Here is a 50,423-nt window from a genome sequence, read left to right as displayed (position 1 = left end):
TCTGGACTGCGAACCTCCAGGTAAGAGTTGCACTTACGCTGTATGAAAGTGATTACTAGTCATTTTGAAAAAATTTATTTAAATGATGTGTCTAGGTATATACTTTAAAGTCACTGAGCACTGGATAAGGCTGATTTTGTTTTCTGTTTTTAAGTATAGAAGTTGCACTATATATAAAGCTTAGACTTGAAATTAGAGAAATGCAAGAGAGAGACGGTTCATGTTATAATAGCAAATAGTATAATATGTATGACTTGAATTCAAGCTAATTGATAGACAATAGAAAATTTATTACGTATAGTAATGATTTAATGTAAAGAGGTGCAAAGTTAAAATGAAAGTAACAACAAAAGGAAGATATGGACTTACAATTATGATAGAACTTGCAAAGGAATATGGGCAAGGTCCCAAATCATTGAAATCGATCGCTCATGAAAATAATTTATCTGAGCATTATTTGGAGCAGTTGGCTGCACCTCTTCGAAATGCAGGATTAGTTAGAAGTGTAAGAGGAGCCTACGGAGGCTACAAACTTGCAAAAGAACCGACAGAAATCACTGCGGGAGACGTAATTCGGGTGCTTGAAGGTCCAATCACACTCGTTGAAGGAATAGAAGAAGAGAAGCCTGCCCAACAAGCATTATGGCTGAGAATCCGTGATGCCATCCGTGGGGTGCTAGATCATACAACTCTAAAAGATTTAGCAGATTCTGGTGATAATAATAAAGAAGAAGCCTATATGTTTTACATCTAACAGGAAGGAAGGGTATTCACACCATGGAAGCAATATATTTAGACCATGCCGCAACTACACCGATGGATAAGAAGGTTGCAGAAGTAATGACAGCCATCTATCAAGAAACTTATGGGAACCCTTCAAGTGTTCACTCACAAGGAAGAAAAGCAAGGAAGCAATTAGATGAAGCAAGACGACTCACAGCTTCTAGTATCGGTGCCAATGAAAAGGAGATTTACTTTACAAGTGGTGGCACAGAAGCGGATAATCTAGCATTGATTGGAACAGCCCTTGCCAACCGGGAAAAAGGCAACCATATTATAACAACAGCGCAAGAACATCATGCCGTTCTTCATACCGCAGAATATTTGGAAACCCTCGGATTTGAGATAACCTATCTACCGACAGATGAGTCTGGCCGTATTTCTCCTGAAGTAGTGGAAGCAGCATTGCGAGAAGATACAATACTTGTTTCCATTATGTTTGTAAACAATGAAACTGGAGTGATTCAGCCGATTAAGGAAATTGGTGCAGTGTTACAAGGACATCACACTTATTTCCATACGGATGCTGTTCAGGCGTATGGCTTATTAGAACTTGATGTGGATGAGTTAGGTATCGATTTACTAACCACTTCCGCTCATAAGATTAATGGTCCAAAAGGAATTGGTTTTCTCTATGCACGTGATTCGGTTATGATGCAAAACTTGATGTTCGGCGGGGAACAGGAGAGAAAACGTCGGGCAGGTACAGAAAACGTTGCTGCCATCGTCGGCTTTAAAGAAGCTGTTCAACTGAACATTGATGAGCGAGAAGCAAGAAACCTTGCCTACGAGCAGTATAAAGCACAATTTATTGAACAGCTTAAATCTGAAGGAATTGATTTCTCCTTGAATGGGGATCAGGAACATGCAATCAGCACGATTGTCAATATTAGTTTCCCTGGTACAAACGTGGAACAAGTACTGACAAATTTAGATTTGGAAGGAATTGCTGCCTCAAGCGGAAGTGCTTGTACAGCTGGAAGCGTGGAACCATCCCACGTATTGAGTGCAATGTTTGGTGATGATAATCCATGCACGACAAACTCGATCCGTTTCAGTTTCGGAAGTGCGAATACAGAGGAAAATGTAATCGAAGCGGCAAAGCGAGTTGCGAAAATAATTAAACGGTTAACAAAACAAGGAAAGTGATTAAAATGAATGAAAATAAAAACACACGTGTCGTAATCGGTATGAGTGGTGGTGTTGATTCATCGGTTGCCGCTCTGCTTCTGAAAGAGCAAGGCTATGACGTTGTCGGGATTTTTATGAAAAATTGGGATGATACCGATGAATTTGGTGTCTGCACAGCAACTGAAGATTTCGATGATGTCGTTCGCGTATGTAATCAGTTAGATATTCCTTACTATTCGGTCAACTTTGAGAAGGAATATTGGGATAAGGTATTCACCTATTTCCTTGATGAATACAAAGCAGGACGTACCCCAAACCCCGATGTCATGTGTAACAAAGAAATTAAGTTTAAAGCATTCCTCGATCATGCAGTGTCTCTAGGTGCAGACTATCTTGCAACTGGACATTACGCACAAGTAAGACGCGATAATGGAAAAGTTGAGTTGCTACGTGGAGTGGATGAGAATAAAGATCAGACGTATTTCCTGAACCAGCTATCTAGTGACGTTTTAGCGAAAGTAATGTTCCCATTAGGGCATTTACAGAAGTCAAAAGTACGCGAGATTGCTCTTCAGCATAATCTCGCAACAGCTACGAAGAAGGATTCTACCGGAATTTGCTTTATTGGGGAGCGTAACTTCAAAGAATTCTTAAGTGAATATTTACCAGCACAACCTGGTGAAATGCAAACTCTTACTGGTGAAGTGATGGGTACACATGATGGATTGATGTACTATACGATCGGACAACGGCAAGGACTTGGAATCGGTGGGCCAGGGGAGCCGTGGTTTGTTGTCGGCAAAAACTTGGAAGAAAATGTTTTATATGTAGAACAAAGCTATGGAAATGATTATTTATATTCGGATTCATTAATCGCAACCGATCTGAATTGGATCAATCCGGAAGAAATTAAGAGTTCGTTTTCCTGTACTGCCAAGTTTAGATATCGTCAAAAAGATAGCAAGGTTAATGTCACCATACTTGAGGACGGAAAAGTCCATGTTGAATTTGCGGAACCACAGCGAGCAATTACACCAGGCCAGGCAGTTGTATTTTATGACGGTGAAGTATGTCTTGGTGGAGGAACGATTGATAAAGTAATTAAAAATGAACAACATCTTGATTATGTAGGTTGAGTTAGGGGATTATTCATGGATAAGAATAGAGAAGCAATCCAGATGATGCAGGAAGGAAAATATGAAGAAGCAGCAAAGTTATTTAATGAATTGATTGAGGAGAACCCAAATGAACCATTGGGCTATATCAATTTTGGAAACCTCTTAGTAGAACTTCAGGAAGCGGAACGGGCGGAGCGGTTCTTTTTGAAAGCAATCAGTTTGGATGACACAGCTGCCACTGCTTATTATGGACTTGGCAATCTATATTTTGAACAGGAACAATTTGAGAAAGCGAACAACTATTTTCAGCAGGCATTGGATAAAGGACTCGAGGATGCTCATTTATATTATTTAATCGGTCTTTCTTTACAGTACCAGGAACAATTTAAATTAGCATTACCTTATTTATTACGAGCGACGGAGCTGGCTGAGGATGAAATTAATTACCGCTTCCAATACGGTCTTTCGCTCGCCCAAGCGGAACTCGTCGATGAGGCGAAGACAGTCTTCCAAGAAGTGATTAAAATGGATGAGGCACATAGCGATGCCCATTATAATTTAGGTGTCATCGCCGTATTCAACGAAGATGCCGAACAAGCCCTCAAGCATTTCAATCAAGCGCTAGAAGAGCAACCGGACCATTATTTAGCTGCGAACGGAAAGAAACAAGTGGAACAATTTTTGGAAAATCAATAATCAACATTAGCACGTAAAAAATCAAAGCAGTTCAATCTTATCAAGCACGGATAGTCAGCGATGAATATGACTAGACATGATTTTTAACAGATAGATGAACTTCTGCATTCATTCAGCGTAAGTGTCTTTGTTCGTTCCTTTAGTTTAGAACTCTAATCGCCGTTCAGTTGCCCGGCGGACGGATGCTTTCCACGGGCGCGGCCTCAGCCTCCTCGGACTCGTGCTTTTCCCGTTGGAGTCACCGTCCGCCGGGCAACTGAACTGGTCTAAAGGATTATTTTAAAAAGAAATTATTCCGTTATAAGGATTATACTTCTGGAATATTAAACGGTAATCCAAATCACGCCTTTCCTCGGAGCAGTCCAGACACCTCGAGACTCCTGCGGGAGGATAGGCTTGGTGAGACCCCGCAGCAGGCTTGCCTGCGAGGAGGCTCACCAGCCGCCCGCGGAAAGCGAGAGGTGTCTGGACTGCGGACCTCCAGGAGAAAGCTGTACTTACGCTGAATGAAAGTAATATGCAGATTCTTGGTGAGTGGATTGCGGGTTTTCTTGAATTTTTAAGGTTTAGCTAACTGTTTCAGGCGGCGAAAGTTGAGTCAATAAAGAACGAAACGAGCGTGTTTAAGTATGGAAGATAAGCAACGAAATGAAAAAGGATATATTCGCGGCAGACTTCTTTATACAATTTTTCACAATGAAGATGAGAATTTTGCAATCATAAAAGTTAAAATAGAGGATACGAACGAAGATTATGAAGAGAAAGAGATTGTTGCTAAAGGTTACTTCTCTCATTTGACAGAAGAGCATTCTTATTATTTTCACGGTGTCTTTGAGCAACATCAAAAGTTCGGTATCCAGTACCGCGTCGAATCCTATCAAACCTATATCCCTGATACGAAGGAAGGCTTGATTTCTTATTTGTCCAGTGACTTGTTTTATGCAATTGGTGAAAAAACAGCTACTCGGATTGTTGATAAATTAGGAATGAATGCCATCTCCCATATTTTAGAAGACCCGGAATGCTTGGATGGAATTCCGGGTCTTAAAAAACAAACAAGAGAACAATTACATAAAAGTTTAGAAGAACATCAAGGCTTTGAACGAGTTGCAATCACACTTTCGAGCTACCAGATCAGTCTTAAAATGGCCCAGCGAATTTATCAGCGATATAAGGAAGAAGCTATTCATAAGTTATATGATGATCCATATCAATTTGTTTTTGACATTGAAGGCTTCGGTTTCCAGTCAGCTGACCAGATTGCACGAATGAACGGACTATCTATGGACCACCCGAACCGGATTGGTGCAGGCTGTATTTTTGTACTGCAAAAAAGTATTCAAGATGGTCATGTCTACTTACCATATGACCAATGCGTGCGAGAAATGATTCAAGTACTAGGCTTCGAACTGACTGAACAGATCATTCAGGAACGGTTGGAGCAATTGAATACCGAGAAAAAAATTATTATTAGTGAAGGAAATATTTATTTACCTTCTTTATACTATGCTGAGGACGGTTTTGCCGCCCATATTAGTAGAATTATGAATAAAAAAATTGAAAGTGAAACAACGTTAGCTGAATTAATGAAGATAACTGGGGAAATTGAAGAAGAAGAAATTCTAAGCTACGGGAAGGAACAATTTGATGCAATCGAAAAAGCGTTACAATCAAAGGTAATGATTCTTACTGGCGGGCCTGGCACAGGCAAAACAACGGTAATTAAAGGAATTGTAAAAGCTTATGCAACGATTCATGATCATTCCCTTGATATTGATGATTATGAGAAAAAGTCAGATTTTCCTTTTGTGCTTACAGCTCCAACTGGCCGGGCTGCTAAACGATTAAAAGAGTCTACAGGCCTGCCATCCTCGACCATCCACCGGTTGCTCGGTTGGGACGGAAAAGATGGCTTCGAAAAAAATGAACAAGAGCGTCTATCAGGGAAATTTCTAATTGTTGATGAATTTTCGATGGTCGATACTTGGCTTGCCAATCATTTATTTAAAGCAATTCCAGATGATATGCAAGTGCTGTTAGTTGGGGATGAAGATCAGCTACCATCTGTCGGTCCTGGCCAAGTACTTTCTGATTTGCTTTCAAGTGGTAAAATACCGATTGTGAGACTGCATGAAGTATACCGGCAAAAAGAAGGTTCTAAGATTATTGAACTTGCTCATGAAATAAAAAATAACGAGATAACAGATGCATCGCTTCAAAAAGCGAATGATTTCAGTTTCATCCCGGCGAGTAATCGACAAATTGTAGAAGCAATCACAATAATATTCAAGCATGCGCTGGAAAAAGGAATCGATACAAATGCTATTCAAGTGCTTGCCCCTATTTATAAAACGGAGGCTGGAATTAATCGCATCAATGAGGAAATCCAACAACTTCTAAACCCGAAGACAGATAAAACACGGGAAATGAAAGTAATGGATGTAAGTTACCGAGTAGGGGATAGGGTAATCCAATTAGTCAACCAACCGGAAGACGGTGTATTCAACGGAGATATAGGAGAGATTGTCGCGATCTTTTTCGCAAAAGAAAATAAAGAGAAGAAAGAACAAATTGTTATTGCTTTTGAAGAAAAAGAAATTGTTTATGAGCGGCAGGATTTCGGGAATTTCATGCATGCTTATTGTATCTCCATTCATAAATCCCAAGGCAGTGAGTTTCCGATTATCATTTTACCAGTCATTTCATCGTACCATCGGATGCTTCGGAAAAATTTATTATATACAGCGATAACAAGAAGTAAAGAATCCCTTATTATTTGTGGGGATATGTCAGCATTTTTGCGGGGTGTTACGACGATGGACACGAATCAGCGCTACACATCCTTAATTGAACGGCTAGAGAGCCGGCTAGAGGAAGAACAAGAACTGCCAAATTTTATCTCAGATGAGGAAAAAGAACTGAATCCTTATGATTTTATGTAAATAGAAGTATATTCATTTTCTCTTTCGGTTAGGCTATAAATAGAAATTATAGCTAGGAGATGATGAAATGATGCAATGTCCAAATTGTAAAGGGAAAAATCTTGGAAAAATAGGAATCCAATTATATTATTGCTGGTCTTGTTATTTGGAACTAGTAGTCAAAAAGGATAAATTCCATATTCACCAAATCGAAGTCGATGGTAGTGTAAGCCCGCTTAATGATTTGTTTTCAGAGGAAGAGAGAACAATCACGGAAGATAAGTTACTGTCGTGACGAGAGCAAACATAGCACGAGGTGTTGCAGTTGCTTGAATGGTGGAACAGAAAAAAACTATTATATTTCCTTTTAATAGGAATCCTGATTTTAATATTTTCATTTTTGTTATGGGTCACCTTACCCTATTTTAAAGAGGTTTTTTCCTTTTTGTGGAAACTATTTTTGCCGTTTATCATTGCGGGATTTATCGCTTATTTACTGTATCCGATTATAGAATTTCTAGACCGGCAACAGATTCATAAAGGGCTAGCCGTGATGATCATTTATATTCTGTTTTTCGGTGGGATTGCTTTTTTATTTTATCGCGTTTATCCGATCGTTATTCAGCAAATGAATGATTTAATTGAAAATATTCCGCAGTTTGTGAATATGTATGAATCATCGATTAATCATCTTTACACCTCTACATCGTTCCTGCCGGAGACCTTCCATGACAAGATTGATGAAGTCATTATTCGGCTGGAAAATCTGTCGGATCATCTCGTATCCCGCTTAGTCGACGGGTTTACCCATCTATTTGATATGATTCTTATTGTCACCGTTATTCCCGTCCTCGTCTTTTATTATATAAAGGATTATCATCTGCTGAAACAATTTCTAAAGAGGTTTATCCCGCATCGGCTCCATTCAAGGATGCAACAGATGGTCGAGAAAATCGATGAAGGTCTTGGTGGGTATTTGCGAGGCTTGTTTTTTGTCAGCTTGTTTGTGACATTGCTTACATTCCTTGCTTTTAAATTTATACAAGTGCCTTATGCGCTTTTACTTGCAATCGTAATCGGACTCACCAATATTATCCCTTATTTTGGTCCGATAATTGGTGCAGTACCAGCCGTGATGATTGCTTATACTACTTCACCGCTTCTTGCCCTTTATGTAATTATTGCAATATTTGTTGTCCAGATGATAGATGGGAATTTCCTTTCGCCATTTATTATGGGAAAGAATATTCGAATTCACCCGGTGATGATTATATTTGCATTATTGTTAGGCGGACAGTTATTTGGGATTATTGGAATGATTATCGCAGTGCCATTAGTTGCTATTTTAAAAGTAGTTGTTAAACACTTACCGTATCTTTTACCTGGTGATAACTGATTGACAAGCGGTTAATATTTATCTATACTAGCGCTAAAAGAAGATTTAAAAATGATGAAAGTGCCGAGTACATGAAGCTCGTGTGACAGAAAGGGATTTTTAAGCTGAGAAAATCCTCACATCGAATCATGGAATGCTACACTTGAGTGCGGCTAATCCCCGTCGGTATCAAACCGTTAACATGCATAAGAGGTGAATAGGCAACAATTCACAAATAGGGTGGTACCGCGAACAATCTCGTCCCTGCATAAGCAGAGAGGAGATTTTTTTATGTTGAAAAATGGGATACAGGGCCCCATCTTCAATTACAAGGAGGATAATAAAAGATGAAAAAATTTAATTCAGCCGAAGTTAGACAACTGTTTCTTGATTTCTTTAAAGAAAAAGGTCATACAGTAGAGCCAAGTGCATCGCTTGTTCCGAAAGACGATCCGAGTCTTTTATGGATCAACAGCGGGGTTGCCACATTAAAGAAATACTTTGATGGAAGAGTCATCCCGGATAATCCTCGAATCGTAAATGCACAGAAATCAATCCGAACGAACGATATTGAGAATGTCGGCTATACTGCTAGACACCACACATTCTTTGAAATGCTCGGTAATTTTTCCATCGGTGATTATTTCAAAAAAGAAGCAATCCACTGGGCATGGGAATTTTTAACGAGTGACAAATGGCTCGGATTCGACCCAGACGTCTTATCGGTTACGGTTCATCCGGAAGATGATGAGGCTTATGATATTTGGCTTAACGAAATTAAATTGCCGCCAGAACGAATCATTCGACTGGAAGAGAACTTCTGGGATATTGGGGAAGGTCCAAGTGGCCCGAATACGGAAATCTTTTATGACCGTGGCGAGAAGTACGGCAATGATCCGAATGATCCAGAGTTATTTCCAGGAGGAGAGAACAGCCGTTATCTTGAAATATGGAACCTGGTATTCTCCCAATTCAACCATAATGCGGACGATACGTACACTCCGCTACCAAAGAAGAATATTGATACTGGAATGGGTCTAGAACGTCTCATATCAATTATTCAGGACGTGCCGACAAACTTTGAAACGGACCTATTTATGCCAATAATTGAAAAGACAGAGCAAATCGCCCAAGTAAAATATGGAGCAAATGATAAACAAACAATTGCTTTTAAAGTCATCGCCGACCATATTCGTACGGTTAGCTTTGCGATAGCTGATGGTGCGCTTCCATCTAATGAAGGGCGGGGTTACGTCTTAAGAAGGCTGATTCGTCGAGCGATTCGCTTTTCCAAAGATATTGGCTTGGACAAACCATTTTTATATGAATTGGTCGATGTTGTCGGTGAAATTATGCAGGACTTTTATCCGCAAGTAATCGAACAGAAAGATCATATCGCAAAAATTATCCGTTCTGAAGAAGAACGATTTCATGAAACCTTAAACGACGGATTAGAGATATTATCTTCAATCATTAAAAGGGAAGAAAAGGCTGGAAATAAAGTATTTCCTGGAGAAGAAGTATTTAAATTATATGATACGTATGGTTTTCCAAAGGAACTTACAGCCGAGTATGTTGAAGAACATGGATTTACAATTGATGAGCACGGTTTTGAAACCGAAATGGAAAAACAGAAAGAAAGAGCAAGAAACGCAAGACAAAAGGTCGATTCGATGCAAGTACAAGACACGACATTAAGTGGCCTGGATTTGGAAGACACCTTTATCGGATATGACAAACTGGAAACGAAGACTACCGTTACAGCGATTATCCATGCCGGTGAAGAAGCACAAGTGGCAAAAGCAAATGATGAAGTATTCCTCTTCTTGAAAGAAACGCCATTTTACGCGGAGAGTGGTGGACAAGTTGGCGACAAAGGATGGATTTATACGGAGCATGCTTCAGCTTATGTAGAAGATGTTCAAAAATCACCACAAGGACTCCATATCCATAAAGTGATAGTGAAAAGCGGGGAAATTAGTAAAGGGGATGAAGTTCAGGCAATTGTCGAAAATGCCTTACGTAACGCAGTTATTAAAAACCATACGGCAACCCACATACTGCACCAAGCATTAAAGGATGTGCTAGGTAATCACGTCAATCAAGCAGGTTCACTCGTCACCCCAGATCGTTTGCGATTTGATTTCACTCATTTTTCCGCACTCAGTGAAGACGAACTTCGGAAAATCGAAGCGATTGTGAACGAAAAAATTTGGCAATCCATTGATCTTTCTATTGATTATCAGGAATTTGAAAAAGCGAAAGAAACAGGAGCAATGGCGTTATTCGGGGAAAAATATGGAGATATTGTCCGTGTCGTGCAAATCGGTGACTACAGTGTCGAGTTGTGTGGCGGCTGTCATGTACGTAACACTTCTGAAATCGGCCTGTTTAAACTCGTATCTGAAGGCGGGATCGGCGCGGGAACGAGAAGGATAGAAGCTGTCACAAGCAAGAAAGCTTATGAGTTTTTAAACGGGAAATTGAAGATTCTAAAGCAGGTATCTAATCTAGTGAAGGCAAATGATGATCAGCAAATAATAGAAAGAGTACAATCATTACAGCAAGAAGTAAGTAACCTGGAAAAGGAAAATGAATCTTTAAGTACAAAAATAGCAAACATTGAAGCATCTTCCATCTTGGAAAAAGTGGAAGATATCGCCGGTGTCCCGGTGCTAGCAGAGCATGTCAATGTAAAAGATATGAACCAGTTACGGAATATGGTCGATGATTTGAAACAAAAGCTGGATTCCGCAGTTATTTTACTTGCAACAGAAAATAACGGAAAAGTTCAGCTCGCGGCAGGAGTTTCCAAAGACTTTGTCGAAAAAGGTATACATGCAGGTAAATTAATAAAAGAAGCTGCTACCATTTGCGGTGGTGGCGGCGGAGGGCGACCGGACATGGCCCAGGCAGGGGGAAGTGATCCATCTAAAATTCAAGACGCCCTCATATCTGCACAAGCTTTTGTAAAGAAAACAATCAATCAGTAGTAATTTGTAACAATCCATGGAAAAGGTTATAATGAATTTTATAAAGATGGATCGTGCGCGAATACTTGGAATGAGGTGTCACAATGAGTTCAATTGATAAAACAATGAAGTTTAATTTTTCAGAGGAGCCGTATGATCGCGATATAAAAACAATCCTTTTTACTGTGCATGAAGCATTAAAGGAAAAAGGATACAATCCAATTAATCAGATTGTAGGTTATTTATTATCCGGTGACCCTGCTTATATCCCAAGGCATAAAGATGCGAGAAACCTAATTCGTAAAGTGGAACGCGATGAGGTAATTGAAGAATTAGTAAAATATTATTTAAAGGAAAATCAAAACAACTAAATGAAAATTATTGGACTAGATGTCGGATCGAAAACAATAGGAGTTGCTGTCAGTGATGCATTGGGCTGGACAGCACAAGGGCTAACAACGATTCATTGGAATGAGCTTGATCTCCATTCTGCAGACGATGAATTAAAAAAAATCATAGACGAACATGATATAGGGAAAGCTATCATTGGCTTACCAAAGAACATGAATGGTACAATCGGAGAGCGGGGAGAAGCTTCCCAGCGTTTTGCCGAACATTTTGGAGAAACGTTCCAATTGCCTTATGTTCTTTGGGACGAACGTTTAACGACTGCCGCTGCGGAACGAGTTTTATTGGAAGCAGATATGAGCAGAAAGAAACGGAAAAAAGTAATTGATAAGATGGCTGCAGTGTTTATATTACAGGGCTATCTGGATCAAAAATAAAAAGAGGTGACCTCATGAGTTTAGAAGAAAAAGAAAGAATTATCATCCCGGATGATAACGGAGAAGAGCATTTATTCGAGGTATTATTTACATTTGATGTCGATGATACAGACCAATCTTATATCGCCGTTGTACCCGTCGAACAAGCGGAAGACGAAGAAGTCGAAGTATATGCTTTCCGTTATGAGGAAAAAGAAAATGATGAGGAAGATCTCTCCCTGTTTCCGATTGAATCGGATGAGGAATGGGAAATTGTTGAAGAGATGCTCGCAACATTGGCGGAGGAAGACGAAGACGAAAAGTAAATTTTTTATTAAAGCTGATGTCTCCAAGAGACATCAGCTTTTCCCTGTGAAGTGAATTTTTATAGTGTTATGGATGAAATTAGGATTCACTTTATACTTTATTATTTTACATAATATAGTATAATATATCGAATAAGAGGGAGAGGAATACATGAGCAAAGGTAAATTCACCAAGCGCTTCAAAGAAAACCGTAATGCTCGTGGGGAAGAAGCGCGCACGGTCCGTAAGATAGTATCCATCGTCTTGCTAGTACTAATCATTATATTAGTCATAAGTGGACTGGCTGGTTATTTCTATGTGAAATCGGCTCTGGAACCGGTAGAAGCAGATAGTGAAGAAAAAGTCGAAGTTGAAATACCGATTGGTTCAACCAGTTCAACAATAGCGACGATATTAGAGGAAAATGGTATTATAAAAAATGGCCTTATTTTTCGTTTCTACATAAAATTGAAAAATGAATCAGATTTCCAAGCTGGTGTCTATACATTCAGCCCAGCGATGTCGATGGATGAAATCATCGAATCCCTAAAAAGCGGGAAAATTGTCCTGGAAACAGCCCATCGGGTTACGATTCCTGAAGGGCTCACCATCGAGCAGATTGCTGAAATCTATGCCGATCAATTCTCATTCACAAGCGAAGAGTTTTTGGAGAAAGTGAATGATGAAAAATATATCAAACAGTTAATAAAGGATTATCCACTTCTCCTTACCGACGATATATTAAATGAGGAGATTAGATATCCACTGGAAGGTTATTTATTTGCGATTACGTATGATTTCTATGAGGAAGATCCTTCGATTGAGACGATTGTCGAAATGATGCTGGATCAAACGCAGGCGATCGTATCCCAACACTTTGAGGAAATCGAAGAACTTGATTTGACGATGCATGAAGTTATTACATTTGCTTCCATTATTGAAAAAGAAACCGGACATATAGATCAGCGTAATGAAATAGCTGGCGTCTTCTATAACCGTTTAGAAGCAGATATGCCGCTTCAAACTGACCCGACAGTCCTCTATGCACAGGGAGAGCATAAAGACCGTGTATTATATGAGGATTTGGAAATTGAATCACCGTATAATACGTATTATGTGGAAGGGTTACCGGTCGGACCGATCAGTAATTTTGCCGAAAGCTCGCTAGAGGCAGTCCTGAATCCGGTAGAAAGTGATTATTATTATTTCCTTCATGACCACGAGGGGAATATTCACTTTGCAGAAACGTTAGAGGAGCATAATCAAAATAAAAAAAATATGAATGATGAGTAGAAATGTGAATACCATATTCACATTTCTACTTTTCACGAAAGAAAACTTTTTAGTAAAAAAGAGGTAGAAATGATGAATGAGGACATTCAGGGTTATTTACTAGAACTAATCAATCCTGCTACTGATCAGGTGAGAGAGCTTGAAGAGTATGCGCACTTTCACAACGTGCCAATTATGGAGAGCACAGCAATTGATTTTTTACTGAAACAAATCATGATCCACCAACCGAAAAGAATTCTAGAAATAGGAACAGCAATCGGTTATTCTGCTATCCGAATGCTTGAAGCAAGTCCAGAAGCCGAAATCATAACGATTGAAAGAGATAAACAACGTTACGAGGAAGCTGTTCGATTTATAAAAGAATCACAGAAAAGCGAACAAGTAGATGTCCGCTTTGGTGATGCGCTCGAGGTGTTAGAAGAATTACAGCAGGACAAGGAATCATTTGATTTCATTTTTATTGATGCAGCTAAAGGTAAGTATCGTGATTTCTTTGATTTAGCCCACCCACTCCTCCAAAAGGGGGGCTGGCTCGTTACGGATAATGTCTTATTCCGAGGCTATGTGAAAGACGAGGAGACAGCACCGAAAAGGTACCGGAATATGGTGAAGAAAATCCGTGCTTATAATCAATTCTTAAGTGCACATCCGGAATATATAACATCGATCTTGCCTATTGGAGACGGTGTAATGATAAGTTATAAAAAAGATTGAAAGGCGGCCAAATGGAATGTTGGATAAACCAATGGTCATCGGTGTTGCGGGAGGAAGTGGAAGCGGAAAAACATCTGTAACAAGAGCAATCTATGATCGCTTTACCGATAAATCAATTCTTGTCCTTGAACAAGATTATTACTATAAAAATCAAGCACATTTATCATTCGAAGAGAGATTAAATACGAATTACGATCATCCATTTGCGTTTGATAATGATTTATTGATTCAACATGTTAAAGACTTGACTGAGAAAAAGACGATTAAGAAGCCGGTTTATGATTATAAATTGCATACCCGCTCCGATAAAGTGATTCATGTAGAACCAAAAGATGTCATTATTGTGGAAGGGATTCTTATCCTGGAAGATGCTGAGCTCCGTGAATTGATGGATATTAAAGTATTTGTTGATACGGATGCAGATTTAAGGATCATACGCCGATTAATGCGGGATATCAAGGAAAGAGGTCGGAGTCTGGATTCAGTTATCGATCAATACTTGAGTAACGTACGACCATCCCATGAGCAGTTTATCGAACCGACAAAGCGCTATGCAGATATTATCATCCCGGAAGGTGGACAGAACCATGTAGCAATTGATATCATGGCATCTAAAATAGAAACAATGTTGTCACACAAAAACTAATTTCAATGTAAAAATATATTGATAAATTAGGAGAACTCTGCCATGATGGTGAATAGCATATTCTCATACATCTCATAAATGCGGTCAAAGCGCATACATTTAATGCAAGTGCAGGATTTATTCTTAATGAAAGTGGAAAAATATAAAGGAGTGTTTTACATGTCTACAGAGAAAAGTTATTATATGACAGCTGAGGGGAAAGAAAAATTAGAGAAAGAATTACATTATTTAAAAACGGATAGAAGACAAGAAGTCGTTGAAAGGATTAAAATAGCCCGTGATTTCGGTGACTTGTCTGAGAACTCCGAGTACGATTCTGCCAAAGAGGAACAAGCTTTTGTTGAACAACGTATTACCCAATTAGAAAAAATGATCCGTAATGCAGTGATCATTGAAAATACAGATACAAACTCAAACATCGTGTCCTTAGGGAAATCTGTTACTTTCCAAGAACTTCCAGACGGTGATGAGGAAACTTATACGATCGTGGGAAGCGCTGAAGCTGACCCATTTGAAGGTAAAATTTCTAATGACTCACCAATTGCCAAAAGCTTGCTCGGTCAAGAAGTTGGTACGGAAGTTACTGTTACGACTCCAGGAGGCGACTTCCAAGTTCGCATTACAAAAGTCGAATAATAAAATATTAAAGAACGAGCAGCGGGGGAGACTCTGCTGCTTTTTAAATCTTTCGTCATGGTACAATTCTGATATGTCCAGCTTATTTTCTCCCCATAAATCTTATGGTATGATACTATAAAGTCAAACTTCAATCATTGGGGGTTCGACGTACTGAATGTACGAGTCTGACGTTGCGATAAGCGTCTCGTACTTAGATGACATTTATCCTTTATGATTGTTAGTTGAACGAATCAGGTGTTAGCGTCCGTTATCCCTCGAAACTTTTTAGGTACACGCTCAAGTTTTCGGTGGGAGTTTTACTGACGATCGCATCGTGATAAACGGGAACGAGGAGGTAAAATAAAGATGACAAAAAATAACTCGCGTATGGACAAGTTTGAAAAACGTAGGAGAAACACCAAATTTATTAACTATTTTCTTACAATAGCTGCCGTCCTGGTGTTATTTTTAATCGGCGCTTGGATTTTCGGAGGCAATGATAAGAAAGCATCTGATGATAACGAGGGTTCGACAAGTGAAGAAGATTCATTTTTCCTGGAAACCGAAGATGAAAATGAAAAACCAGATGATGAAGAAGAAGCGAATGGAAAAGAAGATAGTGACGATAGTGAAGTAGATGAAGAAGATCGCAACAAAGATGATGAAGATGAATCTGTTGATGAAAAGGAATCAGAGGAAAATGATGATTATGACGAAATTGAGACGGTAGAAACAGAGCCATCAGATGATGATGTTGCAGAAGCGGTTATGGGTAACTGGCCACCAATTGGTACAGAGCAAACTGGTCCACACACAACTAATTATGAAGATGGCTCAGCTGACCGAATTGAGATTAAACGGGCGGCTTCAAAGGTAACTGGCATCCCGGAAGATGATTTAATTGAAGTTTGGATTGGAAATGGAGGAGATCAGAAAGTGGTCGCCACTGTTTCGAACCGTGCTCAAACTGAAAAATATCGTATTTTCATGTCTTGGATTGACGAAGAAGGTTGGCAACCAACCAAACTAGAAACATTGAAATGATGGAAATTTGAACTAAAAAGCTGGAGGTAACAACATGATTGGAATCATCGGAGCAATGGATGAAGAAATAGCTTATTTACTGAAGAACATGGATAACCGAACAGAAATCTCGGTTGCTGGTTGCCATTTTATCCAAGGGGAATTATCAGGAAAAGAGATTGTGTTATTAAAATCTGGAATCGGTAAAGTGAATGCAGCAATGGGAACGACAATTATGATGGAACGCTTCCACCCACAGTTCATTATCAATACCGGTTCTGCTGGAGGTTTTTCAGATAATCTTAATGTAGGGCATCTTGTAATTTCTAATGAAGTCGTACATCATGACGTAGACGTCACTGCGTTTGATTATGTTTATGGCCAAGTACCGGGTCTGCCTGCTACATTTAAAGCAGATGAACGTCTTGTCCAGTTGACCGCAGATGCGGTAAAAGGGTTAGGAATAAACTTTGAAATCGGTCTAATAGCTACAGGTGATTCATTTATGGAAGATGAAGTCAAAGTAAATACAGCACGATTTAATTTTCCAGAAATGATTGCCGCTGAAATGGAAGCAGCTGCTATAGCTCAAGTATGTGCTCAATATGAGACTCCCTTTGTCGTTATCCGTGCGCTTTCTGATATCGCAGGAAAGGATTCGTCTGTTTCCTTTGACGCATTCCTTAAAACGGCGGCAAAAAACGCTTCTGAATTAATTATGAAGGTTGTAAAAACTGTATAGATACAAACTCGGACAGAGGAATTCACTTTGAATTCCTCTGTCTTTATTTCAGTCGTTCTGTTTACTTCTTTCCTGTCGGTAATACTCATGGAAAACCTTCATTAAAGCACGTTTCTCAATGCGGGAAACGTAGCTTCTTGATATGTTTAATTTTTTTGCAATTTCTCGCTGGGTCATTTCATTTTTATCGTGAAGTCCATATCGGTAGATGATTACTTCTTTTTCCCGTTCATCGAGAACTTTGAAGAAATGTTGCATCTTATCGATCTCCATGTTCAATTGGATATATTCGATGATGTTTTCATTTTCAGCCTCTAAAATATCGATCAGACTGATTTCATTGCCTTCTTTATCCTGACCGATGGGGTCGTGGAGAGAGACGTCTTTCTTTACCTTTTTTAAGGCGCGGAGATGCATGAGGATTTCAATTGCTATGTCTATAGGGCAGTGCGCCTAAACATTGATTTATCAACGTTATTTTAAGTATATAACGTTTTGCTCTCCGCAACAAGCTGGGATTGGAACATTATATTTCTTTTTATATGGTCCATTCTCTTCTCACACAATTCTTCCGTTACTTTAAAATCGTTAGCCAAATTTTGAATCAATAAAGGATCTTCGAAATCATATTCCTTAACCATGTAGTAGGGAAGGGCAGCATACATTGTAAAAAGATTCGCATCCCATTCCTGCAGTTCACGAAATGCATTCGGCATCATGGACTGATGACCAACATGCCGGAGGATATGGCAGAGTTCATGGAAAAATTGTTCACGTTGTTCTTCAATAGTAGATCTTGAATCTAATACAATAGACCGATATCGTCCGAATATGTCGTATCTAGCGTCCATTGGCTTGTAATGTAGGTAAATGCTATAAATACGTGCAATGCGCTCTAAATCGATATCCTGTGGCGTTTTTAAGCCCATACGCCTATACCGTGTATTTACCCAATCTTCTAAAGCTGATTTCGTGTAGGACAATATTAATCATCCTTTCATTTTAATTAACAAGAATATATGTTCTGTTAATGGTATTATAAAAGGTGTACATCAAAATGTACACCATGAAATCATTTAATGTTAATAATAAAACTCTTGCTTCCATGTAACTCTTGATCACTTGCAGTTATTTCTAAGTTAATACTGTTATGTTCACTAATTAGCTTAATTGCTAAGTGACATTTCAGATATTTCCCCATCTTTTTATGTATATAATTATTTTTGATAAAATACAGATACTTACCAGCATGAAGTATACCTTTAATTTCATTAAATTCGGCTACTTTTAAATTGATTTCTTTGTCTGACTGAATTTGAATATCAAAGTTATTTCCAACTTCAATAGGAGTATTGATTACAAGAGTTAATTCAGTGTATTTATTTGTTGAAAATTCGGTTGATTTCTTTGGAAAGACTGTAATATCAACTGTATTTTCTCCCTTTAACTTTTTTGATAATATTTCCGAAGTAAATGTTTCTCTAGTTGATAACATCTCTTCTTTAATTTTAGTAATTTTATTTATTAGGTATGCAATTATGACAGCTTCTAAAATGATTACAGATATCATTATTACGAGATAGGTGTTTCCTTCTCCTAAGAATAAACCTAGTAGAGCTGTCCCAAATATTATTAAGAACTGTATTACAGCGTTAAGAAACTGCATTCGATACTTCCTCGATTATTTGTAGTAGTTCATCTTCATCATTAGAATTTATAGATATTTTTCCATTTCTATAAATTGAAATAAATGTGTTTTTATATAAAAAGTTAACGAATTCAAATTCATTTCCAGGAGTGTTTAATATTTTTATCAAAGTCTCATACTTTAAATTTTCTTCAAAAAAGTCATTGTCTTCATCGTTCACATATTCAAACTTTTTCAAGAATCCATTTGTTTGTTTTATAATTTCTAATAAGAGTTCATTGTCAATTTCCATTGAAATAGGATCTAATTTATGCTCAGTCTTTAGAAAATTTATTATTAAGGACAAATAATTTTTATTATTTGTTTCAATAAAAAAGTTATCCTCGATAAGAAAAGCATTAATATACTGAGAAAAAGGAAGAACTTTTTCATTTCCACCTTTTTTCGTCCTACTTATATATTCATCAGAGATATGGAAAACAATATGGAATTTATTTTTTTCTATTTCATTCCAATTAAACAAGGAAACATCTTCTTCCTTCTTAGAAAATAATTGCCAACTTTTTTTTATTATGCCTTTTTGTTTTGGAAAGCTTTCAGCTTTTAACTTATGTAAGGTAAAGTTCAAATTCTCCACCTCCCTATTTTTTTTGCAATTTGATTAAGATGTCTGTTAAGTGAATTATAAAAGTTTTCATATCTTCGTATTTAGGAAATTCACTTGCGTTAATTACAATCCTGTGGTCGTTCTTATATAGCTTTACTGTAATAAAATTCGGACCATCTTTTATTTTATTATAAGGCATTTCAAAGGATATTTGAACCATTTTTCCTTGGTCACGATAGATTTTGTCAATTAGGGAATCATTATCATTGTCAGCAGCATCAATTTCATAATAGACTTTTTTTGTACTATCACTTTCGTTATCGACTCTTTCTAATCTGACTTCAGTCCATGTATAGTCATTTCTTATATTCCTCATTATTGCATCTGATAAACGGAAGTTTGTAACTTCAAAGCCAACGGATTCAACAAGGTTTTTAATATTCCTCTTTATTTTCTCTTCAGTAGTATCATCGAATAGTATTATGAGAAAGTTATCTTCAGTAATGAACACTCTTGATTTACTATAAAAGGTTTGTTGCTTCCTATTTGAAGTTACTTCTTCATTAGAAATATACGCTTGATTGTAATATCCCAATGACCCCTGTCCTGTAGCAATTGATTCAATGATTTTCTTATCTTCTATTATCGTTGTATTAATGTTTAGGAATCCCTCACCATTAATCTCTCCATCTTCACTGGTTGCTATAAAGTCTTCCATTTTTTCTGAGACTTTTTTCAAATCTAAAGTGCCATCACTTTTAGAGAAGAAAAGGTCTAATTGATCAGCATTATTTAATTGATAAATATTAAATACAGGCATAAATATTCCCCCTAAAATTTCTATTTGACTGATAATAATACTGCTGTAATAAGTCCCTAAATCCATAAATTATATATAAATAATAAAAAATACCTAGTTGATGTCTATAAAAAACACACCAAAATAAAAGTTATCCCGGTGTGTTTTAGTCTTGCTGTTTATTCTTCTTCTCTGCCTCAGACACGATAAATTGGAAATAACTTTCCAATTGCTTAATTTCTTCAGGTCCCATCGATTTCCATTTCTCTATGTCGAAAAATCCAGATTGATCTATGTTGTATTTTTTAAGTAACTGGTTGATTTCGTACAGTGAATCATATTCTTCGCCGTGGTTACTATCTCTTCCTAGTAAATAATCAGTAGTGACATCTAGGACAGTTGCCAATTTATCAAGTTCATGGTCTTTTATTGGTCTATCCTCAGATTCAATTCGATTCATTACACTCACATTAAGATTAACTCTTCTCGCTAATTCACGCTGACTCCAATTTTTATTTTCACGTAATTCAATAATTCTTTTACCTATGCTCATTCGAACTCACTACTTTCTATAGTTCTATATTAAATTTTATCATGTTTCTAAAATGGAAACATGATTATTTTTAAAAAAGAAACAAATAACTGTTGACATTTCTAAAACAGCAATGTAACATATGAATTAAGAAGTTGCTGTTTTAGAAATTTAGCTAGGAGGTCAGAAATGAAGGAGTTTGATTTGGTCTATATCAAAAATAGGAGAACAACGCTTAATAAATCATTACAAAATGTAGCGACTTCTCTAGGTATGAAGAATGCTTCGACCTATATGAAGTATGAGAATGGCATTTATGCTTTCAAAGCAGAGCAGTTGCCTGTTCTCGCTAAAACTTTAGAATGCGAAGTTGTAGATTTTTTTAAAGATAACGTTGCTAAAATAGAAATTTAAGGAGGTGAATCAATGTCTAAAAAAGTAACAGTAAATGTTTATAAAGGTCCACATTTCGAGCATGTTGAAAAATTGGCTTATGGCTATTTAAATAAAGTTTTATCGGAAATGGCAATGGCTGATGACTCGGTTCGTAATGTGGGCATGGAAACGTCATTGCAAACCGAGGAATCTGGAAACCAATTAAATAATTGAACGAGGTCCAAACGACAAGCTCTAACTTAATTATAAGACCTGCCCTCATTAAATAACATTCCAAATTAGAATAAAGGGGGTGAGAAGGTGAAGTTTGGCGCGATATTGAAAGCGTGCCGGGATCGAGCTGGATTAAGTCAGGAAGAACTAGCGTATCAACTGCATATTAATCAATCAGACGTATCTAAATTTGAAAACGGCACAAAGGAACCGCCTATCTCCATATTTCAAGCCTGGATTAATAATACCCAAGCGCAAGAGGTTATGGTTGCTTATTTATGTGGACTCGATGGGATAGGTATTTTGCAAAACTTAATTGATGTCCTACCGGAATTAACGACAGTAGGCACATTTATTTTAAATCTTTTATAGGAGGTGTCGACTTGGTAAATAAACTGGAAATTGAAAAGGAGAAAGATTGCTATTTGTACTGCATCGATAATGCATTCGCGTTAGTTGATAGAAAAGAGTATGCAAAGGCAGCTTGCTATTACGAAAACGCTGCAAGATCGTTAAGAGAATTGGAAAAGTTGAAAACTAGTCAAGAAAGCATTGCAGAGATATTATCCATCGTTGGAAATTCGAATGTTAATGTCAGTATTCTGTTGTGAATTGAGGAAAATCTAGGAGGGGTTAAGTTGAAATTTAAAGCAAGTGAATGGTTAGCGATGAAGCCAGTTGATAGGTACTTAGAAATCAGACGAGCTTACGTAAGAACACAATTAAAAAATAAAAGGGTAGCTAGTTAGGAGGGATTACATGGATTGGGATAAGGCCACAGAAGGATTAACGGCGGAAGAACGAAGAAGCTTTTATATAAGTTACCACAAGTGGGTGGAGATGGCTGTAGATTCTGCTAAAAGGATTGGAGAAGATACTGTCTCAATTTCCGAAATTGAAAGGGGATTGGAAGTAGCCAGAGAAATAGCAAAAAAATAACCCACGTCTGCAAACGTGAGTTACTAACTAATATTGACGAATTAATTTAGTTAATTCCAGTTTACCACAACAGAATATTTTTTGGAAGGCTAGTCCTTCCTTTAGTGGGCAAGAACATCCCTTTTTTCACAAAATCCCCCAGTTCTTGCTCACTAAAGGGATGATTATCCCTCATTACATATTGAATTGGAAGGAGGATTAAATGTTGTATAAAATCGTCGGTCAAAACACCAAAAAGGTCTATGCAAGAGGTTCTTATCGTGGGGATGCATTACGTAAATTGCAGAATAAATACCCCTACACAAAAGATAATCATAGCAAGAGAACTTTAGGCGTACTTTTTCCGGAGCCTTTGCTGATCATGTGTAAGAAATAATCGTGGGTTTCTAACTAATACTGACGAATTGTAGGGGTTAATCATGATCGATACTTACAAGGTATTATTGCCCAAGAGGATATTTGAACAGGCGAAAAATGACAAAGACTTAAGGGGGTATATTCTAAATTATATGCAGCGTTACCCCCATTATGTATTTTTGTATGAAGAAAATGGATTTGCAATATGTGAAAGAAAAGGAGTGAAATCTTAGGTGACATGCAGAGCCCATATTCTTTTGAATCATATCAAATAAGCTCATGAGGAGGGACTATAGATTGTCTCAAACAAAAAATATTGATCTACCTTTATCGCAACTTGGCAATGGATCCATTCAAGAAAAACTAGACATCGAATTACAGAAAGTTTTTGACAACATCCATGACAAAAACACGGAAGCACAGCACAAGCGGACTATAACTATAAAACTAGAGTTTGTTCCAGATGAAAACCGCCATACAATTAAAGTAAACAGTGACTTTGCAACTAAACTAGCAAAAATCAAAGGAGTATCAACGACGGTTCTCACCGGAAAAGATATCAAATCCGGAAGAGTTGAAGCTAGAGAACTTAAGTCTGACGTTCCAGGACAAACATATTTTGATGATGATTTGCAACAGAAAACGGACGTCGGTGATCCAGTCGATGAAGAGGAAAAAACAAAAGAAAAGAAAGTTATTAACTTACGGGAGGGCAATTAATAATGATTAAAGAAGCACTTCAATATCTTATAAATGGTGGTATTAAGCCGCAAGAAAGATTTGTTGACATGGTGGACGGTGATGGAATAGAACGTAATTTTGTAGTGGACGAAAGTGGTCTGCATAGGGAAATTAAACCAAGGATTTACCGGGCAGAAGAGACGTTAAACATTAATACATTAACCGGATTATTAGATTATGTGCAAGCAAATATTGAAAGAATTGACCATGATCTATTCATACAAGTTTACGATGAAAAAACAGTACTTTTAAAGGGGTTACTGGACAGTGAAGGCGGACGAGAAACCCTAGTAACAGCTAGAGCGATTGTTCCCGATTTTAATTATGAACATTTTCAGGGTGTAGAAGAGTTAATCGTAGGATTACAATCTAATTTTGTATCGGATGAGGATTCCAGAGACAGGCCTAATGATCGCGGGCTTATTCTTAAAGTAATCGGTAACGTAAAAGAAGAAACTGTTCAGAACACAGGAGACGATGGCATTTCCCAAGCTGTAACGATCAGAAGTGGCTTGTCAAGTGAAAATGATGTGTTGGTTCCGAATCCGGTCACATTGATACCATACCGGACGTTCTTGGAGATTGAACAACCATCCAGTGAATTTATCTTCAGAATGAAGGGGGGTCCGCGTGCAGCAATCTTTGAGGCGGACGGTGGAGCTTGGAGGAATCAAGCGATTATTAATGTCCGTGATTATCTGTCGGAGCACCTTAAAGAAGAAATTGAGAATGGTAGAATCACTATTATTGCTTAATGTCATATAAAAAGGACCTTTAACCGGGTCCTTTAAACTCACCACTAGGAGGTACATAAATTGGCTAAATTTAGAATGGTTGAAACGGACTTCTGGAATGATCCAAAAGTTGTTGAAGAGATGACACCAGAAGATAAACTGTTCTTTTTATATCTTCTAACGAATCCGAACACTACCCAGGTTGGAATCTATCAAATTACCAAAAAGCAAATAGCTTTTGATATCGGTTATTCGATAGAAAGTGTCAACTCACTACTCGATCGCTTTATCCATCACCATAAAATTATTATTTACAATCAGGAAACAAGAGAAATAGCCATTAAAAATTGGGGCAGATACAACTTAAAGCGTGGTGGAAAACCAATGGAAGATTGTGTCCGGTCGGAATTGAGTGAAGTTAAAGATAAAGATTTAATACCATATGTTGCAGAACGTGTTGAGAACAGTAAACTCAAGGGTTTGTACGATACGTATGACGATACGTCCACGATAAGCCCACAAGAAGAAGAAAAAGAAAAAGAAGAAGAAGAATATACAGTCCGTGATTTGTTCAATCACTATTTGTCTAAAAATATAATTAAACATACAAAAATAACGAATCCCATTCGATCAGCAATAAAAGCTAGATTAAGAGATTATTCCCTTGAACAGCTTTATCAAGTAATCGACAACTATGCAACTGTTTATTCAAGTGATGCCTACTGGTTTACACATAAATACACATTAGCAGATTTAATGCGTGACAAGGATGTCAGGAAATTTATCGATGAGGCTGAGCCCTTAAATAATTTTGCCAAACGAACACCTCAAGGAGTTACAAATGCAAAAAGTAAAAGCAAGGAGGACTTTGATTTGTCATGAACAGAGAAAAAGTTTACGAAGTACTGAAATTAATAAGTGACGCTTATCCAAACTTTGACTTTGATCAGAGCAAGATTGATACCTGGGCAAGGTTGTTAAAAAACCAAAATCCAGCAGTAATCATGAATAATGCTGAGCGCTATGTTCTAGAAAACAAGTTTCCTCCAGCGCTGTCCGATCTAATCGTTAAACCGAATGAAGCACATAATACAAACTTTTTAAAAACCATTGTAGAGTGGGAGCGTGATGCAGTTGGACGCAACCCTGGAAGCTGAATACGGCTTGCTTGGCTGTGTTTTAAAGCAAGGCGAGCTAATTAAAGAAATTACTTTACAAGAAAAACACTTCAGCAATGCTAACAATCAAATTATATTTAAAACTTTACGGGAAATCGAGCAAGCAAACGAACCAATTGACCTGGTATCTGTCGTTGTCCGATTAGGTAACACTAATTTATCGCGTATTGGCGGCAGAAAGCATTTATCTGACTTGATTAATAGTGTAGCCAGAATAGAAAGCTATAAGGCCTATGAGAAATTCATATTGGAATCTTGGAAAATCCGTGAAGCTAGGAAAATCCAAGGAATTGAAATTCACAGCCTGGATGATTTGGCAGCTGTCGTTGAAAAATACGATGAAATTGAGCTTGAAAATAACGACGATGATTATGATCACATTGAGGCGATGAGCCAGTTATATCAGAGTATCGAAGAGCAAGAGCCAGGTCTTAGTGGCATTGACACGGGATTTCAAGATTTAAACAGAATGCTAGACGGGTTCCAGAAAGGGGATTTAATCATCTCTGCAGCACGTCCATCCGTAGGTAAAACGGCCAAGATGCTTAATCACGCTAAGGCTCACGGAGAAAATGGGGGAGTCTCTGCCATATTTTCGCTGGAAATGTTCAAGGATCAATTAAACAAGCGAATGCTGTCCACGATTGGGCGTATTGATGGGCATAAAATGAGAAATCCGAAGCAATATTTTAATGCGGACGATTGGAGCCGATTCACAAATGCGATGGGGATACTCAGCAACATGAACATGCATATCTATGACAAAGCTGGACAGACCGTTAATGAAATCCGGTCTAAAGTGAGTAAGTTGAGAAAAGATTATCCAGACAAAGATATTTTGGTGATGATTGACTATTTACAACTGATTCGCAGTGATCGCCGTTATGAAAATAAAAATATCGAAGTTGGGGAAATCACTCGAAGTCTGAAAGAGCTTGCTAGAGATATGGATGTACCAGTTTATCTTCTATCCCAGCTATCCCGTGGCGTAGAAAACAGACAAGATAAAAGACCAATGATGTCCGATATCCGCGATAGTGGTAGCGTAGAACAAGACGCTGATGTTATCGAATTTTTATATCGGGATGATTACTATGATTCCAGTTCAGAAAAACAAAATATTATCGAAGTGATTATTGCGAAGCAGCGTAATGGAAAAGTTGGGACTGTAGAGCTTGCATTCCTCAAAGAATACAACTTGTTTGCTGACTTGAGACATTGATTTAAAGAGGGTGAAGGAATGAATCTGAGGGAACTTTATACAGAGGCGATTGCAGAGAAATTCCACTCGCTCTGTTTATTAATCGAATTTCTCGTATTTGAAAAACAAGTGCTATCCTTTGAGTCCGATGCAAGAGAATTAGATTTATATTTTAAGCCGAACAACCGAAGAAGAATGAATTATTTACTCCTTGAATATCGACAAAAAGTCGGATAGGAGGGAGAACTTGGATACCGAGCAAATAAATGTGTATGAGCTACTTGGGAATGATACGGATCCAATTTATGAAAAAATATCGAAGCTAAAACAGGGAGAATCCAGCCAGATTAAAGATTTGACTGTGTATCTGAATCAATTCAACTTGTACGAGCTATCGAGCGATTTTCTTCATGAATGTTTTAGGGAAATGATGGACTGTTATCGGTATGTCTGTCAGTTGTTGAATGTGAAGTAAGTATATGAGGAGGGAATAGAATTTGAATAAAACCCCTTTAAACGATAGCTATCTGGGCATGAAGGCCATTAAGAAATATGGATATTTCTCCAGTTTGGTTGGAATTATTGAAAAAAGTAACGGAATGACTGATTACTGTTTAAGATTTAAGCACGGATATTCCACTAGTATAAGTTTCTTGGAAGATATTGAGTTGGTGGAGGTAGAAAGGAAATGAACTACGTTGAAACGGGCAAACAAATCGGAGAGCTTGTTCAAATAAAAAATGAAATGTATGGTGATGCATTCAATAAGTCCGGTGAGTTTCTTGAGATTTTATACCCCGACGGAATCAGACCAGATCAGTACAAGGACATGCTGGCAGTTGTGAGGATATTTGATAAGTTAATGCGAGTAGCAAATGGCAACCAAGGTAATGAAAATGCCTTCATGGATATCGCTGGCTATGGAATTTTGAAGAGCATAGAGGATAAATCGGAATGAGGAAGATAAATTTTAGATTATGGCACTTTCATATTACTTATTTGCAAGTAATCAACAAATGGAGATGTGAAGAAGTAAAATAAAAAAGCCGGAATTTCTTCCAGCCACCCAATTCAATTATAACATTGGAGGGGTTCCGGTGAAAGCAAATATAAAAAACACCGTAGCAATTGATTTAAATGAGGATGCAGTTTATCGGGTAAAAGAAGGTAAGCTTGAAAAACTTGATAAACCTGCCACAGGATTTGGTGAAGTCGTCTTAAAATGGCAGGACGGAAAGCTCGGGCGGTATGAAGTTAAGTATACGAAATAGAATTAAATAGCGATATAGCGAAAGGATGAATTTAATGCTATTTAGTTTAAAGTACAAAGAATTGCAAATTTTAAAGCATTCTTTGCAATATTATATCACTAGAACTAATTCAACTGTTAAGGACATTGAAGAAGAGAAACGGTTGTTGGCGAAAGTTACGGATGAAGTTGAAGAAATGAAAGGGATGTATGGAATTAGTTAATACACATTCCAATCAACAGTTGAAACAAACTGTGTAATAAAAAAGGAGAATGAAAATGGAACAAACTTTAGAAAAATGTGAGGGATATTTAAAACTAAGGAAATTAGCAGATGAAAATATAGAACACGGGTGGGAAGATTATCGAGTAAACCCTAAATTTGATTGGGTAATCGAAAGAGCTAAACACTATTCGGATAAGCTGAGCGTACCGATAAACGATATATTAAACAGTTGGGTAGATGGTTGCGATTACTCTTTTATGAATTACTTCCAAGATGCAAATCAACCTGAAATCAATGCTGATAAGGTGAGAGTTTTTGAAACAATTGAGGATATGTTGCAAGCGATAGGAGACAAAGAATTCCGTTGCCCATCTTGTGATGGTGTATCAACTAATCCATATTCTTGTAACAGTGGTGAAGAAATGTCAGAAGGTAAAATATGCGACTGGAAAGTATATGGACTATTTGGCGACTTAGGTAAAGGTGTCCATGTCTATATCAAAAATAAATTAAAGGGAGAAGACATTTTTATGCCATTGTCTTGGGAAGATTGATGCACAGTTCGAATAAACTAAATACCAGCTACTGGAACAACCAGGGCACAGATTAAGCGTAACAGCTTGATTTGTGTCCCTTTTTATATTATTAGGAGGGATTTTTATATGCAATTAACATTCAATTTACCTGAAATTGATAGAGACTTAACGCGACTAGCAGTAGAATCTTTACTGGGGAAATATCAGGTGTATCTGCTTATGGATCCGGAAGAATATGAGCCAAAAATAACATCTTCTTTCAAACTCGTATCAGTTGCACCAAGCAATCAATTCCATTCCACTACAGAAGAAACGGCAATTAAAAGAGTTGACATGGAAAGGAAAAGACGTGATCTCCTTAAGAGAGTTCAAAGGGCTGTCAATCGGTTGAATTATCAGGAACGTTCCGTGATCATTAATCGTTATATGGCCGGTGATGATGTATATGATTATGAAGTATATAATGAACTTGGATTCAGTGAAAGGAAGTACTACAGAATTAAAGCCAGGGCTTTCTATAAGCTTGCCTTCATCCTTCGTATAGAAGTTTATAAAAATAAGGATGGTGAGGCAGTATGAATTTTGTGCAGCCCATCCGAGACCCTGAATACATTAGGGTAATGAAAAGATATTTGAGGGGAAAAAGTGAAAGAAACTATATGATGTTTGTTACGGGGATAAATTCCGGGTTACGTATTTCCGATATTTTAAAGCTAAGGGTTAGAGATGTGAAGAAGCCGTATTTTAATATCGTTGAGCAAAAGACGGATAAAATTAAAAGAATTGCAATGACTCCTTCCTTGCAGCGTGAATTAAAAAAGTATATTGAAGGGATGGAAGATCATGAATACTTGTTTAAGAGTCGAGAGGGTATAAATAAGCCGATCGGCCGAAGCATGGCATATAAGATATTGAAAGAGGCAGCAGAGTATGTCAGCTTGGAAAGTGTCGGTACTCATACATTAAGGAAGACATTTGGATATCACTTTTACAAACAATATAAGGATCCGGCGCTGCTGCAAGAGATATTCAATCATTCCAGCGAAGATATCACGCTAAGATACATTGGAATCAACCAAGACATGATGGATAAAGCTATAAAAGACTTCAGAATATAGCACTTCTATTTAAATATAGAGGTGCTATTTTTATTTTGGTGTGGGAGTTTAAGGCTTTTTCACTTTGTCCATTGTTTGCTAGGGGTTTGTTCCTTTTTATCCGACTCTGTTAGTTCTCTTCAAATAATCAACGGTGAACTCATTTTCCCGGAAGTGTGGTAGAATGATGTGTAATAAGGGGTTTGCCTATATTGGGGAGTTACACACTCTATAAGATATGGGTAACTCAAATATTGAGATAGAGGTGAAAAATTTGAGAAGGGATATGGATAAGGTTAGAGAAATATTAGTCGACTTAGGTAAAGGCGTAGAGTCATTAGAATATAGTCAGATTGATGAAAATGAGAAAAATTATATTTACCATATGCAAATTTTAAAAGAAGCTGGCCTTATAACCTGGAAACACTTTAATGAGTATCAGACTCAAACTACATCTTTTGATGAGCCAAGGTTAACTTGGATTGGTAATGATTATCTAGATAACATTTCCAACGATACTATATGGAAAAAAACAAAGGATATTATCAGATCTAAAGGATTTGAATTGTCAGAGGTCCCGTTTTCTATAATAAAAGAGATAGCAAAAACGAAATTAAAGCAATCTATAGGAATTGACTAAGGAGGGTGTGTATGGCATCAGGTATTAAATTTGATCTAATAGAATTTTTGAAGCTGGCTCCGAAATATTTTTTACCCTTATTACTCTTTTCAGGATTTGTAATATTCATTCCCTCGAGTTGGTTGGGTTATTTATCATTAGACGAATTAGTTAACAAATATAGATGGATCTTTTCATTAGTTTTCTTACTGTCATTATCATTAATACTAAGTGGAACAGCTATAGGAATTGGGGGTAGGTTGAAAAGAGCTAGGGGAAAGCGTAACGTTAAAAAGAATGTAAAAGCAAAATTGGAAAATTTATCTGAAAGACAAAAATCTATATTAAGAGAATTAGCTTTCGGTGATAGAAATACTATTAGTCTCCCAGTTAATGATGGTGAAGTGAGAGAACTCGAGCTATACAAAATTATATATAGATCATCAAGTTTATCTACAATGCATGTATATTTTGATTATAATTTACAGCCTTTGGCTTTAGAAATTATTAATAAAAACAAAAACATATTAGATTAAATTAATGGCAGACAAATGGCAGAATATAAACAGAGAATGTTAATAGAAATAAGGTATTATGGTATTAGGTAAAAAAATATATGAGGAGGTGTGATTCCTCCTCAACAGTCTAAGAAAAGCACTTATCCAATTGGGGTAGGTGCTTTTTTAATGGAGTGATACTATGTCTTATTCACGTGCCGACAGGAAAGGTGCCCACCGTGCTAACTATGAACGAAACAAGAAGCGCATCTTTGCTACACAAAACACCTGTGGTATATGTGGACACCAGGTGGACTTCTCACTGAAGACCCCCCACCCAATGAGTGCTACCATTGACCACATCATTCCAGTCGCAAAGTATGGACATCCATCTGATATAGATAACCTACAGCTTGCTCACTGGACATGCAACAGACAGAAGTCTGACAAGATATTCAAGCAAGGTCATGAGACGAAGCAACAAGTAATTGGCAATAGAAATTTACCTCAAAGCATGAATTGGATGGAATATAACAGTAATCAAACGAACAAAAAACAAGAGAATAAAAAGACAGTGATTAGAATTAGACGGAAAATAAAATAGGGGGGCATACCACCCTCCCTCTCGTCTATTTCGCCCTTCACGCGGTCACTGTGCAAATTTTCTCGCGCGACTATTGATTATACCCTAGGAAGGAGTGAAAACGTGCAAGGAATCGATTATTTACGCAAGAAATTAGATGTCTATAGACGTGGTGCACTGTACCGTCAGAAGGTTTATGACATGAAAAATGTAGATATTAGTCCTGGTATCACAATACCCGATAGATTAAGACAACAATATAGAGCATTTTTAGGTTGGGGAGCAAAAGCAGTTGATAGCTTAGCAGACCGTTTAGTATTTCGAGAGTTTGCAAATGACAACTTTAATATCAATGAAATTTTTCAGATGAATAGTGCAGATATTTTATTTGATGATGCAAAGTTATCCGCACTCATTAATTCATGCAGTTTCATTTATATTTCAGAAGGTGAGGATAATTTACCTCGGTTACAAGTTATCCAAGGTTCAGAAGCAACTGGAATATTAGATCCAGTTACAAGGCTTTTGTCGGAAGGATATGCGGTACTGGAACGTGATGAATACGGAAAACCAAGCCAAGAATTGTATTTCGTAACTGGAAGAACTGACCTTTTCATTAATGGTGATTTAGCAGATTCGGTTGATAACAGTGCGCCTGCTCCATTGTTAGTGCCGATTATTCATCGTCCGGATTCGACTAAACCATTCGGGAGGTCGAGAATCACACCATCAGCTATTTATTATCAGAAATATGCTAAACGGACACTCGAACGTGCTGACATTACTGCTGAATTCTATTCGTGGCCACAGAAGTATGTTGTGGGTACGTCTCAAGATTCAGAAGCAATGGATAACTGGAAAGCGACTGTTGCATCATTCTTAGAGTTCACAAAAGACGATGATGGGGATATTCCGAAGCTAGGACAATTCAATGTACCTTCAATGTCACCGTTCGTGGAACAATTAAGAACTGCAGCATCTGGATTCGCGGGAGAAACAGGTTTAACTTTAGATGATTTAGGTTTTCCATCTGACAACCCATCAAGCGCTGAAGCTATTAAAGCAAGTCATGAAACATTGAGACTTGCAGCAGAAAAAGCACAACGAGATTTTAGTTCTGGTTTTTTAAATGTAGGTTATCTAGCTGCATCATTGAGAGATAATGTGCCATATAAACGCAATCAGTTATATAATACCAAAGCAAAATGGGAGCCTGTCTTTAAACCAGATGCATCAACCATTTCATTAATCGGTGATGGTGCAATTAAAATTAATCAAGCCGTTCCGGGTTATTTTAATAATAATAATTTACAAGATTTAACTGGCATTGAAGGTGATGAATAATGGCAACTGATATTGTCCCGGAATTGTTAGAAGCTATTGAACGTGATTTTAATAATGCAATCAGTAAAAGTAAAAGATTAAAGAGCATACGTGCAATGATCGAGAATGGAACAGCAACTTACCAGCAAGCAAATGAATATGCTGTTGAGATTGGTGAAATATTAGCACGTACTTTTGAAATGCACATAAAATCAGATGTACTACCAGATGGGAAAATGTACTACAACATTGCCGAAAGAATACTTGACCCGACATTGAAAAATAATCATGTCATTGTCGCTAAAGTATCAGCGGAAATACAAGAACAATTAAACAAATCTGTTGGCTTAGGTTTGAGAGGTATTGAACCACCAGTTAATCAATTGAGGATTGACAGTATTATAAATCGAGTTGTTGCAGAAGAAGTATTTGATGATGTTGCTTGGATATTACAAGAACCGATTGTTAATTTTACACAAACTACTGTAGATGACACGATAAAGGCAAATGTTGAATTTCAAGGTGAGTCAGGATTAAACCCACTAATAATGAGGTCGGCTCACGGTAGTCCTCCTTGTGAATGGTGCCGTTCGATGCAAGGGATTTACAAATATCCAGATGTACCTGATGATGTCTATCGCAGACATGATAGGTGTCGCTGTGTTGTTGAATATTATCCAGGAGACTCAGAAGAAATACGCAGGCAAAATGTCTGGTCAAAGGAATGGAGTGGTTGATTGAAAGGGTGTTAGTAGATGGCTGTAGAAGTAAGAATCGGAGAACAAACTCCTACAAAATCATTAATCTTACCTTATGACGATTCATTAGGCGATGAAGCCATTGAGTTATACGAAAAGTCAGGTCGTAAAGCTTTTGATTGGCAAAAGTTTATAGTTGATGCAATTATGGCTAGAAATAAAAACGGTCTTTGGGTGCATATGAACTTTGGTTATGCTGTACCCCGTCAAAATGGTAAAAATGAGATTGTTGCAATTAGAGAGTTGCACGGTTTAAAAAACGGTGAAAGAATTTTACACACAGCGCATCGAACTAACACTAGTAAAGCTGCTTTTGAAAGACTCGTAACAATACTTGAAGCAAGTGGCTATGAAAATCAAGTTGATTTCACAAGTATTAAGGCTAGGGGTAATGAGAGCATCGAGTTAATTGGCGGTGGTCGCATTGATTTCAGAACACGTACTTCTACTGGTGGTTTAGGAGAAAGTTTTGATTTATTAGTTGTGGACGAAGCCCAAGAATATACAGACGATCAACGATCAGCTTTAATGTACACAATCGCAGCAAGTCCTAACCCACAAACGATTTTCACAGGAACTCCACCAACTCCAATTTCTAGCGGTACTGTTTTTACTCGTCTAAGAGACAATGCTCTACAAGGTAGCACAGAAGATACTGGCTGGGCTGAATGGAGTGTAGATAAACAATCTGATGTAAGGGATAAAGATTTATGGTATCAAGCAAATCCTAGTTTAGGTTTAAGGGTATCTGAGCGTAACATCCAAGCCGAGGTTGGCGATGATGATATAGATTTTAATATACAGCGATTAGGTTTATGGATCCAGTACAACCAAAAGTCTGCCATCTCCGAAAACGAATGGAAAGAATTACACACTGATACTTTGCCTTGGCTTACAGGAAAAATATTTGCGGGTATTAAATATGGATATGACGGAACAAACGTTGCTTTAAGCATTGCTGTAAAAACTGTGGATGATAAAGTATTCGTTGAAACGATAGATTGTAAAAGTCTTAGAAGCGGTAATGGATGGATCATACATTTTTTGAGAAATGCCGATGTCCAACAAGTAGTAATTGATGGGGCAAACGGTCAAAACATCTTAGCGGAAGCAATGAAGCAAGCGGGATTAAAAGCGCCGGTATTACCGACTGTAAAAGAAATCATCCTGGCGAATGCAATGTTTGAGCAAGCGTTATTTCAACAAACGATACAACATAAGAGTCAACCATCATTATTTCAAGTAGTCACGAATTGTGATAAGAGAAATATTGGGACAAGTGGAGGTTTTGGTTACCGCTCACAGATTGAAGAAAATGACATTGCACTAATGGAATCTATGATACTAGCACATTGGGCTTGTGCAGAAGCCAAGCCGCCTAAGAAGCAAAAAATTAGATATTAGGAGTGAATATCATGATGGAAAAAAGCAGAGAAGAATTGATAGCAGAAGCGGCAGTGAGAAATAACATGCCATATGATGAATTAGAGAGGATTGTTTCATCTATCGAAGACATGTGTGAAACAATCAGTGAGGCAATTTATCAAGCTTTTAAATGTTTATCTCAAGTTATCACAGGAATTTTTGAAGAAATTAATTATATCAAAAAGAAAAAAAGTCATGAATACAATTGGCATGTTCCTCAGAAAATCATTATAGGTCATCAAGTATTGGATAGAACGCCAACTGTACCGCATGTGCGGAATAGATTGTGAGGGGTGACTTTCCATAGAAAAGAAAAGCAAGACATTAGCTGAGAGGAAGTGAATTATTGATACCAGATACAGTTAATGTTGGTGGAATAGATTATAAAACACAAAAAGTTAAAGATTTAATGTCGGATATGGATCTATATGGTCAGGTGACCTATCACAATAACAAGATTGTGATTGACGATAGCATGGATGAACAACGAAAGGAAGTTGTGTTCGTTCATGAGTTATTCCATGCCATTTTATTTGAAGCTGGATACGACGAGCACGATGAGGAAATGGTGAGACGTGTTTCTAATGTTCTTTATCAGGTGTTGAAGGATAATGAGTTTAATTTTAATGGGGAGGGATGAGAAAATGGTTGAAGTTGTTCTTGGTGACAATGAAATTGAACGACTAATAAATGGCGAATCTATTCAAAAGACTTTATCCGATGGAAAAACATTATTAATCAGACAATCATATGTAAAAGATATGGCCGCACCAATCATTAATCGTGATAAAAAAGTATTTTCAAATACTGAAATAGAAAATATTAAAAGAACATCATCGATGATGGCTGACACATTTAAGCTAGGTTATTAAAAGGTCGAGTAGAAAGGAAGTGATCCAATCTCCTAGCTACCAGGTGCGGTATCCGTTTGTAGACTATGAGAGGGGTGTAGATGTGACAGGATTATTTAATAGCATTTTAGAACAGCTATCAAAATTTACATCAAGAGTCTTAAAGTGGTATGAGCCGTTTTGGGATTTCTTAGTTAGGCATGATAAATATGTATACTTGATTTTACTTATAATGATTTTTGCGGGAATCCTATTTTAATGCACTTAGCAGTCAAGCGTTAGGAGATAAAAAATGAAGTGTATGCCATTATTTCATAGCTACAAATATACCGGGAACAAAGATGGTTTAGGTCGTATGGGTGATGGTCCGAATGTTATGTTCAGATATAAATGCACTAAATGCGGAAAAATGAAATGGAAAAGTAAGTAAGTCAAAAGACGTTAAACAGGGCTATTTATTATGCAATTATTCGTTCGTACAACGTAAATGTACATCCTATCGAGGTCGTAACCTCGTAAAAATAACGTAAGGGAGAAATGAAAAAATGAATAGAGAGTTTTTAAAAGAATTAGGTCTTAATGATGAACAAATTGAAGCAACTATGAAAGAGCACGGTAAAGCAATTCAAGCAGCCAAGCCGGCAGAAGACTATGAAGAATTGAAAAATACCAATGCTACACTAGAACAACAATTATCAGATCTACAAAACACTTTAAATACCCAAAAAGAAGAATTAAGTAGTATTGATGATTTAAAGAAAGAAGTCGAAACATACAAGTTAAAAGATTTGAAAACATCTATCGCAATACAGGCTGGTATTCCACTTGATTTAGCAGGAAGACTTAGCGGTGAAACAGAAGAAGAAATTAAAGCGGATGCTGAGAAAATTGCTGGTTTTGTGAATAAAAAACAACCATTGCCGTTGAAACCGACAGAACCGCAACAACTTGACGAAAAAGAACAAGCTTATGCAAATATTATAGAAAATCTAAGTTAAAAGGAGAGTATAAAATATGGTTTTAAACAAAGGAACATTATTTGATCCGGTATTAGTCACAGATTTAGTAAATAAAGTACAAGGTGAATCGTCAATAGCAAGATTATCTAATCAGAAGCCTATCCCATTTAACGGCCAAAAGGAATTTACATTTACAATGGACAGTGAAATTGATGTTGTTGCAGAAAGCGGAAAGAAATCACATGGTGGTGTTTCATTAGCACCACGTACAATTGTTCCAATCAAGATTGAATATGGTGCTCGTGTTTCCGACGAGTTTATGATTGTTGATAAAGAAGAACGAATCGGAATCTTAAAAGCATTCAATGATGGATTCGCTCGTAAAGTGGCCCGAGGATTAGATTTAATGGTGTTCCACGGAGTCAATCCTCGAACAGGAGAAGCATCTTCAGTTATTGGAAATAACAACTTTGATGATTTGGTAGACCAAGAAATTCAAGCTGAAAATGGTCTTGACGATCCAAATGAAAATGTCGAATCGGCTATTGCGGTTGTACATGGGTCGGGTGCCGATGTTACAGGAATGGCAATTTCCACAGAATTCCGTTCAGCATTGGCAAAACAAAAGGATCGACAAGGTAATCCAATGTTTCCAGATTTAGCTTGGGGTAATGCTCCAAGTTCAATAAATGGTTTACCGGTTGAAGTAAATCGCACGGTATCAGAAATGACAGACAAAAACTCACGTGTTTACATTGGTGATTTTGCAGGTAGCTTTAAGTGGGGTTATGCAAAACAAATTCCATTGAAAGTTATTGAATACGGTGATCCAGATAACAGCGGGAACGACTTACAAGGATATAACCAAGTATATTTACGTTCCGAAGCATTTTTAGGATGGGGAATCTTAGATCCGGAAGCATTTGCTCGTATTATTGAAGATGATGCAGTAGTGGAGGGGTAATAGATGAGGTATAAAAACATTAAAACTGGGGCTATCGTTGATAGCTCCTGTAAAATTGTAGGCAAAAACTGGGTGGAGGTAACGGGTGTAAAAGGGGAAGCTGTTGAAGAAGTTTCAAAAACAGAAGAATATGTCGAAGAAGAAATCAACTTAGAAGAAATGACTAATAAACAATTAGATAAATTCGCAGAAGAACAAGGTATTAAACTTTCCACCGAAGATAAGAAGAATAAGGATACGCGAATTGCCGCAATTGCTAAAGCATTTGAATAGGCGGTGTTACTATGACAGGTTTTGCAACTGTAGAAGATTTAATCAATTTGTGGAGACCGATGTCACCAGAAGAACAGACTCGTGCTGAAGCGTTACTTCCAGATGTTTCAAATCGGTTAAGATTTGAAGCTGAAAAAGTCGGAAAAGACATTGACCAGATGATTGAAGAAAGCGTAGTTTATAAAGATGTCGTTAAATCTGTAACAGTTGATATTGTTGCAAGAACACTAATGACATCCACTACTCAAGAACCGATGACTCAATACTCTGAATCAGCTTTAGGTTATACCGTATCTGGAACTTTTTTAACACCAGGTGGTGGAATATTTATCAAACGTGATGAGTTAAAGGCTCTAGGGTTACGCAAACAACGTTATGGGGTGATTGATTTCTATGGCACTGATTAAGGGTATTACGGTCACTCTAATTAATAAAAAGGAAGTAGGCAGAGATCCGTTTGATCAGCCGATTTTTGAAGACGTAGAAATTGAAGTCGATAATGTTCTGGTAAATCCGACATCAACTGATGATATTGTCAACCAATTAAATATCACTGGTAAAAAAGCAGTCTATACCTTGGCAATTCCTAAAAACGACACAAACAATTGGGAAGATGCTGAGGTATTTTTCTTTGGTAAACGATGGCGCACGTTTGGTATTCCGACTGAAGGCATAGATCACCTCATTCCTCTCGACTGGAACAAGAAAGTGATGGTGGAGCGTTATGAGTAAAACAAAATTTGAACTGGACCGTAAAGGTGTAGCTGATTTAATGAAATCGGGGAATATGCAAAAAGTATTGAAGGGTTATGCGACGGGGATTAGAAACAGAAGTGGGGCAGGATATGAGCAAGATATTTATGTGGGGAAGAACAGGGCCAACGCTAGAGTGTGGGCAGATACTCCACAAGCAAAAACCGATAACCTAAAAAACAATACACTTTTGAAGTCGGTGAAGTAGATGATTGAATTAATCATTTTAAATCATTTAAAAAGTAAATTAGCAGAATCTGTCCACCTTGAAAAACCGAGTGCCCAAACAGAATCCTATGTGGTTTTTGAAAAAACATCTAGCGGGAAAAGTAATCATTTACCAAGTGCCACATTCGCATTCCAATCTTATGGAGATTCTTTATATGAAGCTGCAGCATTAAATGAAAGAGTAAAAACTGCTGTAGAAAGCTTAATTGAATTAGATGAAATAAGAGGCCTTACCCTCAACAGCGATTACAACTTTACAGATACAACAACAAAAGAATACCGCTATCAAGCGGTATACGATATTAGATATTATTAGGAGGTAGAAAATATGAGTAATGCAGCAAACGTTTCAACAGCAAAGCCAAAAGTGGGCGGCGCTGTTTATTCCGCGGTATTAGGTACAAAATTACCAACGGATGCATTAACAGAATTAGATCCAGCATTTAAGAGTTTAGGCTATATATCGGAAGACGGAATGACTAATGAAAACTCTCCAGAGTCTGAAAACATACCAGCTTGGGGAGGAGACATTGTTGCAAGTGTACAAACTAGCAAAGAAGATACATTTACTTACACACTGATTGAAGCAACTAATGTGGATGTATTAAAAGAAGTTTATGGCCAAGATAACGTAACAGGTACATTAGATACCGGAATCACAATCAAAGCAAACTCTAAAGAATTAGAGGAACACTGCTTGGTTGTCGATATGATTCTAAAAGGTAGCATTCTAAAACGAATCGTTATTCCTAGTGGTAAAGTATCTGAAATCGGAGAAATCAGCTATGCGGATGCAGAAGCAATTGGATATGAAACTACCATTCAAGCAATCCCAGATTCAGAAGGTAATACCCACTATGAATATATTCAAAAAACATCATCAAATGGCGGGGGAGAGGTTGAAGGATGATTAAAGGAAAAACAAATTCAGGGTTTGAATATAAAATACCAGAAGAAAACCTAAATAACTATGAGTTGGTTGAGATCTTGGGTGAAATGGAAGAAAACCCTCTTCTTTTAGCAAAAGCAATAAATTTATTGCTTGGCAAAGAACAAGCAAATAAATTGAAGGAACATATAAGAATTGAAAGCGGCACGGTCCCTACTGATAAAATATCTGAGGAAATTATGGAGATATTTGAAAGTCAAAAAGAAAGAAAAAACTCCTAATCCTTGCCAGAATGATAAAAACCGACGAGGAAGCATTGATTTGCGACCTTGCAGAAACCTATCAAATATACGATTACCGACAGCTACCTACTACAAGGGTAGCTGTTTTTGCTTGCGGTTTAAGAGATGATTCCAGAATAAAAATGAAGCTTAGTGGTCAGTTAGTGCCGATGGATACTTTATTGTTGGCCGGAATATCCGACAAGCTTAGCATGCTTGTTTGGTTCCAAACGGAAGATGGCCAAAAAGGAAAGAACAGACCAACTTCATTAATTAATTTGTTGACCAATAGTAAAGAAGAAAGCAAAAAAGACGTAGTCGTGTTTGATTCTGGCGAGGACTTTGTGAAAACGAGAAACCAACTAATGGTTGGGGGTGAATAAATGACAACATTAGGACAAGCATATGTTCAAATCATGCCATCAGCCAAAGGTATCAGTGGTTCTATCCAAAAAACAATAAACCCCGAAGCGACAGCAGCAGGTAAAAGTGCAGGAAGCAGAATTGCAACCTCAATTGCTAATTCCATGGGGAAAGCAGGTAAAACGTTAACTAAAGCTATAACAGTTCCTGCGATGGGCGCTGCCACGGCTGTGAGTGGTATTGTTGCAGCGCTGGGTTGGAAACGATTAGTCGCGGTTGATGCTGCACAAGCACAGTTAAAAGGTTTAGGTTATAGCGCGGAAGACGTTAGCCGAATCAGTGACGGGTTAAGAGATGCGATCTCTGGTGGAATGTTGACAATGGCTGAAGCTACATCTGCAGCAGCTACCGCCATGGCGGCGGGAGTCAAAGAAGGCGATGAGTTAACAAGATATATACAGCTTTTAGACTCCGCTGTAGTTGGTGGAACTGGGACATTTACTGAAATGGAGCAAATATTCGGTCGTGTCGTTGACCAGGGGAAATTAACAAGAACTGAATTCGATATGATTGCGCAACGTATGCCTGGTTTTAGCGCTGCAGTACAAAGTCATATGGGTGTTGGCTCTGAAGCTATGTATGAAATGCTAAGGAATGGAGAAATCACTACAGATGATTTTCTTGATGTTATGGAAGATTTTGCTGGAGGCATGGCGGATGCTTATGCAGACAGTTGGTCTGGTATGGTACAAAACACATTAGCTAACGTCGGCATCATTGGAGAGACTATCCTAGGCGGAGTGTTCGAACAGTCTAAAGAATCTATAGCTGAATTTTTAGATTATCTACGTTCAGACGATTTAAAAGCATGGGCGGAAGAAACGGGTCAAGTGATTGGCCAAGCTTTTTCAACGATGGTTGAAAGTGTTAAAAGTGCTATTCAGTGGTGGACTAACTTAGATGGAAATACGCAAAAATTAATTATGACAATGGCAGGTATAGCTGTTGCAATCGGCCCAGTTTTAATGATTGTAAGTAAATTAATTACAACTGTCATATCGGTGCACAGTTGGTTTGGAAAATTAAAAATTGCAGTCGGTATTTTAACTAGTGCGATAGGCGGTATATCAGCACCAGTATTGATCGTAATAGGTGTAATAGCTGGGTTAATAGCATTGTTTACTGCCCTTTATCAATCCAATGAAAGTTTTAGAGATTTAGTGCTCACTGTGTGGGAGACAATAAAAGAGACGATGACGACAGTGATACAAACTATATCTGATTTCGTGATGGAGATATGGGGTAGCTTAATTGAGTGGTGGAACGAAAACAGCGAGATGATATTAGAAGCTGCCCAAAACGTATGGAATGGCATAATGACAGTAATCACCACCGTTATGGATGTTGTTTGGGCAATTATGCAAGCTTTGTGGCCGGTTATCCAAGCCTTAATCATATCGACCTGGGAAGCTATCAAGGGAGCAATTCAAGGTGCGATTGACGTTATCACGGGAATTATTCAATTCTTTAGTGCGCTATTCACGGGAAATTGGAGTGCTCTATGGGATTCCGTTAAACAGATTGTGAGCGGTGCTGTACAGTTAGTTTGGAATCTCGTGCAACTATGGTTTGTCGGGAAAATATTGAAGTTAGGAAATACTTTATTTACTGGCTTACGAGGGATAGTAACTAATATTTGGAATACCGTTAAGTCATTATTTACAGGTGGAGTAAATACAGCGAGAAACGTTGTTAGTACGGGTTTTAATTTCATTAGAAACATCATATCAAGTGTAATGAATGCTATTCGTGGTGTCATTTCAAATATTTGGAATGGAATAAGGAACACGATTTCTAATGTAGTGAATGGAATAAGAAGCACTATCTCCAATATTTTTAATTCACTTAGAGGAATAGTATCGAGTGCGTTTAATGGAGTAAGAAGTGCTGTAACAAATGGAATGAGAAATGCCTTTAATGCCGTAAAAAACTTTTTTGGTAGATTTAAAGATGCAGGAAAGAAAATCGTAACAAGCATTGCGGACGGGATTAAAGGTGCGGTTGGGAAAGTTACTGATGCAATTGGAAACGTTACTCAGAAGGTTAGAGATTTCTTGCCGTTTTCACCGCCTAAGACAGGTCCCTTAATGGACATAATGGATGTAAAATGGGGCGAAACGATTGGTGCGGGAATTGAAAAAGGTGAGGGAGAAGTAGCGAGAGCAATGGAAGATATTTTAGCTTTTGATGTAACTAAAAAGGCTACATTTAGTAACCCTCAAAACAACAATAACCATGATGATTATTCATCACAAAACAATCAAAATAACCAGCCAATTATTCTACAAGTCGACGGTAAAACATTCGCGCAAATCATGGGCGATTACACAAGTCAAGAAGGCGGAAATCGTATTAGAAGGATAGAAAGGGGGCTTGCTTGATGTACGGTATAACGTTCAATGGCAAACACTCTTATCGAGATTTTGGAGTAACTATTGCAGAAAAGAACATCGGTTATCCCGAAAAGGAAAAAATCAAAGTAAAAGTCCCCTTTTCTAATCTCGAATATGATTTTAGTGAGATTTATGGTGAACAAACTTACACACCGAGACAACTTACGTTTACTTTAAATATATTAGATGGAAACAGAAATATTAATACAGAAGAAGTTAATATTTTGGAAACAAAAATAACAAATTGGTTAATGAATAGCGGTAGAAAACAAAAACTATACGATGATTCATTGCCTGGCTACTATTATTTAGCTGAAGTAGAGGATGGATTGAAATTTGATGAACTGCGGAATCATGGCACGTTAACTGTTGAATTTACAGCCTATCCTTTTATGATTTCAGAACTCGAAGAAGGTCACGATATATGGGATGATTTTAATTTCGAGTTAGACGTTGCGCAAATAACTGAATTTGAAGTTAACGGATCACTAGATGTAATTTTATATAATGTTGGAACACCAAGTTTAGCACCAGAGATTCAAGCTAGTTCAGCTATGCAGATTGTAAAAGATGGAGTTACTTATAATGTATCAAGTGGCAAAAATAAAAGCAGTGACTTTAAACTACAATCTGGTGAAAATAATCTATCCATAACAGGCAATGGTACAATCAAATTCCTTTTCTATAAGGAGTTGATCTAGTGTATAAAGTTACGATTATTAATGATGGTGTGGAAACAGTTATTCATAGTCCACATACCGATGATTTAAAACTCGAAACAGGGATAATTAAGAAAGAAATTAACAAGATTGACTCATTTAATATGTCGTTCTTTCTAAACAACCCTGCATATGGCAAATTAAAGCCATTTAAGACGCTTATTAACGTATTGAATACAAAGACAGGTAAATATGAATTTGAAGGTCGTATACTCAATACTAATAGTGATATGGCGGATGATGGCCTACACTCTTATAGCTACGAATGTGAAGGAGAATTAGGTTATTTACATGACTCACCACAAAAACACCGTGAATTTAGGGGTACACCAGAAGAACTTGTTATTGAGTTGCTAACCTACCATAACAGCCAGGTTGAGGATTACAAAAAATTCTATCCCGGCGTCGTGGAAGTCACCACATCAACTGATAATCTTTATATTTATACATCCGCAGAATCATCAACATTTGAAGAGATCGATGATAAAATACTTGATCGTGTTGGTGGAGAATTACGAATCCGAAAAGAAAACGGAATCCGTTATTTAGATGTTCTTGAGCGCGTTGGTGAGGACAAACAAACTCAAATTAAAATAGCCAAAAACCTAAGAAGTATCAGCCGGTCTGTGGATCCAACAGAAATCATTACTCGGCTCACTCCCTTAGGTGAGCGAATCGAATCAGAAGATGAAGAAGCAACGGATGCATCAGAAGCACGTCTAACCATTGAATCTGTTAACAATGGAATCCCATATATCGACAGGCCAGACTTAATCGCGGAATTCGGCATACAAGGTGGATCTGTCACTTGGGATGATATTACCTTACCTAACAGACTATTATCCACGGGGCAGAACTGGTTAGAGAATCAAAAAGTAGCACATACTCAATATGAAATATCTGCATTAGATTTATTTTTAATCGGTTTAGACATTGATAATTTTGATGTAGGAAACAGTCATCCCGTTATTAATCCGATTATGGGTATTGATGAATCTTTACGAATCATCGGCAAAACAACTGATATTAATGGTCCAGAAGATGCTTCCATGAAAATAGGTGACAAGTTTAAAAATCTAGACGAATATCAAGCAGATGCGAATAAGTCAGCTCGTCATGTTGCAGAGCTGCAAAATAGAGTTGAAAGCCAAAATAAGGCGATAGCCACAATCAAAAATGAAGTGGTTAATGTTGATTCAAATTTAAAAGAATTACAGCAGGCAATTGAGGATGCAGACTTAGAAGGTCTGCCGGAAGCAATCGGAGCTTTGGAAGAAGCAATCAACAACTTAAATGATGCCTTAGATGGAATACCTATCTATGGCCCGGCAACACCTATCCAAGATGGGTTGATGGCAGCTGCAGATAAAATTATACTTGATGCCTTAAAAACGAAATTGGATTTAATTACAGTATCGCAAGCAATCGATTTAAATAAATTGTACCAAGATGTAGAGGACCTTAAAAATAGTTAGGAGGTCTTTTTTTAATGGAGAAAACAGCAGCTGAGAGGTTGAGGGAGTTGGCGGTATTGTTGAGCCGGAAAGCACAAGAAATCAAAGAGAAGACACAAAGGAGAGATGGATGATGGCAATACCAGAAAGAATTGAAGAGCTAGCACATAAAGTAAGAACAGAAATTTATGGGAGAGATGTAAGAGAAGCTCTTGCCACATCTATGGAAGCGACTGCAGAAGTGGCCGAATGGTCCCGACAAGTAGCGCAAAATATTTTGGATGGAAAGTTTGATGAAGGTGAGTTAAATACGGAGATAGAGCGTAAGTTAAACGATTTAGAACGGCGTTATGCTCCGGACCTCGGTAATTTAAAAAATGAGGTTGGAAATGCTCGTGGAAAAGAACAATCTTTAGGGGGACGTCTGAATTTAATTGATCAGGATTTGGCACAAAGAGTGACTAACACTGAATTTGAAAGTGCAATAGCGGCGGTAGTTGATGGTGGACCCGGTATAATAAAAAACACCCTGGCAGAATTAGAAGCAGATTATCCTAACGGAGCTTCTGCTGTTGCTCTTGTACTCGAGACTGATCCAGCGCACATTTATGTCTGGATTAATGATGCTTGGAAGGATGCCGGAGAATACCAGGGAATTGAGTTAAAAAAAAGAAGTGTAACATCAGATAAATTGGTTGATAGATTGGTGGGTTATCAGCATTTAAATTTTTCTGATGGGAAAGAACTATTTAATGGAGATTGGGTAATAGACTACTTCATATCAGCCACAGATTATAAATTTAAAGAGGGCACAGACACAAATGGCGGCCGCGGTGCAATTTCGATAATTGTTAAAATTGAGCCTAACAAACAGTATGATATAAGAAAAGGTGAAAGTAATAGGTTTAGGATAGCTACTTTTAGGCACTATCCAGTGAACGATACCGCCCCACTCCATGCATTTATTAATGATAAAGAAAATCAATATATGCTAACTCCTGCTGAAAATGCTAACTATCTAGTTATCCAAGTATCTGGAGATTCTGAAACGCCGAGTTTAAGCATTAGAGAATATGACTTAAAAGTTTCAATAGAGACCTTGGGATTCACTACAAGAAAAAACATTTTTAATGGTAGATTCGATTATTTTTCTATTTTTAACCCCAACGGTCATCTAAGAACAGTTAACCCAAACTCACCCACAGCTAGAGGTTACGCTTTTCCAATAACCGAGGGTGAAACATATTACATTCGGGTGTTTGAACAAACGCAGAGATTTAGACTGGCCACCTATAAACGTATACGGGAAAATGAATTCCCGGTTCGATATATAATTGATGATGACAATTTAAAAGAATATTCATTCACAGCGAATAACGGGGAGACTTTTGCTTACATTCAAGTTTCGGGACAATCCGCAGAGCCTGACATGGCAATAACAACCGGGGGATACTCGGATGACTCCCGGACATCCCCATTGATTCCGAGTAGTTTAATAGATATTACAGACTTCAAAACATCTCTTCCGATTAAGTTATCAGGTGATTTTAACACATTATATATAAGCGATGAGACGAAAGACGTTTCCGGCGCATCTGATAATCCATTAATTAATACGGTTACTGATGATGTATATGGTTGGTACAATGATTTAATGGATGATTACCCTGATATTGTTACAAATAAGAAGCGCTGGGGATATGCTACCGCAAGTGATGGTACAGAAGATGCGTCATTGCCATTGTATGAATATACAATTGGTGTTCCGAGAAACTCTAATATGACAGAAAGACATGAAGACGTTGGGGAAACCGAATTTATCACAGTTCTTGTCACCACCGGCGTTCACGGAACGGAAAAAAATACAGTTTGGTCACTTTATAACTTTATGAAACAAATGCTCGACCATCGAAAAAATAATGATTTTTTAGCAAGCATTCAGGCGAATGTGCAGTTCAAAATTATTCCTGTCGTTAATCCTGGTGGGTATAATGCCAACACTTACGAAAACGCAAGAGGAGTTAATATAAATACAAATTTCAGCGATAATTGGGAAAATACAGGTACAGGAACTTCAGCTTATTCTGAGTACGAAACGCAAGCTATCGGTAGGTGGTTTGAAGAAAACAAAGACGCGCATGTTTATATTGATTACCATGCATTCGGCTATTCGGCTGGACAGAATCAAGTTTCTTATCATTACTCGCATAATAAGGATTTAAACAATATGTATGCATCGTTAATTAGAAGGATGTCTAGTAGTTGGAAAGATAGACTGTTTCCGGATTATGGAGAAAATGAGTCATTGGGTTACAACAACCCATCTTTTTATGATCGGCCTAACGCTTCGAGAGAAGCTTATCGCACTTACGGGATCAAGAACTCCGGTCTAATTGAAATGAGATACAATCTACCCGAATCAGGCATTGCGAGATACGCAAGACCTCTTGTGGAAGGTGGGGTAGAATTATTTGCAAATTACTTGGCTAATTTAATTTCAAGGTATTATACCTGATTTAGGTCGATATAAATAGATTAAAAGTAACAATTAGTTTGAAAAATACACCTAATTACCGTATCATAAAAGTAATATATGGAAAAGTGGTGTTTAAAATTAAAAAGGTATTGTGGACAGGTGGATGGGATTCTACTTTTAGGGTTTTGGACTTAGTATTAAATAAAAAAGAGACAGTTTTGCCTTACTATGTCTTTGATAGCGGAAGAAAATCAACGGATATGGAAATAGAAACCATGGAAAATATCAGGGGATTGATAGCTGATATCAGTAAGGAAGCTGCTGGAAGAATAATGAAATCAGAAATGATTAATAAGTCGGGCATTCCGCAAAATGAAGAAATAACAACGGCGTTTAAAACCTTGGCCAATCAGTCACACTTGGGAGGACAATACGATTGGTTGGCTAGATACTGCGAGCATAATAGTGTTAGTAACTTAGAATTATGCGTACATCTAGATGATACCGTGGAAGGATTTATAAAAAAAGATGTTAGATTAGTAGAAAAAGGTAACGATCATTACTATGAGCTTATTGACGATCCAAGTCAACAGGAGTTGAATATTTTTTCATATTATAATTATCCATTATTAAACATGACAAAGCTAGACATGGAAGCACAGGCAAAAGATAAAGGTTTCAGCCATATTATGGAAGAAACTTGGTTTTGTCACAGTCCTTACAAAGGTAAACCTTGCGGCATGTGCAATCCCTGTAAGTACACTAGGGATGAAGGTTTAGGAAGAAGAGTGCCGACTCCGTCGTTCACAATGAGACTAAACAGAAAACTTAATGGAAAATTGAATGGTCTTAAAAAAAGACTGGGAGTTAAATAGTTCATATTCAGAACAAAAAGCTGACTTAACTGAATAAAAACAATGGGTAAAAAGGAGGGTTTTGTCCCCTCTTGTCGAATAGGTAGATAGGAGGGGATAATTGTGTCAAAAGATATTTTACAAAGTCTTTTTGAAAACAATAAGCTAGCAGAATATCAAATGGAGGTAGAAAAAGAAATAGAAAATGCAAGTGATCGAGGTATCGCTTTAATTTGTGCTTCAGTAATTGATGAAATGTTAAGTGAATTATTAAAAACTGTATTAATTGATAACGACAAAATTGACATAGATTTATTTAAAGGAAACAAGGCATTATCTACTTTTGACAACAAGAAAAACATGGCATTCTATTTAGGTTTAATATCCAAAAATGAGCTGGATAATATAACTTATTTACAAAGGGTTAGGAATAAATTTGCACATCAAATTTCAGGTATATCGTTCGACAATCAAGATATAATTAACATGTGCCAAAACTTCTTTATCCCAAAAGACTCTATGTTGCCAAGTTTTATACCACTACAAAAAGAAAAAACGGACGACATTCCTGTGATTGATACTAATCCTATGAAAGAAAATACTCCAGCAAAGGAAAGATTTATTTTTATTTTCAAACACCTTTTTTCACAACTTGGATATAGAATGGTTTCTGAAGTTGCTGTAAAAAGAACTGAGTTTACAGACGAAAAAACTGCAGATAAACTGATTGAAAGTATTAATAGTAGAATTGAAAATCAGCTAGAAAGTTGGGAATCAAAAATTGTCGAATTAGGTGATAGGCTGGAGGAGAAAAAAGATCTTTTAACGAAAAAGATTAAGGCTGCTGAAACAGATGACTCTAGAGAAGGTAATATTCCAAAATTGAAACAGGAATTAACAGAAGTTGATAAACATTTAGAGGAAATTGACGAAGAGGCTGATGATTATATGAGTTACAAAGAGTCTATTAATGTATTGTTAGAAATAAATAGATACACAATTCATGTATTACGAAAATCAATGGAAGAAAATTAATAATCAAAGCATCCCAGTCGGGGTGCTTTTTTTCATGGGGAAATACGAGAAAGAATAATTTACAAGGAAAGGTGAGTCTAGATGCAAATGATAGAATGGTTGCAGCGTTTCTTGGAATCAGATAACACAAAATTAATTTATATTTTAGCTTTAATTATGGGGGCTAATATCATTGACTTTACAGTAGGATGGATCAATGCAAAGCTTAATCCAAGAGTAGATTTTTCAAGTTCTAAAGCAATTTTTGGGATAGCCCGAAAGTTGCTTTTATTTATTTTACTTGTTTATTCAATCCCGGTTGCCTTATTGATGCCAGAGCCACTGGGAATTAGTGCGCTGTATGTACTTTATTTAGGGTATTTATTGAGTGAGATTAATTCGGTATTAAATCATTTTAAACTGGCCGAGGATGACAAGAGCATGGATCCTTTTATTGAGTTCTTTAAAAATGTTTTTGATAAAAAAGAGAAGTAAACACCTAATGAGGTTTTTTTGTTTTTCAACAACACACTTTATAAAATAACAGATTAATCAAGTGGCTAGTCCAATCGGGCAAGCCACTTTTTTAATAAAAAATATTAGGAGGAGATTTATTATGGTAAAGATTTATTTAGATCCAGGACACGGTGGTACAGATCCAGGAGCACAGGGGAATGAACTACGAGAGAAAGACGTTACATTAAAAATCGCTCTAAAAGTCCGTGATATTTTAAATCGAGACTACGAAGGGCATAGTATTCGTATGAGTCGGACAACCGATAAGACAATTAGCTTAGCACAACGTACAAATGATGCAAATAGCTGGGGAGCAAAACTATTTGTGTCTATTCATATCAATGCTGGTGGTGGAACTGGATATGAAGACTATATTTATAACGGTAGTGTGTCCAATAACACTGTAGCGTACCGTGACAAGTTGCATGCAGAAATCATGAAACAAGTCGATTTTACAAATCGCGGGAAGAAACGTGCGAATTTCCATGTCCTGCGCGAATCAAACATGCCGGCGATTTTAACAGAGAACGGCTTTATTGATAATGCTGGTGATGCAGCTAAGCTAAAATCAGATGCATACCTGAATCGTATTGCGCTAGGACATGCAAATGGTATTGCT

Annotated in this window: 68 protein-coding genes, 1 pseudogene and 1 other annotated feature; of the genes and pseudogenes, 63 read left to right on the top strand and 6 right to left on the bottom strand. The window is 37.3% G+C overall.

What is annotated here, in order from left to right; genetic code table 11:
* Positions 1–334: 334 nt before the first annotated feature.
* The 17 genes from cymR (at position 335) to mtnN (ending at position 17,099) form a co-directional block, all read left to right on the top strand.
* A complete protein-coding gene (gene cymR / locus IEX94_RS06705) occupies positions 335–754 on the top strand; it encodes a cysteine metabolism transcriptional regulator CymR (protein ID WP_188856564.1) in 420 nt (139 codons plus the stop codon).
* Between the two features lie 23 nt (positions 755–777).
* On the top strand, positions 778–1,929 hold the full coding sequence (locus tag IEX94_RS06700) for a cysteine desulfurase family protein (protein ID WP_188856563.1): 1,152 nt from the start codon (positions 778–780) through the stop codon (positions 1,927–1,929).
* Between the two features lie 5 nt (positions 1,930–1,934).
* Positions 1,935–3,047, top strand: coding sequence for a tRNA 2-thiouridine(34) synthase MnmA (mnmA, locus tag IEX94_RS06695; protein ID WP_188856562.1), 1,113 nt, complete (start codon positions 1,935–1,937; stop codon positions 3,045–3,047).
* A 15-nt stretch (positions 3,048–3,062) separates the two neighbouring features.
* Complete coding sequence (locus IEX94_RS06690) at positions 3,063–3,725, top strand: tetratricopeptide repeat protein (protein ID WP_188856561.1); 663 nt, start codon at positions 3,063–3,065, stop codon at positions 3,723–3,725.
* Positions 3,726–4,354: 629 nt separating this feature from the next.
* Entirely contained in the window at positions 4,355–6,667 is a 2,313-nt protein-coding gene (gene recD2, locus IEX94_RS06685) for an SF1B family DNA helicase RecD2 (protein WP_188856560.1), read from the top strand.
* A 67-nt stretch (positions 6,668–6,734) separates the two neighbouring features.
* Entirely contained in the window at positions 6,735–6,941 is a 207-nt protein-coding gene (locus IEX94_RS06680) for a YrzR-like zinc ribbon domain (protein ID WP_156856255.1), read from the top strand.
* A 21-nt stretch (positions 6,942–6,962) separates the two neighbouring features.
* Positions 6,963–8,042 (top strand): AI-2E family transporter, encoded by a 1,080-nt coding sequence (locus IEX94_RS06675; protein ID WP_229782603.1) that lies wholly within the window; start codon positions 6,963–6,965, stop codon positions 8,040–8,042.
* Between the two features lie 45 nt (positions 8,043–8,087).
* Positions 8,088–8,290, top strand: a binding site (T-box leader).
* Positions 8,291–8,368: 78 nt separating this feature from the next.
* On the top strand, positions 8,369–11,014 hold the full coding sequence (gene alaS, locus IEX94_RS06670) for an alanine--tRNA ligase (protein WP_188856558.1): 2,646 nt from the start codon (positions 8,369–8,371) through the stop codon (positions 11,012–11,014).
* Positions 11,015–11,097: 83 nt separating this feature from the next.
* Positions 11,098–11,364, top strand: a complete 267-nt coding sequence (locus IEX94_RS06665) for an IreB family regulatory phosphoprotein (RefSeq protein ID WP_156856252.1) — start codon at positions 11,098–11,100, stop codon at positions 11,362–11,364.
* The gene (ruvX, locus tag IEX94_RS06660; RefSeq protein WP_156856251.1) at positions 11,365–11,778 is read left to right on the top strand and encodes a Holliday junction resolvase RuvX; all 414 of its coding nucleotides are present in this window, start codon (positions 11,365–11,367) and stop codon (positions 11,776–11,778) included.
* Positions 11,779–11,792: 14 nt separating this feature from the next.
* Positions 11,793–12,083 carry a DUF1292 domain-containing protein gene (locus IEX94_RS06655; RefSeq protein ID WP_156856250.1) on the top strand — a complete coding sequence of 97 codons (291 nt, stop codon included), beginning with the start codon at positions 11,793–11,795 and terminating at the stop codon, positions 12,081–12,083.
* A gap of 151 nt (positions 12,084–12,234) precedes the next feature.
* The gene (gene mltG / locus IEX94_RS06650; protein ID WP_156856249.1) at positions 12,235–13,356 is read left to right on the top strand and encodes an endolytic transglycosylase MltG; all 1,122 of its coding nucleotides are present in this window, start codon (positions 12,235–12,237) and stop codon (positions 13,354–13,356) included.
* A gap of 69 nt (positions 13,357–13,425) precedes the next feature.
* A complete protein-coding gene (locus IEX94_RS06645; RefSeq protein ID WP_308425585.1) occupies positions 13,426–14,070 on the top strand; it encodes an O-methyltransferase in 645 nt (214 codons plus the stop codon).
* Positions 14,071–14,086: 16 nt separating this feature from the next.
* Positions 14,087–14,716, top strand: coding sequence for a uridine kinase (gene udk / locus IEX94_RS06640; protein ID WP_188856556.1), 630 nt, complete (start codon positions 14,087–14,089; stop codon positions 14,714–14,716).
* Positions 14,717–14,875: 159 nt separating this feature from the next.
* On the top strand, positions 14,876–15,352 hold the full coding sequence (greA, locus tag IEX94_RS06635) for a transcription elongation factor GreA (RefSeq protein WP_156856247.1): 477 nt from the start codon (positions 14,876–14,878) through the stop codon (positions 15,350–15,352).
* 348 nt (positions 15,353–15,700) lie between these two features.
* Complete coding sequence (locus IEX94_RS06630; RefSeq protein WP_188856555.1) at positions 15,701–16,378, top strand: YrrS family protein; 678 nt, start codon at positions 15,701–15,703, stop codon at positions 16,376–16,378.
* A 34-nt stretch (positions 16,379–16,412) separates the two neighbouring features.
* Positions 16,413–17,099 (top strand): 5'-methylthioadenosine/S-adenosylhomocysteine nucleosidase, encoded by a 687-nt coding sequence (mtnN, locus tag IEX94_RS06625; protein ID WP_188856554.1) that lies wholly within the window; start codon positions 16,413–16,415, stop codon positions 17,097–17,099.
* A 48-nt stretch (positions 17,100–17,147) separates the two neighbouring features.
* On the opposite strand, the pseudogene IEX94_RS06620 reads toward mtnN, so the two are convergent.
* From IEX94_RS06620 to IEX94_RS06595, 6 genes and pseudogenes are all read right to left on the bottom strand, one after another.
* Positions 17,148–17,525: pseudogene (locus IEX94_RS06620) on the bottom strand (sigma-70 family RNA polymerase sigma factor); the annotation flags it as partial.
* A 53-nt stretch (positions 17,526–17,578) separates the two neighbouring features.
* Positions 17,579–18,082, bottom strand: a complete 504-nt coding sequence (locus IEX94_RS06615) for an ImmA/IrrE family metallo-endopeptidase (RefSeq protein ID WP_229782602.1) — start codon at positions 18,080–18,082, stop codon at positions 17,579–17,581.
* An 89-nt stretch (positions 18,083–18,171) separates the two neighbouring features.
* Complete coding sequence (locus IEX94_RS06610) at positions 18,172–18,765, bottom strand: hypothetical protein (RefSeq protein WP_188856552.1); 594 nt, start codon at positions 18,763–18,765, stop codon at positions 18,172–18,174.
* Entirely contained in the window at positions 18,752–19,375 is a 624-nt protein-coding gene (locus IEX94_RS06605; RefSeq protein ID WP_188856551.1) for a hypothetical protein, read from the bottom strand. Before IEX94_RS06605 ends, IEX94_RS06610 begins: the two co-directional genes overlap by 14 nt.
* A 13-nt stretch (positions 19,376–19,388) precedes the next feature.
* Positions 19,389–20,174 carry a hypothetical protein gene (locus IEX94_RS06600; RefSeq protein WP_188856550.1) on the bottom strand — a complete coding sequence of 262 codons (786 nt, stop codon included), beginning with the start codon at positions 20,172–20,174 and terminating at the stop codon, positions 19,389–19,391.
* A 145-nt stretch (positions 20,175–20,319) separates the two neighbouring features.
* Entirely contained in the window at positions 20,320–20,706 is a 387-nt protein-coding gene (locus IEX94_RS06595; RefSeq protein WP_188856549.1) for a helix-turn-helix domain-containing protein, read from the bottom strand.
* A 168-nt stretch (positions 20,707–20,874) separates the two neighbouring features.
* Between IEX94_RS06595 and IEX94_RS06590 the strand changes: the two genes are divergently transcribed.
* From IEX94_RS06590 to IEX94_RS06360, 46 genes are all read left to right on the top strand, one after another.
* Positions 20,875–21,099 carry a helix-turn-helix domain-containing protein gene (locus IEX94_RS06590; RefSeq protein ID WP_188856548.1) on the top strand — a complete coding sequence of 75 codons (225 nt, stop codon included), beginning with the start codon at positions 20,875–20,877 and terminating at the stop codon, positions 21,097–21,099.
* A gap of 12 nt (positions 21,100–21,111) precedes the next feature.
* Complete coding sequence (locus tag IEX94_RS06585) at positions 21,112–21,294, top strand: hypothetical protein (protein ID WP_188856547.1); 183 nt, start codon at positions 21,112–21,114, stop codon at positions 21,292–21,294.
* 87 nt (positions 21,295–21,381) lie between these two features.
* Positions 21,382–21,666 (top strand): helix-turn-helix domain-containing protein, encoded by a 285-nt coding sequence (locus IEX94_RS06580; RefSeq protein ID WP_188856546.1) that lies wholly within the window; start codon positions 21,382–21,384, stop codon positions 21,664–21,666.
* An 11-nt stretch (positions 21,667–21,677) separates the two neighbouring features.
* A complete protein-coding gene (locus tag IEX94_RS06575; RefSeq protein ID WP_188856545.1) occupies positions 21,678–21,905 on the top strand; it encodes a hypothetical protein in 228 nt (75 codons plus the stop codon).
* Positions 21,906–22,053: 148 nt separating this feature from the next.
* A complete protein-coding gene (locus tag IEX94_RS06570) occupies positions 22,054–22,233 on the top strand; it encodes a hypothetical protein (RefSeq protein WP_188856544.1) in 180 nt (59 codons plus the stop codon).
* Between the two features lie 202 nt (positions 22,234–22,435).
* The gene (locus IEX94_RS06565) at positions 22,436–22,609 is read left to right on the top strand and encodes a hypothetical protein (RefSeq protein WP_229782601.1); all 174 of its coding nucleotides are present in this window, start codon (positions 22,436–22,438) and stop codon (positions 22,607–22,609) included.
* Between the two features lie 278 nt (positions 22,610–22,887).
* Positions 22,888–23,310, top strand: coding sequence for a replication terminator protein (locus tag IEX94_RS06560; protein WP_229782600.1), 423 nt, complete (start codon positions 22,888–22,890; stop codon positions 23,308–23,310).
* Between the two features lie 2 nt (positions 23,311–23,312).
* Positions 23,313–24,086, top strand: a complete 774-nt coding sequence (locus tag IEX94_RS06555; RefSeq protein ID WP_188856541.1) for a hypothetical protein — start codon at positions 23,313–23,315, stop codon at positions 24,084–24,086.
* 60 nt (positions 24,087–24,146) lie between these two features.
* On the top strand, positions 24,147–24,947 hold the full coding sequence (locus IEX94_RS06550; RefSeq protein ID WP_188856540.1) for a hypothetical protein: 801 nt from the start codon (positions 24,147–24,149) through the stop codon (positions 24,945–24,947).
* A complete protein-coding gene (locus IEX94_RS06545) occupies positions 24,944–25,222 on the top strand; it encodes a replicative helicase loader/inhibitor (RefSeq protein ID WP_188856539.1) in 279 nt (92 codons plus the stop codon). Before IEX94_RS06550 ends, IEX94_RS06545 begins: the two co-directional genes overlap by 4 nt.
* Positions 25,200–26,465, top strand: a complete 1,266-nt coding sequence (gene dnaB / locus IEX94_RS06540) for a replicative DNA helicase (RefSeq protein WP_188856538.1) — start codon at positions 25,200–25,202, stop codon at positions 26,463–26,465. The genes IEX94_RS06545 and dnaB overlap by 23 nt, the downstream gene beginning before the upstream one ends.
* Before the next feature lie 18 nt (positions 26,466–26,483).
* A complete protein-coding gene (locus IEX94_RS06535) occupies positions 26,484–26,681 on the top strand; it encodes a hypothetical protein (RefSeq protein WP_188856537.1) in 198 nt (65 codons plus the stop codon).
* 10 nt (positions 26,682–26,691) lie between these two features.
* The gene (locus IEX94_RS06530) at positions 26,692–26,919 is read left to right on the top strand and encodes a hypothetical protein (protein WP_188856536.1); all 228 of its coding nucleotides are present in this window, start codon (positions 26,692–26,694) and stop codon (positions 26,917–26,919) included.
* Positions 26,920–27,132: 213 nt separating this feature from the next.
* Entirely contained in the window at positions 27,133–27,402 is a 270-nt protein-coding gene (locus tag IEX94_RS06520; protein ID WP_188856534.1) for a hypothetical protein, read from the top strand.
* Between the two features lie 139 nt (positions 27,403–27,541).
* Complete coding sequence (locus IEX94_RS06515; RefSeq protein ID WP_188856533.1) at positions 27,542–27,715, top strand: DUF3954 domain-containing protein; 174 nt, start codon at positions 27,542–27,544, stop codon at positions 27,713–27,715.
* A gap of 34 nt (positions 27,716–27,749) precedes the next feature.
* Positions 27,750–27,917 (top strand): hypothetical protein, encoded by a 168-nt coding sequence (locus IEX94_RS06510; RefSeq protein WP_188856532.1) that lies wholly within the window; start codon positions 27,750–27,752, stop codon positions 27,915–27,917.
* Between the two features lie 55 nt (positions 27,918–27,972).
* Positions 27,973–28,473: a hypothetical protein gene (locus IEX94_RS06505; RefSeq protein WP_188856531.1), complete on the top strand. Its 501-nt coding sequence runs from the start codon at positions 27,973–27,975 to the stop codon at positions 28,471–28,473.
* A gap of 108 nt (positions 28,474–28,581) precedes the next feature.
* Positions 28,582–29,034 (top strand): ArpU family phage packaging/lysis transcriptional regulator, encoded by a 453-nt coding sequence (locus IEX94_RS06500; RefSeq protein ID WP_188856530.1) that lies wholly within the window; start codon positions 28,582–28,584, stop codon positions 29,032–29,034.
* A complete protein-coding gene (locus tag IEX94_RS06495) occupies positions 29,031–29,573 on the top strand; it encodes a site-specific integrase (protein ID WP_188856529.1) in 543 nt (180 codons plus the stop codon). Before IEX94_RS06500 ends, IEX94_RS06495 begins: the two co-directional genes overlap by 4 nt.
* Positions 29,574–29,838: 265 nt before the next feature.
* Positions 29,839–30,192 carry a DUF2513 domain-containing protein gene (locus IEX94_RS06490; protein WP_188856528.1) on the top strand — a complete coding sequence of 118 codons (354 nt, stop codon included), beginning with the start codon at positions 29,839–29,841 and terminating at the stop codon, positions 30,190–30,192.
* Between the two features lie 11 nt (positions 30,193–30,203).
* Positions 30,204–30,707, top strand: coding sequence for a super-infection exclusion protein B (locus IEX94_RS06485; RefSeq protein WP_188856527.1), 504 nt, complete (start codon positions 30,204–30,206; stop codon positions 30,705–30,707).
* A gap of 163 nt (positions 30,708–30,870) precedes the next feature.
* Positions 30,871–31,272, top strand: coding sequence for an HNH endonuclease (locus tag IEX94_RS06480; RefSeq protein ID WP_188856526.1), 402 nt, complete (start codon positions 30,871–30,873; stop codon positions 31,270–31,272).
* Between the two features lie 102 nt (positions 31,273–31,374).
* Positions 31,375–32,595 carry a hypothetical protein gene (locus IEX94_RS06475; RefSeq protein WP_229782599.1) on the top strand — a complete coding sequence of 407 codons (1,221 nt, stop codon included), beginning with the start codon at positions 31,375–31,377 and terminating at the stop codon, positions 32,593–32,595.
* Positions 32,595–33,311: a hypothetical protein gene (locus IEX94_RS06470; RefSeq protein WP_188856525.1), complete on the top strand. Its 717-nt coding sequence runs from the start codon at positions 32,595–32,597 to the stop codon at positions 33,309–33,311. The genes IEX94_RS06475 and IEX94_RS06470 overlap by 1 nt, the downstream gene beginning before the upstream one ends.
* A gap of 18 nt (positions 33,312–33,329) precedes the next feature.
* On the top strand, positions 33,330–34,736 hold the full coding sequence (locus IEX94_RS06465) for a terminase large subunit domain-containing protein (protein WP_188856524.1): 1,407 nt from the start codon (positions 33,330–33,332) through the stop codon (positions 34,734–34,736).
* Between the two features lie 11 nt (positions 34,737–34,747).
* A complete protein-coding gene (locus IEX94_RS06460; protein ID WP_188856523.1) occupies positions 34,748–35,047 on the top strand; it encodes a hypothetical protein in 300 nt (99 codons plus the stop codon).
* A gap of 56 nt (positions 35,048–35,103) precedes the next feature.
* Positions 35,104–35,397, top strand: coding sequence for an ImmA/IrrE family metallo-endopeptidase (locus tag IEX94_RS06455; protein WP_188856522.1), 294 nt, complete (start codon positions 35,104–35,106; stop codon positions 35,395–35,397).
* Complete coding sequence (locus tag IEX94_RS06450) at positions 35,369–35,629, top strand: hypothetical protein (RefSeq protein ID WP_188856521.1); 261 nt, start codon at positions 35,369–35,371, stop codon at positions 35,627–35,629. Before IEX94_RS06455 ends, IEX94_RS06450 begins: the two co-directional genes overlap by 29 nt.
* A 524-nt stretch (positions 35,630–36,153) precedes the next feature.
* The gene (locus IEX94_RS06445; RefSeq protein ID WP_188856520.1) at positions 36,154–36,606 is read left to right on the top strand and encodes a phage scaffolding protein; all 453 of its coding nucleotides are present in this window, start codon (positions 36,154–36,156) and stop codon (positions 36,604–36,606) included.
* A gap of 16 nt (positions 36,607–36,622) precedes the next feature.
* Positions 36,623–37,531, top strand: a complete 909-nt coding sequence (locus tag IEX94_RS06440) for a phage major capsid protein (RefSeq protein WP_188856519.1) — start codon at positions 36,623–36,625, stop codon at positions 37,529–37,531.
* A 3-nt stretch (positions 37,532–37,534) separates the two neighbouring features.
* Entirely contained in the window at positions 37,535–37,804 is a 270-nt protein-coding gene (locus IEX94_RS06435) for a hypothetical protein (protein WP_188856518.1), read from the top strand.
* 11 nt (positions 37,805–37,815) lie between these two features.
* Positions 37,816–38,211, top strand: a complete 396-nt coding sequence (locus IEX94_RS06430) for a phage Gp19/Gp15/Gp42 family protein (protein ID WP_188856517.1) — start codon at positions 37,816–37,818, stop codon at positions 38,209–38,211.
* Positions 38,198–38,536 (top strand): hypothetical protein, encoded by a 339-nt coding sequence (locus tag IEX94_RS06425; RefSeq protein ID WP_188856516.1) that lies wholly within the window; start codon positions 38,198–38,200, stop codon positions 38,534–38,536. Before IEX94_RS06430 ends, IEX94_RS06425 begins: the two co-directional genes overlap by 14 nt.
* A complete protein-coding gene (locus IEX94_RS06420; protein ID WP_188856515.1) occupies positions 38,529–38,765 on the top strand; it encodes a hypothetical protein in 237 nt (78 codons plus the stop codon). Before IEX94_RS06425 ends, IEX94_RS06420 begins: the two co-directional genes overlap by 8 nt.
* Positions 38,766–39,101 (top strand): hypothetical protein, encoded by a 336-nt coding sequence (locus IEX94_RS06415; protein WP_188856514.1) that lies wholly within the window; start codon positions 38,766–38,768, stop codon positions 39,099–39,101.
* Between the two features lie 12 nt (positions 39,102–39,113).
* Complete coding sequence (locus IEX94_RS06410; protein WP_188856513.1) at positions 39,114–39,695, top strand: phage tail tube protein; 582 nt, start codon at positions 39,114–39,116, stop codon at positions 39,693–39,695.
* Positions 39,692–39,955, top strand: coding sequence for a hypothetical protein (locus IEX94_RS06405; protein ID WP_188856512.1), 264 nt, complete (start codon positions 39,692–39,694; stop codon positions 39,953–39,955). The genes IEX94_RS06410 and IEX94_RS06405 overlap by 4 nt, the downstream gene beginning before the upstream one ends.
* A gap of 35 nt (positions 39,956–39,990) precedes the next feature.
* Positions 39,991–40,338: a DUF5361 domain-containing protein gene (locus IEX94_RS06400; protein ID WP_229782598.1), complete on the top strand. Its 348-nt coding sequence runs from the start codon at positions 39,991–39,993 to the stop codon at positions 40,336–40,338.
* Positions 40,339–42,759, top strand: a complete 2,421-nt coding sequence (locus IEX94_RS06395) for a phage tail protein (RefSeq protein WP_188856510.1) — start codon at positions 40,339–40,341, stop codon at positions 42,757–42,759.
* A complete protein-coding gene (locus tag IEX94_RS06390) occupies positions 42,759–43,472 on the top strand; it encodes a phage tail family protein (protein WP_188856509.1) in 714 nt (237 codons plus the stop codon). The genes IEX94_RS06395 and IEX94_RS06390 overlap by 1 nt, the downstream gene beginning before the upstream one ends.
* Complete coding sequence (locus IEX94_RS06385) at positions 43,472–44,965, top strand: phage tail spike protein (RefSeq protein WP_188856508.1); 1,494 nt, start codon at positions 43,472–43,474, stop codon at positions 44,963–44,965. Before IEX94_RS06390 ends, IEX94_RS06385 begins: the two co-directional genes overlap by 1 nt.
* Before the next feature lie 112 nt (positions 44,966–45,077).
* Positions 45,078–47,459: a M14 family zinc carboxypeptidase gene (locus IEX94_RS06380; protein ID WP_188856507.1), complete on the top strand. Its 2,382-nt coding sequence runs from the start codon at positions 45,078–45,080 to the stop codon at positions 47,457–47,459.
* A 38-nt stretch (positions 47,460–47,497) separates the two neighbouring features.
* On the top strand, positions 47,498–48,295 hold the full coding sequence (locus IEX94_RS06375) for a 7-cyano-7-deazaguanine synthase (RefSeq protein ID WP_188856506.1): 798 nt from the start codon (positions 47,498–47,500) through the stop codon (positions 48,293–48,295).
* 102 nt (positions 48,296–48,397) lie between these two features.
* On the top strand, positions 48,398–49,309 hold the full coding sequence (locus tag IEX94_RS06370) for a transcriptional regulator (RefSeq protein WP_188856505.1): 912 nt from the start codon (positions 48,398–48,400) through the stop codon (positions 49,307–49,309).
* A gap of 81 nt (positions 49,310–49,390) precedes the next feature.
* Complete coding sequence (locus IEX94_RS06365) at positions 49,391–49,783, top strand: phage holin family protein (RefSeq protein WP_188856504.1); 393 nt, start codon at positions 49,391–49,393, stop codon at positions 49,781–49,783.
* A 121-nt stretch (positions 49,784–49,904) separates the two neighbouring features.
* Positions 49,905–50,423 (top strand): N-acetylmuramoyl-L-alanine amidase (locus IEX94_RS06360; protein WP_188856503.1); only part of this gene is annotated, 519 nt, incomplete at its 3' end.

It is taken from the genome of Oceanobacillus indicireducens (assembly GCF_014647195.1).
Taxonomy (GTDB): Bacteria; Bacillota; Bacilli; order Bacillales; family Amphibacillaceae; genus Oceanobacillus; species Oceanobacillus indicireducens.
The sequence above is the reverse complement of the archived record's forward strand: the minus strand, read 5'-3'. Positions and strand labels throughout refer to the sequence as shown.

What these genes read in the sequence shown, in the direction of transcription:
- IEX94_RS06595 (WP_188856549.1), bottom strand. Translation starts at nt 20,706, where the DNA reads ATGAGCATAGGTAAAAGAATTATTGAATTACGTGAAAATAAAAATTGG.
- IEX94_RS06445 (WP_188856520.1), top strand. Translation starts at nt 36,154, where the DNA reads ATGAATAGAGAGTTTTTAAAAGAATTAGGTCTTAATGATGAACAAATT.
- IEX94_RS06485 (WP_188856527.1), top strand. Translation starts at nt 30,204, where the DNA reads ATGGCATCAGGTATTAAATTTGATCTAATAGAATTTTTGAAGCTGGCT.
- IEX94_RS06505 (WP_188856531.1), top strand. Translation starts at nt 27,973, where the DNA reads ATGGAACAAACTTTAGAAAAATGTGAGGGATATTTAAAACTAAGGAAA.
- IEX94_RS06450 (WP_188856521.1), top strand. Translation starts at nt 35,369, where the DNA reads ATGAGTTTAATTTTAATGGGGAGGGATGAGAAAATGGTTGAAGTTGTT.
- IEX94_RS06680 (WP_156856255.1), top strand. Translation starts at nt 6,735, where the DNA reads ATGATGCAATGTCCAAATTGTAAAGGGAAAAATCTTGGAAAAATAGGA.
- IEX94_RS06435 (WP_188856518.1), top strand. Translation starts at nt 37,535, where the DNA reads ATGAGGTATAAAAACATTAAAACTGGGGCTATCGTTGATAGCTCCTGT.
- IEX94_RS06425 (WP_188856516.1), top strand. Translation starts at nt 38,198, where the DNA reads ATGGCACTGATTAAGGGTATTACGGTCACTCTAATTAATAAAAAGGAA.
- IEX94_RS06645 (WP_308425585.1), top strand. Translation starts at nt 13,426, where the DNA reads ATGATGAATGAGGACATTCAGGGTTATTTACTAGAACTAATCAATCCT.
- recD2 (WP_188856560.1), top strand. Translation starts at nt 4,355, where the DNA reads ATGGAAGATAAGCAACGAAATGAAAAAGGATATATTCGCGGCAGACTT.
- IEX94_RS06510 (WP_188856532.1), top strand. Translation starts at nt 27,750, where the DNA reads ATGCTATTTAGTTTAAAGTACAAAGAATTGCAAATTTTAAAGCATTCT.
- IEX94_RS06440 (WP_188856519.1), top strand. Translation starts at nt 36,623, where the DNA reads ATGGTTTTAAACAAAGGAACATTATTTGATCCGGTATTAGTCACAGAT.
- IEX94_RS06460 (WP_188856523.1), top strand. Translation starts at nt 34,748, where the DNA reads ATGATGGAAAAAAGCAGAGAAGAATTGATAGCAGAAGCGGCAGTGAGA.
- IEX94_RS06545 (WP_188856539.1), top strand. Translation starts at nt 24,944, where the DNA reads ATGAACAGAGAAAAAGTTTACGAAGTACTGAAATTAATAAGTGACGCT.
- alaS (WP_188856558.1), top strand. Translation starts at nt 8,369, where the DNA reads ATGAAAAAATTTAATTCAGCCGAAGTTAGACAACTGTTTCTTGATTTC.
- udk (WP_188856556.1), top strand. Translation starts at nt 14,087, where the DNA reads ATGTTGGATAAACCAATGGTCATCGGTGTTGCGGGAGGAAGTGGAAGC.
- IEX94_RS06500 (WP_188856530.1), top strand. Translation starts at nt 28,582, where the DNA reads ATGCAATTAACATTCAATTTACCTGAAATTGATAGAGACTTAACGCGA.
- IEX94_RS06390 (WP_188856509.1), top strand. Translation starts at nt 42,759, where the DNA reads ATGTACGGTATAACGTTCAATGGCAAACACTCTTATCGAGATTTTGGA.
- IEX94_RS06565 (WP_229782601.1), top strand. Translation starts at nt 22,436, where the DNA reads ATGTTGTATAAAATCGTCGGTCAAAACACCAAAAAGGTCTATGCAAGA.
- cymR (WP_188856564.1), top strand. Translation starts at nt 335, where the DNA reads ATGAAAGTAACAACAAAAGGAAGATATGGACTTACAATTATGATAGAA.
- IEX94_RS06655 (WP_156856250.1), top strand. Translation starts at nt 11,793, where the DNA reads ATGAGTTTAGAAGAAAAAGAAAGAATTATCATCCCGGATGATAACGGA.
- IEX94_RS06365 (WP_188856504.1), top strand. Translation starts at nt 49,391, where the DNA reads ATGCAAATGATAGAATGGTTGCAGCGTTTCTTGGAATCAGATAACACA.
- IEX94_RS06405 (WP_188856512.1), top strand. Translation starts at nt 39,692, where the DNA reads ATGATTAAAGGAAAAACAAATTCAGGGTTTGAATATAAAATACCAGAA.
- IEX94_RS06590 (WP_188856548.1), top strand. Translation starts at nt 20,875, where the DNA reads ATGAAGGAGTTTGATTTGGTCTATATCAAAAATAGGAGAACAACGCTT.
- IEX94_RS06430 (WP_188856517.1), top strand. Translation starts at nt 37,816, where the DNA reads ATGACAGGTTTTGCAACTGTAGAAGATTTAATCAATTTGTGGAGACCG.
- mnmA (WP_188856562.1), top strand. Translation starts at nt 1,935, where the DNA reads ATGAATGAAAATAAAAACACACGTGTCGTAATCGGTATGAGTGGTGGT.
- IEX94_RS06610 (WP_188856552.1), bottom strand. Translation starts at nt 18,765, where the DNA reads ATGCAGTTTCTTAACGCTGTAATACAGTTCTTAATAATATTTGGGACA.
- IEX94_RS06585 (WP_188856547.1), top strand. Translation starts at nt 21,112, where the DNA reads ATGTCTAAAAAAGTAACAGTAAATGTTTATAAAGGTCCACATTTCGAG.
- IEX94_RS06630 (WP_188856555.1), top strand. Translation starts at nt 15,701, where the DNA reads ATGACAAAAAATAACTCGCGTATGGACAAGTTTGAAAAACGTAGGAGA.
- IEX94_RS06395 (WP_188856510.1), top strand. Translation starts at nt 40,339, where the DNA reads ATGACAACATTAGGACAAGCATATGTTCAAATCATGCCATCAGCCAAA.
- IEX94_RS06520 (WP_188856534.1), top strand. Translation starts at nt 27,133, where the DNA reads ATGAACTACGTTGAAACGGGCAAACAAATCGGAGAGCTTGTTCAAATA.
- IEX94_RS06570 (WP_188856544.1), top strand. Translation starts at nt 22,054, where the DNA reads ATGGATTGGGATAAGGCCACAGAAGGATTAACGGCGGAAGAACGAAGA.
- IEX94_RS06410 (WP_188856513.1), top strand. Translation starts at nt 39,114, where the DNA reads ATGAGTAATGCAGCAAACGTTTCAACAGCAAAGCCAAAAGTGGGCGGC.
- ruvX (WP_156856251.1), top strand. Translation starts at nt 11,365, where the DNA reads ATGAAAATTATTGGACTAGATGTCGGATCGAAAACAATAGGAGTTGCT.
- IEX94_RS06600 (WP_188856550.1), bottom strand. Translation starts at nt 20,174, where the DNA reads ATGCCTGTATTTAATATTTATCAATTAAATAATGCTGATCAATTAGAC.
- mtnN (WP_188856554.1), top strand. Translation starts at nt 16,413, where the DNA reads ATGATTGGAATCATCGGAGCAATGGATGAAGAAATAGCTTATTTACTG.
- IEX94_RS06700 (WP_188856563.1), top strand. Translation starts at nt 778, where the DNA reads ATGGAAGCAATATATTTAGACCATGCCGCAACTACACCGATGGATAAG.
- IEX94_RS06415 (WP_188856514.1), top strand. Translation starts at nt 38,766, where the DNA reads ATGATTGAATTAATCATTTTAAATCATTTAAAAAGTAAATTAGCAGAA.
- IEX94_RS06470 (WP_188856525.1), top strand. Translation starts at nt 32,595, where the DNA reads ATGGCAACTGATATTGTCCCGGAATTGTTAGAAGCTATTGAACGTGAT.
- IEX94_RS06665 (WP_156856252.1), top strand. Translation starts at nt 11,098, where the DNA reads ATGAGTTCAATTGATAAAACAATGAAGTTTAATTTTTCAGAGGAGCCG.
- IEX94_RS06480 (WP_188856526.1), top strand. Translation starts at nt 30,871, where the DNA reads ATGTCTTATTCACGTGCCGACAGGAAAGGTGCCCACCGTGCTAACTAT.
- IEX94_RS06380 (WP_188856507.1), top strand. Translation starts at nt 45,078, where the DNA reads ATGGCAATACCAGAAAGAATTGAAGAGCTAGCACATAAAGTAAGAACA.
- IEX94_RS06535 (WP_188856537.1), top strand. Translation starts at nt 26,484, where the DNA reads ATGAATCTGAGGGAACTTTATACAGAGGCGATTGCAGAGAAATTCCAC.
- IEX94_RS06555 (WP_188856541.1), top strand. Translation starts at nt 23,313, where the DNA reads ATGATTAAAGAAGCACTTCAATATCTTATAAATGGTGGTATTAAGCCG.
- IEX94_RS06420 (WP_188856515.1), top strand. Translation starts at nt 38,529, where the DNA reads ATGAGTAAAACAAAATTTGAACTGGACCGTAAAGGTGTAGCTGATTTA.
- IEX94_RS06495 (WP_188856529.1), top strand. Translation starts at nt 29,031, where the DNA reads ATGAATTTTGTGCAGCCCATCCGAGACCCTGAATACATTAGGGTAATG.
- mltG (WP_156856249.1), top strand. Translation starts at nt 12,235, where the DNA reads ATGAGCAAAGGTAAATTCACCAAGCGCTTCAAAGAAAACCGTAATGCT.
- IEX94_RS06490 (WP_188856528.1), top strand. Translation starts at nt 29,839, where the DNA reads ATGGATAAGGTTAGAGAAATATTAGTCGACTTAGGTAAAGGCGTAGAG.
- IEX94_RS06690 (WP_188856561.1), top strand. Translation starts at nt 3,063, where the DNA reads ATGGATAAGAATAGAGAAGCAATCCAGATGATGCAGGAAGGAAAATAT.
- IEX94_RS06465 (WP_188856524.1), top strand. Translation starts at nt 33,330, where the DNA reads ATGGCTGTAGAAGTAAGAATCGGAGAACAAACTCCTACAAAATCATTA.
- greA (WP_156856247.1), top strand. Translation starts at nt 14,876, where the DNA reads ATGTCTACAGAGAAAAGTTATTATATGACAGCTGAGGGGAAAGAAAAA.